55 protein-coding genes (2 of these 55 cut by a window edge) are annotated in these 57,671 nt (G+C 50.7%); 48 read left to right on the forward strand and 7 right to left on the reverse strand.

The annotated features are described in order from the left end of the window. Positions 1-729, reverse strand: the 5' portion of a protein-coding gene (locus DWZ56_RS11375; RefSeq protein WP_118556762.1) for an ATP-binding protein. The gene continues 492 nt to the left of window position 1, outside the view; the window shows 729 of its 1,221 coding nt (coding positions 1-729); the start codon lies at positions 727-729; the stop codon falls past the left edge of the window. A 263-nt stretch (positions 730-992) separates the two neighbouring features. Between DWZ56_RS11375 and DWZ56_RS11380 the strand changes: the two genes are divergently transcribed. The 3 genes from DWZ56_RS11380 to DWZ56_RS11390 all read left to right on the forward strand — a co-directional run bounded on the left by DWZ56_RS11380 (position 993) and on the right by DWZ56_RS11390 (position 3,624). Next, positions 993-1,847, forward strand: a complete 855-nt coding sequence (locus tag DWZ56_RS11380) for a YitT family protein (RefSeq protein WP_118556894.1) — start codon at positions 993-995, stop codon at positions 1,845-1,847. Positions 1,848-1,914: 67 nt separating this feature from the next. Next, entirely contained in the window at positions 1,915-3,072 is a 1,158-nt protein-coding gene (gene hemW, locus DWZ56_RS11385) for a radical SAM family heme chaperone HemW (RefSeq protein ID WP_118556763.1), read from the forward strand. 21 nt (positions 3,073-3,093) lie between these two features. Continuing rightward, on the forward strand, positions 3,094-3,624 hold the full coding sequence (locus DWZ56_RS11390; protein ID WP_118556764.1) for a GNAT family N-acetyltransferase: 531 nt from the start codon (positions 3,094-3,096) through the stop codon (positions 3,622-3,624). A gap of 111 nt (positions 3,625-3,735) precedes the next feature. Here DWZ56_RS11390 and DWZ56_RS11395 read toward each other — a convergent pair whose 3' ends face one another. Further along, the gene (locus DWZ56_RS11395; protein WP_199679585.1) at positions 3,736-4,002 is read right to left on the reverse strand and encodes a hypothetical protein; all 267 of its coding nucleotides are present in this window, start codon (positions 4,000-4,002) and stop codon (positions 3,736-3,738) included. A gap of 122 nt (positions 4,003-4,124) precedes the next feature. Next, on the reverse strand, positions 4,125-4,763 hold the full coding sequence (locus DWZ56_RS11400) for a phosphoribosyltransferase (RefSeq protein WP_118556765.1): 639 nt from the start codon (positions 4,761-4,763) through the stop codon (positions 4,125-4,127). A 495-nt stretch (positions 4,764-5,258) separates the two neighbouring features. Between DWZ56_RS11400 and prmA the strand changes: the two genes are divergently transcribed. From prmA to thiI, 4 genes are all read left to right on the forward strand, one after another. Next, positions 5,259-6,215 carry a 50S ribosomal protein L11 methyltransferase gene (gene prmA, locus DWZ56_RS11405; protein ID WP_118556766.1) on the forward strand — a complete coding sequence of 319 codons (957 nt, stop codon included), beginning with the start codon at positions 5,259-5,261 and terminating at the stop codon, positions 6,213-6,215. A gap of 30 nt (positions 6,216-6,245) precedes the next feature. Next, a complete protein-coding gene (locus DWZ56_RS11410) occupies positions 6,246-7,007 on the forward strand; it encodes a 16S rRNA (uracil(1498)-N(3))-methyltransferase (protein ID WP_118556767.1) in 762 nt (253 codons plus the stop codon). A gap of 72 nt (positions 7,008-7,079) precedes the next feature. Beyond that, entirely contained in the window at positions 7,080-8,234 is a 1,155-nt protein-coding gene (locus DWZ56_RS11415) for a cysteine desulfurase family protein (RefSeq protein WP_118556768.1), read from the forward strand. Positions 8,235-8,260: 26 nt separating this feature from the next. Beyond that, complete coding sequence (gene thiI, locus DWZ56_RS11420; protein WP_118556769.1) at positions 8,261-9,439, forward strand: tRNA uracil 4-sulfurtransferase ThiI; 1,179 nt, start codon at positions 8,261-8,263, stop codon at positions 9,437-9,439. A gap of 234 nt (positions 9,440-9,673) precedes the next feature. On the opposite strand, the gene DWZ56_RS11430 is transcribed toward thiI, so the two are convergent. After that, positions 9,674-9,904: an HPr family phosphocarrier protein gene (locus DWZ56_RS11430; RefSeq protein WP_118556771.1), complete on the reverse strand. Its 231-nt coding sequence runs from the start codon at positions 9,902-9,904 to the stop codon at positions 9,674-9,676. A 198-nt stretch (positions 9,905-10,102) separates the two neighbouring features. Between DWZ56_RS11430 and mtaB the strand changes: the two genes are divergently transcribed. The 11 genes from mtaB to DWZ56_RS11485 all read left to right on the forward strand — a co-directional run bounded on the left by mtaB (position 10,103) and on the right by DWZ56_RS11485 (position 19,033). Continuing rightward, positions 10,103-11,419 carry a tRNA (N(6)-L-threonylcarbamoyladenosine(37)-C(2))-methylthiotransferase MtaB gene (gene mtaB / locus DWZ56_RS11435; RefSeq protein WP_118556772.1) on the forward strand — a complete coding sequence of 439 codons (1,317 nt, stop codon included), beginning with the start codon at positions 10,103-10,105 and terminating at the stop codon, positions 11,417-11,419. Between the two features lie 160 nt (positions 11,420-11,579). Continuing rightward, on the forward strand, positions 11,580-11,855 hold the full coding sequence (locus DWZ56_RS11440; protein WP_118556773.1) for an IreB family regulatory phosphoprotein: 276 nt from the start codon (positions 11,580-11,582) through the stop codon (positions 11,853-11,855). After that, the gene (gene ruvX, locus DWZ56_RS11445; protein WP_118556895.1) at positions 11,855-12,286 is read left to right on the forward strand and encodes a Holliday junction resolvase RuvX; all 432 of its coding nucleotides are present in this window, start codon (positions 11,855-11,857) and stop codon (positions 12,284-12,286) included. The genes DWZ56_RS11440 and ruvX overlap by 1 nt, the downstream gene beginning before the upstream one ends. Before the next feature lie 50 nt (positions 12,287-12,336). After that, complete coding sequence (locus DWZ56_RS11450) at positions 12,337-12,600, forward strand: DUF1292 domain-containing protein (RefSeq protein ID WP_118556774.1); 264 nt, start codon at positions 12,337-12,339, stop codon at positions 12,598-12,600. Between the two features lie 14 nt (positions 12,601-12,614). Further along, entirely contained in the window at positions 12,615-13,064 is a 450-nt protein-coding gene (locus DWZ56_RS11455; RefSeq protein ID WP_118556775.1) for a Fur family transcriptional regulator, read from the forward strand. A 93-nt stretch (positions 13,065-13,157) separates the two neighbouring features. Then, positions 13,158-14,816, forward strand: a complete 1,659-nt coding sequence (locus DWZ56_RS11460) for a ribonuclease J (protein WP_118556776.1) — start codon at positions 13,158-13,160, stop codon at positions 14,814-14,816. Position 14,817: 1 nt separating this feature from the next. Further along, entirely contained in the window at positions 14,818-15,291 is a 474-nt protein-coding gene (locus DWZ56_RS11465; RefSeq protein ID WP_158584548.1) for an endolytic transglycosylase MltG, read from the forward strand. Beyond that, entirely contained in the window at positions 15,288-16,007 is a 720-nt protein-coding gene (locus tag DWZ56_RS11470; RefSeq protein ID WP_118556777.1) for an O-methyltransferase, read from the forward strand. The genes DWZ56_RS11465 and DWZ56_RS11470 overlap by 4 nt, the downstream gene beginning before the upstream one ends. Then, the gene (locus DWZ56_RS11475) at positions 16,004-17,242 is read left to right on the forward strand and encodes a peptidase U32 family protein (protein ID WP_118556778.1); all 1,239 of its coding nucleotides are present in this window, start codon (positions 16,004-16,006) and stop codon (positions 17,240-17,242) included. The genes DWZ56_RS11470 and DWZ56_RS11475 overlap by 4 nt, the downstream gene beginning before the upstream one ends. Before the next feature lie 223 nt (positions 17,243-17,465). After that, on the forward strand, positions 17,466-18,407 hold the full coding sequence (locus DWZ56_RS11480; protein WP_118556779.1) for a hypothetical protein: 942 nt from the start codon (positions 17,466-17,468) through the stop codon (positions 18,405-18,407). Positions 18,408-18,445: 38 nt separating this feature from the next. Further along, positions 18,446-19,033, forward strand: coding sequence for a DUF4352 domain-containing protein (locus DWZ56_RS11485; protein ID WP_158584549.1), 588 nt, complete (start codon positions 18,446-18,448; stop codon positions 19,031-19,033). 75 nt (positions 19,034-19,108) lie between these two features. Here DWZ56_RS11485 and DWZ56_RS11490 read toward each other — a convergent pair whose 3' ends face one another. Beyond that, the gene (locus DWZ56_RS11490; protein ID WP_118556781.1) at positions 19,109-19,954 is read right to left on the reverse strand and encodes a helix-turn-helix domain-containing protein; all 846 of its coding nucleotides are present in this window, start codon (positions 19,952-19,954) and stop codon (positions 19,109-19,111) included. A gap of 226 nt (positions 19,955-20,180) precedes the next feature. On the opposite strand from DWZ56_RS11490, the gene DWZ56_RS11495 reads away from it, so the two are divergent. The 7 genes from DWZ56_RS11495 (at position 20,181) to DWZ56_RS11525 (ending at position 31,179) form a co-directional block, all read left to right on the forward strand. Further along, positions 20,181-23,210, forward strand: a complete 3,030-nt coding sequence (locus tag DWZ56_RS11495; RefSeq protein WP_118556782.1) for a glycoside hydrolase family 2 TIM barrel-domain containing protein — start codon at positions 20,181-20,183, stop codon at positions 23,208-23,210. Between the two features lie 259 nt (positions 23,211-23,469). Continuing rightward, on the forward strand, positions 23,470-24,252 hold the full coding sequence (locus DWZ56_RS11500; protein WP_158584550.1) for a YdcF family protein: 783 nt from the start codon (positions 23,470-23,472) through the stop codon (positions 24,250-24,252). 28 nt (positions 24,253-24,280) lie between these two features. Further along, complete coding sequence (locus DWZ56_RS11505) at positions 24,281-27,211, forward strand: insulinase family protein (protein ID WP_118556784.1); 2,931 nt, start codon at positions 24,281-24,283, stop codon at positions 27,209-27,211. A 178-nt stretch (positions 27,212-27,389) separates the two neighbouring features. Beyond that, complete coding sequence (gene era, locus DWZ56_RS11510; RefSeq protein ID WP_118556785.1) at positions 27,390-28,295, forward strand: GTPase Era; 906 nt, start codon at positions 27,390-27,392, stop codon at positions 28,293-28,295. Positions 28,296-28,300: 5 nt separating this feature from the next. Then, the gene (gene recO / locus DWZ56_RS11515; protein WP_118556786.1) at positions 28,301-28,948 is read left to right on the forward strand and encodes a DNA repair protein RecO; all 648 of its coding nucleotides are present in this window, start codon (positions 28,301-28,303) and stop codon (positions 28,946-28,948) included. Positions 28,949-29,097: 149 nt separating this feature from the next. Continuing rightward, positions 29,098-29,727 carry a hypothetical protein gene (locus DWZ56_RS11520; RefSeq protein ID WP_118556787.1) on the forward strand — a complete coding sequence of 210 codons (630 nt, stop codon included), beginning with the start codon at positions 29,098-29,100 and terminating at the stop codon, positions 29,725-29,727. Between the two features lie 57 nt (positions 29,728-29,784). Then, positions 29,785-31,179, forward strand: coding sequence for a glycine--tRNA ligase (locus tag DWZ56_RS11525; protein ID WP_118556788.1), 1,395 nt, complete (start codon positions 29,785-29,787; stop codon positions 31,177-31,179). Positions 31,180-31,306: 127 nt separating this feature from the next. On the opposite strand, the gene DWZ56_RS11530 is transcribed toward DWZ56_RS11525, so the two are convergent. After that, positions 31,307-32,029 (reverse strand): Rpn family recombination-promoting nuclease/putative transposase, encoded by a 723-nt coding sequence (locus tag DWZ56_RS11530; protein ID WP_243095206.1) that lies wholly within the window; start codon positions 32,027-32,029, stop codon positions 31,307-31,309. A gap of 22 nt (positions 32,030-32,051) precedes the next feature. Beyond that, the gene (locus DWZ56_RS23150) at positions 32,052-32,255 is read right to left on the reverse strand and encodes a hypothetical protein (protein WP_243095208.1); all 204 of its coding nucleotides are present in this window, start codon (positions 32,253-32,255) and stop codon (positions 32,052-32,054) included. Positions 32,256-32,652: 397 nt separating this feature from the next. Between DWZ56_RS23150 and DWZ56_RS11535 the strand changes: the two genes are divergently transcribed. The 23 genes from DWZ56_RS11535 to spoIIIAC all read left to right on the forward strand — a co-directional run. After that, positions 32,653-33,078 carry a DUF3502 domain-containing protein gene (locus DWZ56_RS11535; protein ID WP_158584551.1) on the forward strand — a complete coding sequence of 142 codons (426 nt, stop codon included), beginning with the start codon at positions 32,653-32,655 and terminating at the stop codon, positions 33,076-33,078. 61 nt (positions 33,079-33,139) lie between these two features. Further along, entirely contained in the window at positions 33,140-34,060 is a 921-nt protein-coding gene (locus tag DWZ56_RS11540; RefSeq protein WP_118556790.1) for an ABC transporter permease, read from the forward strand. Positions 34,061-34,076: 16 nt separating this feature from the next. After that, on the forward strand, positions 34,077-34,517 hold the full coding sequence (locus DWZ56_RS22920; protein ID WP_199679586.1) for a carbohydrate ABC transporter permease: 441 nt from the start codon (positions 34,077-34,079) through the stop codon (positions 34,515-34,517). Continuing rightward, complete coding sequence (locus tag DWZ56_RS22925) at positions 34,501-34,779, forward strand: hypothetical protein (protein WP_199679587.1); 279 nt, start codon at positions 34,501-34,503, stop codon at positions 34,777-34,779. Before DWZ56_RS22920 ends, DWZ56_RS22925 begins: the two co-directional genes overlap by 17 nt. Before the next feature lie 226 nt (positions 34,780-35,005). Beyond that, positions 35,006-35,608, forward strand: coding sequence for an alpha/beta hydrolase (locus DWZ56_RS11550; RefSeq protein ID WP_118556791.1), 603 nt, complete (start codon positions 35,006-35,008; stop codon positions 35,606-35,608). 27 nt (positions 35,609-35,635) lie between these two features. Further along, positions 35,636-36,466 (forward strand): Nif3-like dinuclear metal center hexameric protein, encoded by an 831-nt coding sequence (locus DWZ56_RS11555; protein WP_118556792.1) that lies wholly within the window; start codon positions 35,636-35,638, stop codon positions 36,464-36,466. 112 nt (positions 36,467-36,578) lie between these two features. Further along, positions 36,579-38,228: a sensor histidine kinase gene (locus tag DWZ56_RS11560; protein ID WP_118556793.1), complete on the forward strand. Its 1,650-nt coding sequence runs from the start codon at positions 36,579-36,581 to the stop codon at positions 38,226-38,228. A gap of 3 nt (positions 38,229-38,231) precedes the next feature. Further along, positions 38,232-39,863 carry a response regulator gene (locus DWZ56_RS11565; protein WP_118556794.1) on the forward strand — a complete coding sequence of 544 codons (1,632 nt, stop codon included), beginning with the start codon at positions 38,232-38,234 and terminating at the stop codon, positions 39,861-39,863. A 23-nt stretch (positions 39,864-39,886) separates the two neighbouring features. After that, positions 39,887-40,534, forward strand: a complete 648-nt coding sequence (locus tag DWZ56_RS11570) for a YesL family protein (RefSeq protein ID WP_118556795.1) — start codon at positions 39,887-39,889, stop codon at positions 40,532-40,534. 161 nt (positions 40,535-40,695) lie between these two features. Further along, positions 40,696-42,261: an ABC transporter substrate-binding protein gene (locus DWZ56_RS11575; RefSeq protein ID WP_118556796.1), complete on the forward strand. Its 1,566-nt coding sequence runs from the start codon at positions 40,696-40,698 to the stop codon at positions 42,259-42,261. Continuing rightward, positions 42,252-43,199, forward strand: a complete 948-nt coding sequence (locus tag DWZ56_RS11580; RefSeq protein ID WP_243095212.1) for an ABC transporter permease — start codon at positions 42,252-42,254, stop codon at positions 43,197-43,199. Before DWZ56_RS11575 ends, DWZ56_RS11580 begins: the two co-directional genes overlap by 10 nt. A gap of 12 nt (positions 43,200-43,211) precedes the next feature. Further along, on the forward strand, positions 43,212-44,111 hold the full coding sequence (locus DWZ56_RS11585; RefSeq protein ID WP_118556797.1) for a carbohydrate ABC transporter permease: 900 nt from the start codon (positions 43,212-43,214) through the stop codon (positions 44,109-44,111). A 76-nt stretch (positions 44,112-44,187) separates the two neighbouring features. Then, on the forward strand, positions 44,188-45,747 hold the full coding sequence (locus tag DWZ56_RS11590) for a carboxylesterase/lipase family protein (protein ID WP_118556798.1): 1,560 nt from the start codon (positions 44,188-44,190) through the stop codon (positions 45,745-45,747). Positions 45,748-45,804: 57 nt separating this feature from the next. Next, on the forward strand, positions 45,805-47,334 hold the full coding sequence (locus tag DWZ56_RS11595; RefSeq protein ID WP_118556799.1) for a serine hydrolase domain-containing protein: 1,530 nt from the start codon (positions 45,805-45,807) through the stop codon (positions 47,332-47,334). Next, the gene (locus DWZ56_RS11600) at positions 47,310-48,512 is read left to right on the forward strand and encodes a prolyl oligopeptidase family serine peptidase (RefSeq protein ID WP_118556800.1); all 1,203 of its coding nucleotides are present in this window, start codon (positions 47,310-47,312) and stop codon (positions 48,510-48,512) included. The genes DWZ56_RS11595 and DWZ56_RS11600 overlap by 25 nt, the downstream gene beginning before the upstream one ends. Positions 48,513-48,556: 44 nt before the next feature. Beyond that, a complete protein-coding gene (locus DWZ56_RS11605) occupies positions 48,557-49,498 on the forward strand; it encodes an adenylylsulfate kinase (RefSeq protein ID WP_199679588.1) in 942 nt (313 codons plus the stop codon). A gap of 4 nt (positions 49,499-49,502) precedes the next feature. Then, a complete protein-coding gene (locus DWZ56_RS11610; protein WP_243095214.1) occupies positions 49,503-51,209 on the forward strand; it encodes a glycosidase in 1,707 nt (568 codons plus the stop codon). A gap of 42 nt (positions 51,210-51,251) precedes the next feature. Continuing rightward, positions 51,252-52,637 carry an MATE family efflux transporter gene (locus DWZ56_RS11615; protein ID WP_243095216.1) on the forward strand — a complete coding sequence of 462 codons (1,386 nt, stop codon included), beginning with the start codon at positions 51,252-51,254 and terminating at the stop codon, positions 52,635-52,637. Between the two features lie 60 nt (positions 52,638-52,697). Continuing rightward, positions 52,698-53,495, forward strand: coding sequence for an alpha/beta hydrolase (locus DWZ56_RS11620; protein WP_118556801.1), 798 nt, complete (start codon positions 52,698-52,700; stop codon positions 53,493-53,495). Between the two features lie 4 nt (positions 53,496-53,499). Beyond that, positions 53,500-55,680: a GDSL-type esterase/lipase family protein gene (locus DWZ56_RS11625; protein WP_158584552.1), complete on the forward strand. Its 2,181-nt coding sequence runs from the start codon at positions 53,500-53,502 to the stop codon at positions 55,678-55,680. A 303-nt stretch (positions 55,681-55,983) separates the two neighbouring features. After that, positions 55,984-56,919 carry a stage III sporulation protein AA gene (gene spoIIIAA / locus DWZ56_RS11635; RefSeq protein WP_118556804.1) on the forward strand — a complete coding sequence of 312 codons (936 nt, stop codon included), beginning with the start codon at positions 55,984-55,986 and terminating at the stop codon, positions 56,917-56,919. After that, complete coding sequence (locus tag DWZ56_RS11640; RefSeq protein ID WP_158584553.1) at positions 56,909-57,430, forward strand: stage III sporulation protein AB; 522 nt, start codon at positions 56,909-56,911, stop codon at positions 57,428-57,430. The genes spoIIIAA and DWZ56_RS11640 overlap by 11 nt, the downstream gene beginning before the upstream one ends. A 70-nt stretch (positions 57,431-57,500) precedes the next feature. Then, positions 57,501-57,671 carry the 5' portion of a stage III sporulation protein AC gene (gene spoIIIAC, locus DWZ56_RS11645; protein ID WP_118556806.1) on the forward strand. It continues 24 nt past the right edge of the window, so only the first 171 of its 195 coding nucleotides appear in the window; its start codon is at positions 57,501-57,503; its stop codon lies beyond the right edge, outside the window.

The raw sequence follows: 57,671 nt of genomic DNA on the forward strand, positions 1-57,671 counted from the left end.
TGAAACCATTGTATTGGCGATCGCAGTGGGGGTAGTCCGGTTGCCAATATTGTGCATGAGGTATTTAGCTACTGCCTCCAGCATATTAACGTCCGCTATGTTCAGACGTCTGACGATATCATTGAGCAATATCGTATGATAAATACCCTCCATATACTCTTTAGCCTCTGATGCGCCATATCGGTATTTGAGCACATATGGGAACGAACCTGTATCGATATACAGCGTGAATTTATCCGTGAGTGCCATTGCTTTCCGGTTATCATCCAGTCCCTCGCAGAATTCACTGAAAGACAGAGGCATCATGGACAGTTCGGCATACCGCCCGGTGAGCAATGTGGCGAGTTCACCCGACATAAAACAGGCATTGGATCCGGTAATATAAACGTCGCAGTTCTCACGCAGAAACAGGCTGTCCACCGCTTTTTGGTATGATTCGACATGCTGGATCTCATCCAGAAAAATATAGTTCATCCGATCAGGACAAAGCCGTTCCTTGACATATCGGTATAAAGAACGGTAATCCGTCAGCTCTTCAAATTCAAGATCCTCAAAATTGATGGATATTATCTGTTCCGGCCGGATGCCGTGTTCAAGCAGGTAATCGCGGTAGATGTCAAAAAGTGTAGATTTACCGCAACGGCGTACACCGGTGACAACCTTGATGATCTGTTTGTCCTTTTGCCTGATGAGCCAGTCTAAATAATCCGGTCTTTTCAGTCTTTTCACTGTTTCACCTCCGTTATAAACAGTATACTCTGTTTATAAAAAAGTATCAATAAAAACGGAATTAATTCCGTTTTTATATAAGAATACATTTAAAATGAAGTCTGTTCCAATAATATACCGGGATTGCTTCCTTTACTAGACAGGTGTTATATGTTAAGATGAGAGAGGTCAAAATGGGTGACCGAATATCATACATTCAAACAGTCAGACTAATATGTTGTGAGCAGGAGGACGATGGGGTGAAACAGAAGCAGACAGGCAGTATGGGAAACAAATGGCTGGAACTGATCAGGGAGTATGGGGTTTTGACGTTCAGCACGGCTCTGGTAGTGATCGGCGTTTACTTTTTTAAATTCCCGAACAATTTTTCTTTTGGCGGAGTAACCGGTTATGCGGTGGTGCTGGGGAAAGTTATGCCATTTACGCCCAGCGATATTACCTTTGTATTCAATATAGCCCTCCTGGTGGTGGGCTTCCTTTTCCTGGGGCGTTCCTTCGGTATTAAAACCGTATATGTCAGCATCCTTATGTCGGTAGGCCTTGCGGTGCTTGAAAAGGTTTGCCCGTTAAACGCTCCTCTGACAGATGAGCCGCTTCTGGAGCTTTTGTTCGCGATTTTCCTGCCGGGACTCGGCTCTGCGATTCTGTTCAATGTGGGCGCTTCCAGCGGGGGCACGGACATCATCGCGATGATACTGAAAAAATACACGGCGGCGGACATCGGCACCAGTCTGTTTCTGGTGGATCTGCTTGTGGTGATCGCTTCCTTTTTCCTGTTTGATATACGCACCGGCCTGTTCTCGTTTTGCGGGCTGATGGCTAAATCCCTGGTGATCGATTCTGTAATTGAGAGCATCAATCTGTGTAAATATTTTAATGTGGTATGCGATGAGCCGGAACCGATCTGTGATTACATTATCAATGAGCTGCACCGCAGTGCCACGATCTGCCGCGCGGAAGGCGCATTTACCAAAGAGGACAAGGCGGTGATCATGACCGTTATGAGCCGCACCCAGGCGGTGCTGCTGCGCAATTATATCAAGAAAGTGGAACCGTCAGCGTTTATGCTGATATCCAATACCAGTGAGATCATAGGAAAAGGGTTCCATAGCGTATAGACAGAGGGGTGCGTAGAAGGCGCGCGGGCCGTCAGCCTGCGGCCGATGCACGGAAAGGCGGCATACAGTGAATTCGATCTATATCCATATTCCTTTTTGTGTCAGAAAATGTGCATACTGTGATTTCCTTTCCGGACCGGCATCCAAAGAGCGGCAGGAGATGTATTACAGGGCCCTTAGCAGGGAGATTGCAGCCTGCGCGCCGCTTGGGGAACTAAAAGGCCCGGTGAACACGCTGTTTATCGGCGGCGGAACGCCTTCTCTATGGGACGGAGACAGGATAAACGGCCTGATGGAGAACATCCGGAAATACTACTGTTTTTCCGAAGACGCAGAGATTACAATTGAGGCAAATCCGGGAACGCTGGATGCTGACAGACTTAAGGCATACCGCCGCGCCGGCATAAACCGGATCAGCATCGGTTTACAGTCAGCGGATGACAGGGACCTTAAGACGCTGGGCAGGATACACACCTTTGAAGAATTTCTGGAGAATTATGCCGCTGCCAGAGAAGCGGGTTTTTCCAATATCAACGTGGACCTGATGTCCTCTCTGCCCGGACAGACTGCGGCAGGCTGGAAACGGGTCCTCACATCGGTGCTGAAACTGGCGCCGGAGCATATCTCGGCATACAGCCTGATCATTGAAGAGGGGACAGAATTTTATGACAGATACCGGGACGGAGACGGACTGCCCGATGAGGAGGAAGAGCGGGAGATCTACCACATGACTAAGCACATATTGGAGCAGCATGGTTATCACAGGTATGAAATCTCCAATTACTGCCTGAAAGGGTATGCCTGCCGGCACAATCTGGGCTATTGGCAGGGCTCGCAGTATCTGGGATTTGGGCTGGGAGCCTCATCCTGCGTCGGCCGCCCGGGAGGAAGACGCAGGAGATTCTCTAACATAAGCGACATGGAAACCTATGTGGGCGCATCCGGATCTCCGTTCGCCCTGCGCCGGGACAACCGGATCCTGCCGCTGACAGAACAGATGGAGGAGTTTATGTTTCTGGGACTTCGCTGTGTGGACGGGATCAGTAAGAGTGAGTTTAAAGAGCAGTTTATGCGCAGCTATGACGGGATATACGGAAAAGTCACCGAATCCCTGCTGTCACAGGGACTGCTGCAGGATACAGGGGAGCGGGTGTTTCTAACGGAGTTCGGTCTGGATGTGAGCAACCGGGTGATGGCTGAGTTTCTGATTGATGAAGAGCACTAGCGTCCCTAGACGGAGGATAATATGTTATTAAGATTCAAAAATTTAGTAATTAGAAATGCAACTGTTGACGATGCCGAACAATTAGCCACATGGTGGAATGATGGCACTATTATGGCTCATGCAGGATTTCCAAATGGAACTGGTCAAAAAACGAGAGACATTGCCGACAGCCTTGAAAATGACAGGGATGATATCCGCAGGCGCTTAATTATTGAGGTTTCCCAAATTCCTGTAGGCGAAATGAATTATTGTGACAAGGGCGAGGGCACCGCTGAAATAGGCATAAAGATTTGCGATTTTTCACTACACGATAGGGGACTGGGAAAAATATTGCTTAGCATGCTTATATCATCATTATTTAACGATATGGGATATAAGAAAATCATTCTTAACACAAATATGAACAATAAAAGAGCACAGCATGTTTATGAAGAACTTGGTTTTAGGAAATTAAGCATTCGAGAAAACTCGTGGAAAAATCAGCTTGGAGAATTGCAATCATCTATTGACTATGAAATGTATCCGGATGATTTCATAGACTACGCAAAATGAGCATATGCTATGTGGAAAGCAGCAGGGCCAACTGCCCTTGCTTATGTGGGAATCAAGCGGTCGAAAGCAAAGAGTGCTTTCGACCGCTTTCCATGATGAGAATAAAAATCATTAAAGTTTTCTTGCCTTAAAGCAAACCGATATCGGAATCATTTTTGCTTTCTTGGTTTTGTCGCTGTTATCGTTAACAGACTCCATCGTTTGTTTATCATTTTGTTCAATCATTTCTTCTACAACAAATCCGGCTTTTGCCAATGCGTTAATATAAGTGGATATCTTCCGATTACATAAAATTATCTTGCTTCCGTCCACAGGCATTGTAAAGTAGGATTCATCAAAATAGCTTTTATTGAAAATCAACTGGTCGTTTTCAATCACATCTTGACGCTGACTACACGACCAGGCTACACAGTAGTTTAACGTATGATGCCAACTGAATATAAATATTCCGTCTTTTTTTAAGTAGGAGGCAGGACCTTAATTTAAAATTGCGGTAAACATCAGAGTTTAGAATAGCCATAGCTGTTGACAATAGCGTCGAGTTTCATATTCGCCTTGCAGAGCGGGCAGTTCTGGGGATCGTGGGCCTGGTAGTCAGGCAGATCACCCTTATCGAACAGAGCGTTAATCTTATAGCCGTCCACTTCCGGCACATAGCTGAAGATAGCGGCAACGCCCGCCACATTACCGCCGTAATAGTTCACACATTCGATGCAGCGGCGTATCGTTTTACCGGTAGTAGCAGAAGCCAGCAGGATGAGCACATGTTTGCCGTTGATAGAGATCTGCGTATTATCGCGGAAAATCATCTGGCGGTTAAAATCGATTTCAGGAGAGACCACATACAGGCTGTTATGGGAATTAATAGACATAATGCCGTTATGGGAGAGTTCCTCCGCCAGATAAGCGCCAATCATCTCGCAGCCATCCATACAGACGATCGTATCGATCATAGTGCTTGTGCTATAATATTTCGCCATCGCCCGCGCGGTCTCCATCGCCTCACTCTGTCTTATTTTAAGGGTAGTGATATCGATATAGCAGTTAATATGGGAATGAGTAGTGGCGAAATGGCCAGGTATAAGCTTAAGCGCGATCCTCCCGGATTTATCCCGGATTTTAAATTGTCTTCTTTCCATATGCAGACCCCCTTCAAATAATTTAAATCAACCCATCAGATACAAATCCCGTTACAGAAAATGCTGACTGAATAGTTCGGGTTGTACCACCCATTATAACATAAAATGGAAGCCCCCGCCAGCAAATTGTGAAAAATATCAACACAAAATTCCCAATCTGTCAGATCCCCTCCAAAGAAATTTACCGCACAATCTTGCAGGATCAGAGGGGGTGGGGTATAATGTCCACGAAGGCAATGAGCAGTGCGGAAATGTGAAAATTCAGAGGGTCCGTTGTGCTTGCACAAAAGGCCCTCTGAACTTTCACATTTCCATAGGGCGAAGCCCGTGAGCGAGATGGAGCGCAGCGGAATCTCGCTGCACTGCGGACCCGATGACTCAATCTCCCCCCATCGGAGATCTCGCTCCGCGAGATCCAGTCGAGACTCTCCCCCCACCTGCGATCTCGCCCCCGCGAGATCCAGTCGTCAACATAGAAAGGTACGGTACCAACCCATGAAATGGAGCAAATACACAATTGACACCACCACAGCCGCCGTCGACTTCATCAGCAGCGCCCTGTCCGACCTCGGCATAGAAGGCATAGAAATTGAGGACAACGTCCCCCTCACAGAATCCGAAACGAAAGGCATGTTCATCGACATCCTCCCCGAGCTCCCGCCCGACGAAGGCCGGGCCAAAGTGAGTTTCTATCTGGAACCCGACCAATCAACAGAAGCCCTCCTCCGCCAGGTAGAAGAAGAGCTCGACTCGCTGCACGCATATGTGGACCTCGGCCCTGCCACCATCACCGCATCCGAGACCGAAGACAAAGACTGGATCAACAACTGGAAAGAATTCTTCAAGCCCTTCACAGTGGATGATATCCTGATCAAGCCCACCTGGGAAGCGATCCCTGCGGACTGTGAAGACAAGCTGCTGATAGAGATAGACCCCGGTACAGCCTTTGGCACAGGGACCCATGAGACCACCCAGCTCTGCATCCGCCAGTTGCGAAAATATTTAAAGCCCGGCGATTCCGTACTGGATGTAGGCACCGGCAGCGGCATCCTGGGCATTACGGCCCTGAAACTGAAAGCCGGCTATGCTTTCGGCACCGATCTGGATGAATACGCCGTAAAAGCCGCGCAGGAAAACGCCCAAGTAAACGGGATTCCTGCATCGTCCTTCCCAATCGTCACAGGCAACATCATCGACGATCCTGCGATCCAGGAGCAGGCTGGATACGAACGCTACGATATCGCTGTAGCCAACATCCTGGCCCCCGTCATCATCCTTCTGCAGGCGGAGATCGTAAGGCACCTAAAGCCCGGCGGCCTGTTCATCACATCCGGCATCATCAACACCAAAGAAGCCGATGTCAAAGCGGCCTTTAAAGCCAACCCCGATTTTGAACTGCTCGAGACCACCTATCAGGGCGAATGGGTCTCCATTACCGCCAGAAAAAAATAGCATAACAGACAAATTCCTTTAGGAGAAGCCATGCACCGTTTTTTCATAACTCCTGACCAGCTGGAAGGCTCCCGCATCCGCATCACAGGAGAAGATGTAAACCATATCAAAAACGTGCTTCGGATGAAGCCCGGCGAAGAAATCCGCATCAGTGACGGCACCGGCTGGGATTATTTTTGCCGCATAGAGTCCATAGAGACCGAACAGGTAACAGCAGAGATTGTGCGGGAAGAACAGAACACCACCGAACTCCCCTCCCGGATCGTCCTGTTTCAGGGGCTTCCAAAGGGCGATAAGATGGAATGGATCATCCAGAAGGCCGTGGAGCTGGGTGTGGGCGAGATCGTCCCGGTGTCCTGCCGGCGCTGCGTAGTGAAGCTGGACCCTAAAAAAGAAGAGAGCAAGCTGCGCAGATGGAATACCATTTCCGAAAGCGCAGCCAAGCAGTCCAAACGCCTGATCGTCCCCAGGGTCATGCCTGTCATGACTTTAAAGGAAGCGATTGCGTACGGCGGTTCTTTGGACATCCGCCTGATCCCCTATGAGAATGAAAACGGCATGCAAAACAGCGGCCGGCTGATCAAAGACTGCGTTCCAGGCAAAAGCATAGGAATCCTCATCGGCCCTGAAGGCGGCTTTGACGAATCAGAAGTCGAATACGCCCGCGCCTGCGGCTGGAACCCGATTTCTCTCGGAGACCGTATCCTGCGCACGGAGACCGCCGGTATGATGCTGCTATCCGTTCTGATGTTTCGGCTGGAGACATTTGAAACGGATAACACAGGGCGATAAATACACACCAGCGCTTTCCCTGTCTCATATGATAAATAAAAAGCATATAAGAAATGAGGATATAGAATAATAATGGAAGCATATTTAGACAACTCGGCCACCACCCGTGTGTTTGACTGCGTCAGAGATGTAATGGTACAGACAATGTGCGGCGATTATGGAAATCCTTCCTCTCTTCATAGAAAAGGCGTTGACGCCGAAACTTATGTAAAGGAGAGCAGGGCAGCCATTGCGGCAAGCCTGCGGGTAAATGAAAAGGAGATTTACTTTACCTCCGGCGGAACAGAATCCAACAACCTGGCTATCATAGGATGTGCGATGGCTAACCGCAGGGCAGGGAATCATATTATTACCACCATGATCGAGCATGCGTCCGTTATCAACACGATGAAATATCTGGAAGAAAACGGATTTGAAATAACGTATCTGCCCGTTGACCGCTTCGGCATGGTGCGTGTGGAAGATGTGGCAGCTGCGATCAGAAGGGAAACCATTTTAGTATCCATCATGTATGTAAATAATGAAATGGGTGCCGTACAGCCGGTGGAAGCCATAGGCCTGACGATTAAAAAAATCAAACCCAGCGTAATCTTCCATGTGGATGCCATACAGGCATTCGGCAAGTTTAGAATCCGCCCCCGCCGTCAGGGCATCGATCTGTTAAGCGTCAGCGGCCATAAGATACACGGGCCGAAAGGCGTGGGATTCCTCTATGTGAGGGACCGCGTAAAGATCCGTCCGATCATCTTTGGAGGCGAGCAGCAGATGGGACTGCGTTCCGGCACGGAAAATGTCCCAGGCATTGCAGGACTGGGCGCTGCGGTAACGGAAATCTACCGTGACCATGAAGCACGTATGGAATATCTCTATCAACTGAAGGAACGCTTTATAAACGGAATTCTTAGGATGGAGGGAACCGCGGTAAACGGCCCTGAACCCAGACAGGGGGCGCCCCATATTATCAGCGTCAGTTTTGAAGGCGTTCGCAGCGAGGTGCTGCTTCACGCATTGGAGGACCGAGGCGTGTATGTATCCGCCGGTTCCGCCTGCGCCTCCAACCATCCGATGATCAGCCCTACGCTCAAAGCGATCGGAGTGAGGCGGGATCTGCTGGAATCCACCTTGAGGTTCAGCATGAGTATCTTTACAACCGTTGAAGAAATTGATTATACACTGCAGGTGTTAAACGAACTGCTCCCAATGCTTCGCAGATACCGCAGAGGCTGACGGTCAGCCGTAAATAAGGAGAAAACATGACATTCCATTCATTTTTGATAAAATACGCCGAGATCGGCATTAAAGGAAAAAACAGATATTTATTTGAGGATGCCCTGATCAGACAGATCCGCAGGGCCTTAAAGCCGCTGGAAGGGGAGTTTAAGGTACTGAAAGAAGACGGCAGAATCTATGTGAACGCCGAAAATTATGACTATGAGGAAACCGTGGAAGCGCTCCGGAGAGTGTTTGGCATCGCCGCCATCTGCCCCATGCTCCAGGTGGTGGACGAGGGTTTTGAAGCTTTGTGTGAGACTGTGATCTCTTATATGGATGAGATGTATGAGGATAAGAAGATTACATTCAAGGTACAGGCCAGAAGAGCCAGAAAAAATTACCCCCTGGATTCCAATCAGATCAACATGGACATGGGAGAGGCCATATTAAACGCATTTCCGGAGATCCGGGTGGACGTGCACCATCCGGATGTGCTTCTCCAGATAGAGGTGCGCCAGAAGATCAACATCTATTCCCTGGCTATACCCGGCCCCGGTGGCATGCCTGTGGGAACGAACGGCAAAGCCACGCTGCTGCTCTCCGGAGGCATCGACAGCCCGGTGGCCGGTTATATGATCGCCAAGAGAGGCGTGGTGATCGATGCGGTCTATTTTCATGCGCCGCCCTATACCAGTGAGCGCGCGAAACAGAAGGTGGTGGACTTAGCCAGAAAGGTCTCCCGGTATTCCGGACCGGTCAGCCTGTCCGTGGTGAATTTCACCGACATCCAGCTTGCGATCTATGACAAATGCCCCCATGAAGAGCTGACGATCATCATGAGGCGGTATATGATGCGCATAGCGGAGCGGTTGGCCGATACAAACGGGAGCCTCGGTCTGATCACGGGAGAGAGCATCGGTCAGGTGGCGTCCCAGACAATGAAAAGCCTGGCGGCCACCAACGAGGTCTGTACGATGCCCGTTTACCGTCCGCTGATCGGTTTTGACAAGCAGGAGATTGTGGAGATCGCTAAGAAAATCGACACATTTGATATCTCCATTCAGCCATTTGAGGATTGCTGCACCATTTTTGTGGCCAAGCATCCGGTAACAAAGCCAAATATCAATATCATTAAGCGTTCGGAGACGAATCTGGAAGGAATCATTGAGCCATTGGTCGAGACAGCATTAAATACGGTGGAGACCATCTGGATAGATTAAAAAGAATCCTGAAACGAAAAAGAATCCCGCTCGCGGGATTCTCCGCCTGCGGCGGATCGCTTCAGCGACATCATTCCATTCCGCCGCAGTGCGTTCCTGCCCGGAGGGCTTTTTATTACATTGGAGAGTTCGGAGAACTTTCCTATGTAAAAAAAGGGACATATGAAATATGTCCCTCTCTCCTCTTTATCAGAACGCACCCTTCGGCGCGTTTTGCCGGCTGTCAGGCACGGCTTAGATGAGATAAGGTGCCAGAACAGCTAAGATTTCGTCCAGGTTATCGGTTGCATGGATGTTTAAATCAATCGGCTTGGATAAGTCCAGACTGAAGATGCCCATAATGGATTTTGCATCAATCACATATCTGCCGGATACCAGATCGAAATCGCAATCAAATTTTGTAAGATCATTAACGAATGATTTTACCTTGTCGATAGAATTTAATGAGATCTGTACTGTTTTCATTGGAATAACCTCCTTAATTTGCGTATAATATAGTTTTCTACTGCCTACGTTAATACTACATAGAGGGGGGTGAAAAGTCAATAGACATATTTCCTAAAAAAGTAATCGCTATTTTGCAATCACCTGCAAATCGGCTGTGAAAGAAGCTCGGAGTGTTTCGGACAAAGAAAATTTTGAACAAAAACGGAGTAAAATAACATGAAGAAAGCAGCATTACATAATTTGGGATGCAAAGTCAACGCCTATGAACTGGAGGCCATGCAGCAGCAGCTGGAGGCGGGGGGATATGAAATTGTTCCCTTTGAAGATAGGGCTGACGTTTATATAATCAATACCTGTACCGTAACCAATATCGCGGACCGCAAGTCCAGGCAGATGCTGCACCGCGCAAGAAAGTGCAACCCTGACGCGGTGGTGGTGGCGGCAGGCTGCTATGTGCAGGCGGCCGAAGAAGACCTTAAGAAAGACAAAACGGTGGATATCGTGATCGGCAACAACCAGAAGGGCAAACTGCTGGAACTTTTGGACGAATATATGGATGGAAAGGGCGGCGGCGAAGCCGTGCTGGATATAGGCCATGCCAGCAGCTATGAGAGTATGCGGATTACCCGCACATCGGAACATACCCGCGCCTTCATCAAGATCCAGGACGGCTGCAATCAGTTTTGCAGCTACTGCATCATCCCCTATGCCAGAGGGCGCATCCGCAGCAGGGAGGCGGAGGACGTGCTGGAGGAGGTGGCCGGCCTGGCAGCCGGAGGCTTAAAAGAGGCGGTGCTGACCGGCATACATTTAAGCTCCTACGGCGCGGACCGTCAGGAGGAAAACGGTCTTTTGGAATTGGTGATGCGCCTTCAGGAGGTGGAAGGAATCGAGAGGATCCGTCTGGGCTCCCTCGAACCTCGGATCATTACCGAAGAATTTGTCCGCAGCCTTTCCGGGCTGTCCAAATTCTGCCCCCACTTTCATCTGTCCCTGCAGAGCGGCTGCAATGAAACTCTTAAAAGAATGAATAGACATTACACCACCGGTGAATACTATGAAAAATGCTGCCTGATCCGGGAGTCTTTTGATCATCCCGCCATCACGACAGATGTGATCGCCGGTTTTCCGGGAGAAACAGAAGAAGAATTTGAAGAAACGCTGGCTTTTGTGAAAAAGGTGCAGTTTTACGAAATGCATGTATTCAAATATTCCAGAAGAAAAGGCACTCTTGCGGCAAAGATGGAAGAGCAGGTGCCGGAGCAGAAGAAGCAGGAGCGAAGCCGCAGGCTGATAGATCTGGCCCATGATATGTCCCAGGATTTCCGGAGGTATTATATCGGCAGGGAGACGCAGGTGCTGCTGGAAGAGCCGGTGACGGCAGCAGGAGAGCGCTTCCTGGCCGGATATAACAAAGAATATGTGCGCTGTGCGTTTCGTGCCGGCACGGAAAATACCCTGATCTCCGGCACCCCGGCCGCACTCACAGAGGATGGCCTGCTGCTGTGTGAAAACGCTGCTGCGTGCAGCTGAAAAACTGTATTAGATAAAACACTTGCTCAATTGGTGGATCTATATTACAATAAAGGATAACGGTTACAGTTGTCGGACAGTATGGAAATAAAATGCGCACCGAGTATGCGCGCAGGTGACCGGCCGGACGGCCGGTCACAGGAAGTAAGGAAGTGAGACTATGGGGAGCATTCACAACACACAGTATTTTAAAACACAGCAGGATACCCAACTGGAGGTGAAGGATGTGCTGGAGCGCGTTTACTGCGCATTGACGGAGAAGGGATACAATCCGATTAATCAGATCGTGGGTTACATCATGTCGGGGGATCCCACCTATATCACCAGCCATAACAACGCCAGAAGCCTGATCATGAAAGTCGAACGGGATGAGATTATCGAAGAACTGATGAGCAATTATATTCAGACCAAGCTGAAGGATTCGGACCGCAGATGATCCGCATTATGGGACTTGACTTCGGATCAAAGACGGTTGGGGTAGCTGTCAGCGATCCGCTGGGTATTACGGCTCAGGGAGTGGAGACGATTACACGTCCGCAGGAGAACAAGCTTCGGCGGACACTGGCCCGTATCGAAGAGCTGGTTAAGGAGTACGGGGTGGAGGAAATTGTGCTCGGCTATCCCAAGAACATGAACAACACGCTGGGAGAGCGGGCATTAAAATCAGAGGAATTTAAAAAGCAGCTGGAAGCGCGCACAAATCTGCCGGTGGTGCTGTGGGATGAGAGGCTTACCACAGTAGCGGCGCAGCGCGCGCTCATGGAGGGCGGCGTGCGCAGGGAAAACCGTAAGGATACGGTGGATATGCTGGCCGCTGTCCTGATCCTGCAGGGATATCTGGACTGCCGTAGCTATAAGAAACTGTAAGCCGTGTGACCGTTGGCCACAGACTGCCGTGTGCAGAAAAGAGGAAGTAAGTGGAAGAAGAAAAGATCATATTAGAAGACGAGAACGGCGAAACGCTGGAACTCTTTGTGCTGGAAGGAACCAGGATCAGCGGCACCGATTATATCCTGGCTGCCGATGCCCCCGAGGGAGACGGGGAATGTTATATATTGAAGGATATCTCTGCGCCGGAAGATGCCGACGCCGTGTACTGCATGGTGGAGGATGAGACGGAGCTCATGACTCTGATGGGGATCTTCGGTGAACTGTTGGAGGACGTGGATATTGAGCTGTAGCATCGAGGACAATTATGAATGAAAGCTATTTTAAGGATCTCCTAAAGAAAAACGGTCTGAAGGTGACCAGCCAGCGGCTGATCGTGCTGGAAGCGGTAGCCTCCTGTCCGGGCAAACATCTGTCTGCGGAAGAGATCTATGACCTTGTGCATGAAAGCTATCCTGAGGTAGGGCTGGCAACGGTATACCGCACTCTTCAGGTTTTATTAGAGTTACATATGATTGATAAGGTGAATTTTGATGACGGCGTGGTGCGCTATGAGATGTGTGAGCAGTCGGAGACGGCCAGACACCGCCATCATCATTTGATATGCAAAAAATGCGGCAAAGTATATGCATTTGAGGATGATCTGCTGGACAACCTGGAGCGTACGATCCTTTTAACTACGGGATTTGAGGTGGTAGATCATGAAGTAAAGCTGTACGGTTACTGCAGGGACTGCATAGAAAAGGAACAGATGTAAATTACATAGACAGCAGGACCGTATCATGGGCGCAGGTGCCGCGGGACGGACTACGGAATGGCTGTCGGCAAATTATAAATGGAGGTAAATTGATTGAAAACAGAAAAATCGAAATTGAAAATCATTCCCTTAGGCGGATTGGAGCAGATCGGAATGAACATTACTGCCTTTGAGTATGAAGACAGTATTATTGTTGTGGACTGCGGTTTAAGCTTTCCCAGCGACGACATGCTGGGCATTGACCTGGTGATCCCGGATGTGACCTATTTGAAGGATAATATCGACAAGGTGAAAGGTTTCGTGATTACCCACGGGCATGAGGACCATATCGGCGCGCTGCCGTATGTGCTGCGCGACGTGAATGCGCCCATCTACGGCACCAAGCTGACTCTGGGCATCATCGAAGGAAAGCTGCAGGAGCACAACCTGAAGCGCGTGAAAAAGAAAGTCGTAAAGTACGGCCAGTCCATCAATCTGGGATGCTTCCGCATCGAGTTTATCCGCACCAATCACAGCATTGTGGATGCGGCGGCGCTGGCAATTTTCACACCGGTGGGAATTGTGGTTCACACCGGCGACTTTAAGATTGATTATACGCCGGTATTCGGTGATCCCGTGGATCTGCAGCGCTTTGCGGAACTCGGGAAAAAAGGCGTGCTGGCGCTGATGTGCGACAGCACCAATGCGATCCGGGAAGGCTTTACCATGTCCGAAAAGACAGTGGGCAAGACCTTTGATACGCTCTTCGGAGAATACCAGAATCACCGCATCATCGTTGCTACATTCGCATCCAATGTGGACCGCGTGCAGCAGGCCATCAATTCCGCCTATAAATACGGCAGAAAAGTGGTGGTGGAAGGCCGCAGTATGGTGAACATTATCGGCACGGCCAGCGAGCTTGGCTATATCAAGATCCCGGAGGGCACGCTGATCGATATCGAACAGCTGAAGAATTATCCGGATGAAAAGACTGTGCTGATCACCACGGGCAGCCAGGGAGAATCCATGGCAGCTTTATCCAGGATGGCGGCGGGTGTTCACCGCAAGGTGACGATAAAGCCGGGTGACGCGATCATATTGAGTTCCACCCCGATCCCGGGCAACGAAAAAGCGGTTTCCAAGGTCATAAATGAGCTCTCCATGAAGGGAGCGAAGGTAATCTATCAGGATACCCATGTCTCAGGACACGCCTGCAAGGAGGAGATCAAGCTGATCTATTCTCTGGTGCGCCCGAAATATGCGATACCTGTGCATGGCGAATACCGCCATCTGCAGTCACAGGCGGAGCTGGTCAATTCGCTGGGCATACCCAAAGACCATATATTCATGCTCTCTTCAGGCGATGTGCTGTCGCTGGATGCGGATAACGCCAAGGTGGACGGGCACGTGCCGGTGGGTTCCATATTGGTGGACGGCCTGGGAGTCGGCGATGTGGGCAACATCGTGCTGCGGGACCGCCAAAACCTGTCGCAGAACGGTATCATAGTGGTTGTCATGACGCTGGAGCGGGGCAGCAATCAGCTGCTTGCGGGGCCGGATATCGTATCTCGTGGGTTTGTATATGTGAGAGAATCGGAGGATCTGATGGATGAGGCTAGAGAGGTAGTGCTTGATGCGGTATCCTCCTGCCTGAAGAAGAAGGTCACGGACTGGGGCAAGCTTAAGAATGTGATCCGTGACAGTCTAAGCGATTATCTCTGGAAGAAGATGAAGAGAAATCCGATGATTTTACCGATAATTATGGAGATCTGATATGGCTGGACATAGGAAAGAAAGAACTTCAAGACAGGAACGTAGAAAAGTGAATAAGATGGTGACAGCGGTGATCGGTGTTTCCATCCGTATCATCGTGATCACACTGCTTGTGATGCTTTTTTATACTGGGATTACGAAGGGCTTTTCTTTCGGATATGATATCTTTGCCGGGACGGCGGTCGGAAAGGCCCCCGGCAGGGATATCACAATTGTGGTGAAAGAGGGGGAATCCCCGGCCACAGTCGGGAAGCGGCTGGAGGCAGCCGGGCTGATCGCGGACAGCAGCATATTTTTAGTGCAGCAGATATTCTACGATTATAAGATCTATCCAGGTGAATATACCCTGAACACGTCGATGACTTCTAAGGAAATGCTGATAAAGATGAATGTAAAGCCGGAGACGGAGAAAGCATCTGAAGAGGAGGCTTCTCCGTCACAGGAAGAAGAAACATCGGGAGAAACATCAGAATGATGGCAGATGAGAGAACAGCCGCCTACATCCGTTCCCTGGAGCAGGAAAAGGATCCGTTTCTTAGGGAGCTGGAAAAAGAGGCGAAGAGAGATCTGGTCCCTATTATCAGAAAAGAAACCGCCAGCCTGCTGCGCACGCTGGTGGCGCTTAAAAGACCGGAAAATATATTGGAAGTCGGAACGGCCATCGGATATTCCGCGCTCCTTATGAGCGGGGCAATGCCCGATGGCTGTACCATTACAACCATTGAAAAATATGAAAAGAGAATTCCGATGGCCCTGAATAATTTTCGAAAGGCGGGCATGGAGAACCGGATCCGCCTTCTTGAGGGGGATGCGTCGGATATTTTAAAAACCCTTAAGGGACCTTACGATTTTATATTCATGGATGCGGCCAAAGGGCAGTACATTCATTTCCTGGAGGATGTCTTAAGACTTATGCCGAATGGCGGCGTGCTGGTTTCGGATAATGTGCTGCAGGATGGGGACGTCATTGAATCGCGGTATGCCGTGACCCGCAGGGACCGAACGATCCACAGCCGCATGCGGGAGTATCTGTATACGCTCAAGCACACAGAGGGGCTGGAAACTTCGGTGATTCCGATCGGGGACGGCGTAACGGTCAGCGTGAAGCTAAAGGACCTACCAGGGGGGGCTGATGCCGGGGCAGGAAGAGCAGAGCCTCGGGTAAAAATGCAGGAAAGGGATAAGACATGAGGAAACCGGAATTGCTGGTGCCTGCCAGCAGCCTTGAAGTATTAAAAACAGCTGTGAGATACGGGGCCGATGCGGTATACATCGGCGGCGAAGCGTTCGGTCTGCGCGCCAAGGCGAAAAATTTTTCCTTGCAGGATATGCAGGAGGGAATCCGCTATGCGCATGAAAGGAATGTCAGAGTATATGTCACGGCCAATATACTGGCGCACAATTATGATCTTGACGGGGTGAGGGAATATTTCAGGGAGCTTCGGGAGATCGCGCCGGATGCGCTGATCATTTCCGATCCGGGAGTATATGAAATCGCACGCAGTGAAGTGCCGGAAATAGAGCGCCATATCAGCACCCAGGCCAATAACACCAATTATGGGACGTACCTGTTCTGGTACGGCCAGGGCGCAAAGCGGGTGGTATCCGCTCGGGAGCTGTCTCTAAGGGAGATCCGGGAGATCCGGAAACATATACCGGAGGATATGGAGATAGAGACCTTTGTCCATGGCGCGATGTGCATCTCCTATTCCGGTAGATGCCTGCTTAGCAACTATTTCACAGGAAGGGATGCCAATCACGGCGCGTGTACCCATCCGTGCCGCTGGAAATATGCGCTGATGGAGGAGAGCCGGCCGGGTGAGTATCTCCCTGTTATTGAAAATGACAGAGGGACCTTTATCTTTAACTCCAAGGATCTGTGCATGATCGGACATATTCCGGATCTGGTGGAAAGCGGGATCGACAGCTTCAAGATTGAGGGGCGCATGAAAACGGCGCTGTATGTGGCAGCTGTGGCCAGAACTTACCGGCGAGCAATCGATGATTATCTGGAAGATCCAAAGCTGTATGAAGATAATCTGCCCTGGTACCGCCAGGAGATCGTAAAATGCACCACCAGAGAATTTACCACCGGATTTTTTTACGGAAAACCCGAGGCGGATGCGCAGATTTACGGCGAAAGCACGTATCATCAGGAAGCGGTATATCTGGGCATTGCCGGCAGCCTGTATGGGGAGGGCTTTTTCGGACTGGAGCAGAAAAATAAGTTCACGGTGGGAGAAGAAATTGAAATAATGAAGCCGGACGGCAGAAATGAAGCCGCGACCGTGGTTCGGATACAAGATGAGGACGGGAATCCCCAGGACAGCGCTCCCCATGCCAGGCAGCTGCTGCGGGTAATGCTTTCAAAGATGCCGGAAACCGGTGATATCCTGCGCAGAGTGCCTAGTGTACTGCACAGCTGACAGTGAGTATAGCACTCGATGTACTGGCAGTATTGGTCGAGAGTTATGAAAAGAATCTTAACATTTGATAAAAAATATACAAATACAATATAGACAATCAAAAGAAAGATGATATAATACTTTATGTATTGTCGAAAACAGAAAGATGTGCGCATGTACCCGGCAAATCAGCAGGGGTGCGGTGTGTGACACCCAAAAGGAGCGCATGGAAGCGAGGTAGAGTATGACAGCGGATGAATTTCAAAGTTATGCCATACAGAAGGGATACCGGGTTCAGGGAACCACGGCTTTTGGCATTTACAACAATTATCCTTTCACCATGAGATTCCGCAAGGGAAACAGAAGTGTGGTTGTGGTGCAGTTTGTAACAGGCGATAAGATTTCTAACTCCGTGTTCAAGAACATAAAGCGTCAGATACCAAAGAAAGAAGGGGCGCTTCTAAGAACGCCCAACCGAAACGATTCGGTACAGCTGCAGTGCAGCGGGAAAGATGACATTCTGTTTCAGAACCTGGAGGAATCCATGTCGGCGGTCACCATGGGCTTAGCATCCGAGATGCTAAGGGAGAGCCAGGTATGCCCGATCTGCGGACATGACGGCTGTGATGCCTACGGCTATGCCAAAGGGGCCTATACATCGGTACATAGAAGCTGTATAGAAAATCAGAGCAGCCAGGTTCTTGCCGCAGCTAATAAAAATCTGGAAGGCGGAAGTTACGCCGCAGGTCTGATCGGAGCATTGCTGGGCGCGCTCGTCGGAGCGATTCCAAGCTTTTTATCCATCATGTTTGCAAACCTGATCTCGGCCTGGCTTTGCTGTCTGATACCGCTTGGCAGCTATTTCGGATATAAGCTTTTAAAGGGAAAACTGACCAATGTGGCCATAATATTTGTCATACTGGCCTCACTGCTTCAGGTATTTATCCTTGAACAGTCTATCTGGTATGCGACGATTGTGAAGGAACTGGGACTGTGGCCCAGCGTATTCGATTCCGTGGCCTATTATTTTGAGCTGTATACAGTGGGGGATATGGTGGCGGAAATGGGACAGATCCTGTTATTTATCGCCCTGGGTATTTTTATTACATTCGGGCAGATCAGCAGAACCGCCCATGCACAGGTGACTGAAGCCTTAAGCACGATGGACACTGTAATTGACAAATAAAGTAGCAGCTAATAGTTAGCAGATAAGGAGAAATGAAGATGAAAAAGATTGGAATACTGGCACTGGTTTTTGTTTTGGCAGCAGCTTTGACAGGCTGTGATCCGATTCCCGGATTCAGCAAGGATAAGGATACGGACAACACGGGCGGCGGATCCGCCATCAGCGCGCTCTATGGAGAGACCTTGAGCGAAGACGACGACCGTATCGTCGGCGGTTACGCGGACGGAAGAATCGGCGATACAATGCAGACCGTATGGTTTTCCTTCAAAGTAAACAGTGCGGAAAAGGTAGACGAATACAATGGCTACACTGCGGCGGACGGCAATATGCTGCTGAAAGCTAACATTACCATCAAAAACACCTACGGTATGGAACTGCCGATGTTCAGCGATGATTTCCAGCTGCAGTGGGGCGAAGGCGATCAAGATTTCGGCTATGCCATGGAAGCGACCACCGATGAAGAGCTGGAGGGCGAATTCACGCTGAAAAAAGGCGAGAGCGTAACCGGCGATCTGGTGTATGAGCTGCCTGCGGAGAACAGCGGAGAATACAGCATCAGCTATCTTGAGATCTATGATGACAACGTAGAAGGCAATGTCTTCTTCGTATATTTTGAACTGGATTAATAAGACATATAAAAAGGGGGGCATGTCCCCCCTTTTTATATGTCTCCGGCTTCATTGATTAGCGAAGATTTTTCCTTATTTATTTTGTTTTCGGTAAACTGCCGGGGAAACGCCCAGATGGATTTTAAAAAGCCTGCTGAAGTAGAGCGGATTTTCGTAACCGCACAGCCGGGATACCTCCGCTACATTATAGTCGGTTCCCTCCAGCAGTTCCCGGGCCTTCATCAGCCGTATATGAATCAGGTACTGCTGGGGCGACATGCCGGTCTGTTCCCGAAAGCTTCTGATAAACCACGAAAGGCTCATATTGTACCGGCCTGCATAGGACTTTACCGGTATATTTTCCTGAAAATGTGTGTGCATATATTCCATCACGTCTTCCATGCGCTGATTATGGCTGCGGCCGCTTTGGTGCTGTTCGGCAATGCTGCGGGCAATCAGCATAAGCAGTTCTTCCCCCATTCGGTTGGCCAGATCCAGATAGAACTTGCGTTTTAACTGCAGCTCACGGATGATTTTCTGCAGCAGGACTTCGTATTCGTTGGAGACGGTTACCGGAAAGACCGGATCAGCGGATGGGGTATAAAACGATACTATGGACGGCATTTTCCCGCCGGAAAAATGCATCCAGTAGACCTCGGTCAGATCCCCGGGGCGGTAGTGGTAGACCTGGCTGCTGCAGGGCGGATAGATCACAATATGGCCCGCGCCTACGAGCCGGTCTCGGCCGTTTACCTGAAAAACCCCCTGGCCGGAGAGCACATACAGGACCTGCCAGTCCCTGCGCCCCTCCGGCCGGCGGGTATGCAGATGTTCATTTTTGGAAAGCTTATAGTAACCGCAGCTGTGGACACAGAAACGCTCGTCTCCTTCATAACTGTCGTTGTCTAAATCATTGAGATAACCGGAAAAACTGATCAATGTTAGAGCCCCCCTGACTTATATATGATTGTTGGTGACAGTATAAATAAGGAAGCACACTGAGGTGTGCGTAGGTCATCAACCTTCGGTTGGTGACAGTATATCACAGGGGAAAATCTATCACAATCATTTTGTGCATATTTTAGCATAAGTTGTACATGGAAAACCGGCCGTTTTCTTCTTATAATGGTTCATAAGCATTATTAACGGTGAAAGGAATAAAACCATGAATCTGAAAAACTATTATGAATCAACCGATACGCTGCATGTGGGCACGCAAAAAACGCGTTCCTACTACGTGCCGTGCGCCTGCATGGAAGAGGCTGTTCAGGAGGACCGGGCCGCCAGCTCCCATCTGCAGCAGCTAAACGGGGACTGGAATTTTGTGTATTATCCCAATATGCATGACCTGCCGGACGATCTGGCGGCGGATTCCCATTTCTTTGACGGCGCGGATACGATTCCGGTGCCGTCGGTGTGGCAGAATCACGGCTATGACCGGCACCAGTACACCAATGTGCGGTATCCGTTTCCCTGTGATCCGCCATATGTGCCCTGGGAGAACCCGTGCGGCGTCTATGGAAGGGAATTTACAGTGGATTCCCTGGAAGGCCGCAGCGTTTATCTTAATTTCGAAGGTGTGGATTCCTGCTTTTATGTTTGGATTAACGGCCAGGAGGCGGGTTACAGCCAGGTATCCCATTCCACCAGTGAGTTTGATATCACGCCGCTCCTTAAGGAGGGGACCAACTGCATCACGGTGCTCGTGCTGAAATGGTGTGACGGCAGTTATCTGGAGGATCAGGACAAATTCCGCATGTCCGGAATCTTCCGGGATGTGTATCTGCTGATCCGGCCGAAGGCCCATGTGCGGGATTATTTTGTACATACCGATCTCTCCGATGATTTCACGTCCTGTAAAGTGAGAACGGATTTTGAAATGGAGGGGGAGCCGGAGGTTGTGCTTAGGCTGTCCGCTCCGGACGGGACCCTGATCGGCGAGACAAAGGTGCAAAACAATAGCGCAGAATTTGTTGTAGAGCGGCCGGCGCTTTGGAATGCGGAGAGACCTGCGCTTTATGAAATGGTGATCGAGTGCGCGGGCGAAGTGATCCGGCAGATGGTTGGCATTCGCAGAATAGAGGTAAAGGACGGCATTGTGCTGTTAAACGGCAGTCCGGTCCGTTTCCGCGGCGTGAACCGTCATGACAGCGACCCTGTGACAGGCTATACCATTTCTGTAGAGCAGGCGGTACGGGATCTGCGGGTGATGAAGGAACACAATGTGAATGCGATCCGCACCAGCCATTATCCCAACGCGCCCTGGTTTGTACAGCTTTGCGACAGATATGGCTTCTATGTGATCGGCGAGAGCGACGTGGAAATCCATGGCGTCAACGCCATATTTAACAGGAATGTGGATCCGGAGGACCGTTACGGCGCGCTGGCCATGGATCCCCGCTTCAGCGAGGCCATACTGGACCGTGTAGAGAGAAATGTGCTGCGGGATAAGAACAGCGCCAGCGTTGTGATCTGGTCTCTGGGCAATGAATCAGGCTATGGGGAGAACTTTGAGAGGGCCGGCCGCTTCGTAAAAGAATACGATCCGTCCCGTCTGACCCACTACGAGGGAGCATACCATCTGCCGCCCAGCAGAGAAAACGACACCTCCATGCTGGATCTCTACAGCCGCATGTATGCCAGGATTCATGATATTGAAGAATATTATGCGGAAGAAGGCGCGGTTAAAAAGCCCTTCATCCAGTGCGAATATATCCATGCCATGGGCAACGGTCCGGGGGATGCGGAGGATTACGAGCAGGTATTTGAGAAATATCCCGGCGTCTGCGGCGGTTTTGTGTGGGAATTCTGCGATCATGCGGTAGATATGGGAAAAACGGAGGACGGCAGGAGAAAATATTTCTATGGCGGGGATTTCGGAGAATTTCCCCACGACGGAAACTTCTGCATGGACGGTCTGGTGTATCCGGACAGAAGGCCCCATACCGGTTTTCAGGAATATAAAAATGTGATCCGCCCGATCCGCGCGGCTCTTAAGGAAATTCAGGACGGCGGCAGATGTGTCAGCCTGATTCTTAAAAACAGGACGGATTATACGGATCTGAAAGACCTGGCCGTGATACGCTGGGAAGTGAGCTGCGGCAAGGAGACTGTGTGCTTTGGCACTCTGCCGCAGATGGAGGCCGCTCCCAGACAGAGCGTGGAGGCAGTGCTGAAACTGCCCGAACTGCCGGATAAAAAGACGGTCCTCACGCTTATCTATATCCAAAAGGAGGACGGTGCTCTGACAGGCGCCGGCCATGTGCTGGGCCATGACCAGATCGTGCTGAAAGAGGGAAAGGTTTGTGACTCTCCTGCTGCGGCAGAGAGCGGCAGCCCTGTTAGGATCCGTGAGGACGGACAGCGGATCACGCTGGAGAACGATAAATTCTGCTATGTATTCCATAAGGGCAGGGGAGTATTTGAAAGCCTGACCTATAAAAACCGGAGGCTTTTGGACCGGCCGATGGAATACAATATCTGGAGGGCTCCGACCGACAATGACAGGAATGTCCGCCATGAATGGGAAGCGGCAGGCTATGACCGGGCTATGACAAAGGTATATGAGTCCGGCGCCGGAATGCAGGGAGAAGATGCTGTGATCACCTGCCGCCTGGCACTGCTGCCGGTCTATCTGGAGCGCATCCTGGATATGGATGCGGTCTATACCGTGAGCGCCGACGGAAAGATATCGTTTGAGCTGGCCTGCAGAAAGAATATGAATATGCCCTTCCTGCCAAGGTTCGGCCTGCGTCTGTTTTTGCCTGGGGAGATGAATGCGGCGGAATATTTCGGCTACGGTCCGCAGGAAAGCTATATGGATAAACATCACGGCGCGCTGCTTGGCAACTACTGCGTGACGGCGGCAGCAAACCATGAGGATTATATCAAACCGCAGGAGAACGGCAGCCACTACGGCTGCGACTATGTGACCGTATCTTCTGAAAGCGGTGTGGGCCTTATGATCTGCACAGAGAAGCCCTTTAGTTTCAGCATTTCCGAATATACACAGGAAGAGCTGGCAGCCAAAGCCCATAATTTTGAGCTGGAGAAATGCCAAAGCACTGTGCTCTGTGCGGATTATTTCCAGAGCGGCGTGGGCTCCAACAGCTGCGGCCCCAGACTTGCGGAACAGTATCAGATGAATGAGGAAGAATTTAAATATGCGGGAACGCTGACACCGTTTATGCGGTAAGCGCTTCCGGGGATAGAATTATATAAGCCGCGCTGGCGTTTCATGTGACGCCAGCGCGGCTTGTCCGTTGCGGCTGGCTTGCATGACCGAAACTTGTACTTGTTATATGCGGGAAGTTTACGGCAGCTGTAAAGCAGATGTAACGGTACTGGATTACACAGGAATGGAAATTAACAAGTTACAAATTGTACAATCTGTGCTAGAATAGATACGATGTCGTAAATTACCATATAAATGTAAATTAACAGGAGGAATGCATATGGACCTGCTGATCGTTTTGTGCGCTGTGGCCTGCATTCTTTATTTCGCGGGCATTTTCGTCTATGCAGGCCCCGGCTCTACTTTCGCCTGGTTCTGGCTGTTTGTGGGCCTTTTGCTGCTCGCCTGGTTTTTATACCGGCGCGGTGTGAAACATAAGATCATCCATTTTCTGTTCCCGCTATGGATCAAAGTGAGCATACTCACCACGCTGATACTGGGAGCTGCGGTATTTGTGCTGGCTGAGATTTTAATCTGCAGCAGCATGCTTAGCCGGCCGTCTCCTGGACTGGACTATATCGTGGTCCTGGGAGCGCAGGTGAAAGGAGAGCAGGTGAGCAATTCCCTGAAGAAACGCCTGGATACCGCATTGGAATACCTGCTTGAGAATGAAGAAACCGTTGCGGTGGTTTCCGGCGGGCAGGGGCCGGGGGAGGATATCACCGAAGCGGAGGCGATGCGGCGTTATCTGATGGAACACGGCATAGAAAAGACGCGCATCATCAAAGAAGCATTTTCCACAAACACACAGGAGAATTTAAATTTCAGCAAAGCATATATCCTTTTGAACTGGAGCGGCAAGGCAGAGGAAGAAGGCGTGATGCCTAAGGTAGGCATTGTCACCAACAATTTTCATGTCTATAGGGCTGTGGCCGTAGCCGAAAAACTGAATTTTGACAATGTGGAAGGCATTCCCGCGCCTTCGGATAATTTTTTGCTGGCAAATCAGATGGTAAGAGAATTTTTTGCACTGGTAAAAGAGAAAATAGTGGGAAACATATAAATAATCGAAATCATGGAGGAATTGTCAAATGACATATTCAATACCGGAAAGCTATGAACTGGTAAAGCAGGAAACGTTAAAGGAACTGAATTCGGAGGCCTATATCTTAAGGCATAAAAAGAGCGGAGCAAGGCTTTTTCTGCTCTCCAACGATGATGAAAACAAGGTGTTCACGATCGGATTCCGCACGCCGCCCGAAGACAGCACCGGGCTGCCTCATATTCTGGAGCACTGCGTGCTCTGCGGGTCGGATAAATATCCGGTGAAGGATCCGTTTGTGGAACTGGTGAAGGGAAGCCTCAACACCTTTTTAAATGCCATGACCTATCCGGATAAAACGGTCTATCCGGTGGCCAGCTGTAACGACAAGGATTTTCAGAACCTGATGGATGTTTATCTGGACGCGGTTTTTCATCCCAACATCTATCAGAACAAAATGATTTTCCAGCAGGAGGGCTGGCACTACGAGCTGGAGTCCGAGGATGCGCCGCTTAAGATCAACGGCGTCGTATATAATGAGATGAAGGGCGCTTTTTCCTCACCGGAGAGCGTGCTGGAGCGTTTTACGGACAGACTTCTGTTCCCCGATACCCCCTACTGCTTTGAATCGGGCGGAGATCCGGACGATATTCCCAATCTGACCTATGAACAGTTCCTTGCGTTTCACAGCAGGTATTATCACCCTTCCAACAGCTATATTTATCTGTATGGCAACATGGATATGGAGGAGAAGCTGCGCTATCTGGACGAATGCTGCTTAAGCCATTACGACAGCATCGAGGTCGATTCCGCCATCGCTATGCAGAAACCCTTTGACCGTATGGCGGAGGCTGTGATTTCCTATCCGATCACGGATGAGGAACCGGAGGAAAACGCTACCTACCTGTCTCTTAATATGGTGACCGGCACCGATCTGGACCGCACGCTTTATATCGCGTTTCAGATACTGGAGTATGCGCTTTTGGGGGCGCCGGGAGCGCCGTTAAAGCAGGCGGTGCTGGACGCCGGCATCGGTAAGGATGTTTACGGCGGATATGAAAACGGCATGCTGCAGCCCTATTTTAATATAACGGCCAAGAATACGGAGGCTTCCCGCAAGGAAGAGTTTGTAACCGTTGTGGATCAGACTCTGCGCAGGCTGGCAAAGGAAGGCTTAAACCGTAAATCGCTGCTTGCCGGCATCAATTATTTTGAATTTAAGTACAGGGAGGCGGATTTTGGCAGCTATCCCAAGGGGCTGATGTACGGCCTGCAGTGTTTTGACAGCTGGCTGTATGACGAAACCGACCCTATGATGCACCTGAAATACGAGGATACCTTTGCTATGCTGAAAGAAAAGGCGGATCAGGGGTACTTCGAAGAGCTGATCCGGCAATATCTGCTGGATAATCCTCACAGCGCTCTGATCGCTGCCGTGCCGGAGAAAGGCCTGCAGGCGAAGAAGGATGCGGCGTTATCCGAACAGCTGGCCGATTATAAGGCGGGCCTTTCGCCGGAAACCATAAAACAGCTGGTGAAGGAGACCAAAGCGCTGAAAGAGTATCAGGAGATCCCCTCGCCGCAGTCCGACCTGGAAAAGATCCCGATGCTGAAAAGGGAGGATATCCGCAGGGAAGCGGAGCCGCTTTACAATGATGAGCGGGAAATCGGCGGCCTGAAGGTGCTGCATCACAATATGTTTACATCCGGCATCGGCTATCTGCGCCTGATTTTTGATACGAAGAATCTGGACGAAGAGGATCTTTTGTATCTGGGACTGCTTAAGAGTGTGCTGGGATATGTGAATACGGAGAATTATACCTATCAGGATCTGTTTGACGAGATCAATATCCATACCGGCGGCATTGTGACAGGTGTCTCCGTGTATGCGGACAGCAAGGATCCGGACGCATTTACGGGCACGTTTGAAGTGCATGCCAAGGCTTTGTATGATAAAATCGGTTTTGCGCTGCAGATGGTGAGGGAGATTCTCTGCTCATCCAGACTGGATGACGAAAAGAGGCTGTATGAGATCATTGCGCAGATGAAGTCACGTTCACAGGTCCGTTTAAACCAGGCCAGCCATTCCGCGGCGGTGCTGCGCGCCACGGCCTACGATTCACCGTCCGCGTATTTCAGCGACCTGACAGGGGGGATCGCCCTCTATCAGTTCATCGAGGAGCTGGAAAGCCATTTTGATGAGCGTAAGGAGGAGATGGTGCGCTCGATGCAGGATGTGATCAGCCGCCTGTTCACACCGGATAATCTGATGGTGAGCTACACGGCCGATGACGACGGCTACCGCAGCCTCATCGAACCGTTAAGAGAGTTTAAGAAGAGCCTTTGCGGATGCCTGGAAGAAAAGGATACAAGCCAGGAGATCCCTTATCATCTCTGCCGCAGAAATGAGGGCTTTAAAACATCCTCCCAGGTGCAGTATGTGGCGCGCACAGGCAATTTCGTGCGGGCCGGATATTCCTACACCGGCGCGCTGAAGATTCTCAAGGTGATTCTTAACTATGACTATCTCTGGATTAATCTTAGGGTAAAGGGCGGCGCATACGGATGCATGAGCGGATTTTCCAGAAACGGGGAGAGCTATTTTGTATCCTACCGCGATCCGAATCTGGCGGAAACCGACCGTGTCTATGAAGGCATTCCCGAATACCTGCGCGGATTTACGGTGGAAGAGCGCGATATGACCAAGTATATCATCGGTACGGTCAGCGATATGGACATACCGAAAAATCCGGCGGCGAAGGGAGCCAGATCCCTCGCGGCCTATATGACAAATGTAAGCTATGAGATGCTGCAGAGAGAGCGCGACCAGGTGCTTGGCGCCGGTCAGGAGGACATCCGGGCGCTGGCCGGCCTGACCGCGGCGGTGCTGGATGACGGAAATCTCTGTGTGATCGGCAATGACAGCAAGATAGAGGAAAGCCGTGAACTGTTTACGGAAGTGAAGAATCTGTTCCGCTAGAGCGCTTTGGGCAGGGCTGCTTGGCTGAATTTAATCCGGTCAGCATGATGAATTGATATATGCTCCGGATTATTCGGTGGAGAACCAAGGGATTACACTTTCGTGGAATTCAAAATAAGCACAACAACAGGCTTGCGGCAGCTTAACCGTAATGGGGCTGCCGCAGAACGGAGTACGAATGAACAAGGAATTTAAATCGGGGTTTGCCACGCTGATCGGCAGGCCCAATGTCGGAAAATCCACACTGATGAACCATCTGATCGGGCAGAAAATCGCGATCACCAGCAATAAGCCTCAAACCACGAGAAACCGTATACAGACGATGTATACGGATGAGGACTGTCAAATCATTTTTGTGGATACGCCCGGCATTCATAAAGCAAAAAATAAGCTGGGTACCTATATGGTGGATGTGGCGGAGCACACGATGGGGGAAGTGGATGTGATCCTGTGGCTGGTGGAGCCCACCACCTTTATCGGGGCTGGAGAGCGCCATATCCTTCAGCAGCTGAAACAGGTGAAGACGCCGGTGATTCTGATCATCAACAAGATCGATACGGTAAAGAAGGAAGAGGTGCTCAAATTCATCGATGTGTACCGCCGGGAATACGATTTTGCGGAGATCATCCCCGTATCCGCTTTAAAGGAAATGAACCTGGACTCGGTGATTTCATCCGTGAAGAAATACCTGCCTTACGGGCCCATGTACTATGATGAGGACACGGTGACGGACCAGCCCATGCGCCAGATCGTGGCGGAGCTGATTCGGGAAAAGGCGCTGCGGCTGCTCTCCGATGAGATCCCTCACGGCATCGCGGTCACTGTGGAGAAGATGTCGGAGAGACAGGACGGCCTGTTTGACATCGAGGCCACCATTGTCTGCGAGCGGGATTCTCATAAGGGGATCATCATCGGCAAGGGAGGCGCTATGCTGAAAAAGATCGGCAGCAGCGCCCGCACAGAAATTGAAAATATGATGGAAGCCAGGGTGAACCTCCAGCTGTGGGTAAAGGTGCGCAAGGAATGGCGGGACAGCGATTTGTACCTGAAGAACTACGGCTACCATCCCAATGATAACAGGTGATCTGATTGAGTGATTTCATCACATTGCAGGGAATGGTGCTCTCCACCATGCCCATCGGAGATTTTGACAAACGGCTGGTGATGCTGACAAGAGAGCGGGGCAAGATTACCGCCTTCGCCAGAGGCGCCCGCAAACAGAACAGCCCGCTTCTTGCCGGCTGCAATCCCTTTGTATTCGGGGAAGTGAGCCTGTTTGAAGGCAGATCCTCCTATACCCTCCGCTCCATTGAGATCACCAAATATTTCGAGGAGCTGGGACAGGATCTGGAGCTGATGTGTTATGCGTCCTATTTTGCGGAATATACGGATTATTACACCAGGGAGAACATAGACGGCACGCTGATGCTCAAACTGATGTATCAGACACTGCGTGCGCTGCTTAATAAGAGCATCCCCAATCCGCTGGTACGCCTGATTTTTGAGATGAAGGCGATGGTGATTAACGGCGAATACAGCGACAGGCTGCCCTGCGCGGTGTGCGGTGATACGAAATACACGCTGGAGTATATCATCACTTCACCGGTGGAAAAGCTTTATACCTTTGTGGTCTCAGACCAGGTACAGAAGGAGCTGCGTGAATGTGTGCAGGCATTTCAGAATATGTACATAGACCGCCGCTTCAAATCTCTGGAAGTTCTGGATACCATATTGTAACAATTTGCAACACTTTTGTTATTGAAATTATGACAGAAAGCGTATACAATAGGGAGTGATCCTGTATTGCAACCTGCTCGTGTGTTCGCAGTGACTGCGGCAGCGGACGGCAAGCGGTGCGGGCACGATATGCAGAAGAGAGGTATACTATGAAAAAATCAGGCTTATTGATATCCCTGTTGCTCATCGCAGTTCTGTTGGCAAGCTGCAGTAAAAAAGAAAAATTTGAACCGACCAAGACCAGCGTATATGTAAAGCAGGACGGTACCGTTGTGGAAGCTTTGTTTGATACACTGGAAGGGGAAAATGAGGACGCGGCTTCCTTAAAGAGTTTTGTGGAGCAGAGCGTGATCCAGTATAATTCCGAGCGGGCAGGCGTTTCTTCCGCTTATAAGGGTACCGATGAGGAGACTGTTTATCCGGTCAATATCCAGAAGCTGGAGATCAAAGGCGGCAATGTGACTCTGTTTTTGGAGTATCAGAGCGGGACGGATTACGATTCCTTTAATTTAAACCGCGGCCTGGTGTCCGATCTATCCCTACAGTCGGTGATTGACGCCACAATTCCGGATAATATGGTGAGTGTGAAGGACGGAGTTCCGGCAGATGCCAACACCATCCGTAAGAATAAAAAATATTATGCGCTGACCTTATACGGCGAAGCCAATATACAGGTTGAGGGAAAGGTGCTGTACGCCTCCTCCAATGTGAAGGTGCTTTCAAACAGCCAGGTATCCATCAGTGCCGCTGATGAACCTGCCTGTATTGTATTTGAATAAAAGCGGCGAGGGGACGGCAGAGGTCCCGGATCAGAATGAAAAAGTGAGGTTGTATTCATGGAAAAGACGATGGACAAAATTGTAGCGCTGGCCAAATCAAGAGGATTTGTATATCCCGGTTCCGAGATTTACGGCGGCCTGGCAAACACCTGGGATTACGGCAATCTGGGTGTGGAGCTGAAGAATAATGTGAAAAAGGCGTGGTGGCAGAAATTCGTTCAGGAATCCCCTTACAATGTGGGTGTGGACTGCGCAATTCTGATGAATTCCCAGACATGGGTGGCTTCCGGCCATCTGGGCGGTTTCTCAGACCCCCTGATGGACTGCAAGAGCTGCAAGGAGAGATTCCGCGCGGACAAACTGATCGAGGACTTCTGTGAAGAAAACGGCATCGCTCTGGAGGGCTCCGTAGACGGCTGGTCCCAGGAGCAGATGATGGATTTCATCAAAGAGCATAATGTGCCCTGTCCTACCTGCGGCAAGCATGATTTCACCGACATCCGCCAGTTCAACCTGATGTTCAAGACGTTTCAGGGTGTGACCGAGGATGCGAAAAATACTGTATATTTAAGGCCTGAGACAGCACAGGGCATTTTCGTGAATTTCAAAAATGTACAGAGAACCTCCCGCAAGAAGATTCCCTTCGGCATCGGCCAGATCGGAAAATCCTTCCGCAACGAGATCACACCGGGCAACTTCACCTTCCGTACCAGAGAGTTTGAGCAGATGGAGCTGGAATTTTTCTGCGAGCCCGGCACCGATCTGGAGTGGTTCTCTTACTGGAAATCCTTCTGCATCAACTGGCTTAAGGCTCTCGGCATGAAGGAAGAGGAGATGCGCGCCCGCGATCATTCCGCTGAGGAGCTCTGCTTCTATTCCAAGGCTACCACGGATATCGAATTCCTGTTCCCCTTTGGCTGGGGTGAGCTGTGGGGCGTGGCGGACAGAACCGATTATGACCTGACCCAGCATCAGAATACCTCCGGTGAGGATATGAGCTATTTTGACGATGAGAAGAAGGAGCGGTATATTCCTTATGTCATCGAGCCTTCTCTGGGCGCTGACCGCGTGACGCTGGCCTTCTTGTGCAGCGCTTACGACGAGGAGGAGTTAGAGGGCGGCGATATGAGAACCGTGCTTCATTTCCATCCCGCCCTTGCGCCGGTAAAGGTAGGCGTGCTGCCGCTGTCTAAGAAGCTCAATGACGGCGCGTGGAAGGTATATGAGGAGCTTTGCAAATACTATAACTGTGAATTTGACGACAGAGGCAATATCGGCAAGCGCTACCGCAGACAGGACGAGATCGGAACACCGTTCTGTGTGACCTTTGATTTTGATTCCGAAACCGATCACGCGGTAACGGTACGTGACCGCGATACGATGGAACAGGTGAGGGTGCCGATTGCGGAGCTGAAAGCGTATTTTGAAGATAAGTTCCGGTTTGAATTTTAATAAATTATATATTGATTGATTTAAGGGTCTGGCAATGCTGCCAGACCCTTTTAAATGGATGTATTACAAAAAACATTTAACAGTTCCGGAGAAAGCCATGCAGTCTCCCCTTTTTACTTAAGAGCCTTCATATATCCTCCTCTGTTTTTATGCCATACTCCTGATATAAACAATTTCGGAATGCCTCGTCGCCGGTTGCACGGAGAAGGTCGTCTGTACGTGAGTCTTGCAGCAGACGTGAAGTTAATTGGACGAAATAATCTTCGCCCTCCTTCCGGCCCGATTTTCTTCCAAGTTCTGTATAGTATTCTCTGATAGTAGCTTCATCCGATTCTCGCATTTCACGGCATAGGTATTCATAACGCAGGCCTTTGTCACGGTTTATTTCCTCAAGTTCATCAACTGCCGCCTCCATGTACTCATTTGTTTTTGCCATATTGGTTAATACCTCCCAATCTTTCGCTGATATCAACTTTGCCCATCGGTATATGTCAGTTTGCTTTTCTTCTTCCGATGCTTTTTCCAACTGGTTTAAGTATAACATGCGAAGCCCCAGTTTGTCACTATATACCTTCCCGCTATCCTTCATCAGCCGTACCTTTTCGTAGAAACAATCTGCCTGTTTAAGCTGGAATCCCAGTATGCTGATGTGGATGCACTCTCTCAATAAACAGTATGTATTTCCTTTCCTGAAATTATCTGCGAACATCTTGCATAAATAGAAAAGCGAGCGTTCCTCCCAGTACGGATAGGGCAAAAGCTGCATTTCTAGATTGATTTTTCTCTGATAATTCATATGCACTCTTATATCCAGAATACCCTCCCGGTCCTCCGGGTAATCGCCGTGCAAAAAGGTGTCAGGAAATTCCAGATCAACAAAGGGCGCTTAAGAGGCCTGTCAACGCTTTCTTGTTGTGGAACGCCTTTTTAAAGGCGAAATCATTGGTCAGGCAGATGTTAAGGGCAGTGTCGCTATTCGCCAGTTCCCGGATCAGCTGTTCTTTTTCTTTGGTGAGAAATTCAGTACGTCCGCTTGTAACAGATGTTTGGGGTGTCTTTTGTTCGTTTTGTTTCATACTGCATACTCCTCCTATAATAGGTATTTTAGGGTGCAAAAAGCAGGGAACACTGAAAGAGCAGAGATGGCTTCCGGTTATTTTGCATAAAAAGTGGAAATCTGGCGGCTGAACTGCCGCGGGGATCAGGAGAATACTCCTGAAAAAAAGAATGAATAGAATTACTGTGTGCTTATCACTTTATCATAATCTTTAAAAATAATCAATCCCTGTTTGCAATTCGAGTCGAAAACTGCATCTGCAGTATACTTTATAACGGTTCACGGCTGCCGCTATGCGCGGGACGTTTATGACAGCCGTGAACAGACAGTAACCGCAAACCGTGACATTTTGCGGGGATAACCGGATAAATTCTAAACTATAGATTGCTTTTTTGAAAGACCGGCACTTCCACCCATTGTATACTGTAAATGTATATAATGAATCGGACAGAAAGGAAGAGGGTTACTATGAGCAATTGGGAATCACGCCGGATACTTCGACCTATTATGCGTATTATACCTGCGGAATCCTTGGCAGCTGCCTGATTCAGGACGTGTGGGACAAAGCGGTGTCCGAGGAGGAGAAGATGTTTCCGAAGCAGCAGAATGACAGCGCCAAGCTTTCTCCTGCTTTTGGATTTACGCTCAATACCGACAATGTTAAGACAGAAGTGACAGCCATAACCAATGTGGAAAATCAGTTTAAATATGGCCTGATCTACGGTGAGCTGGATCCCGAGGTATATATTCCGCAGTTTATAGAGGCGTTGGAGGGAGCGGGCATCAATCACGTAATTGCAGAAGCGCAGACACAGCTGGATGCATGGGCTGCCGCGAAGTGATAACAGGAAATATCAGGAGGGCCCGAAGACATTCTTCGGGCCCCTCCCACAGGAGAAGAATATGACGAAGATTTCAGTAAGGAAAAGGAGGAGCAGGCGAGTCAACTACATACCGCTGTATCTGATGATGCTGCCGGGCATCCTGTATCTGCTCATTAACAATTATCTGCCGATGTTCGGAATTGTTATCGCGTTTAAAAACTTCAGTTATAAGAAGGGGATCTGGGGGAGCGACTGGTGCGGACTGAAGAATTTTGAGTTTCTGTTCAGAACCAAAGACGCCTTTATCATGATACGCAATACCCTTCTGTACAATCTGCTGTTTATTCTGCTTGGCCTGGTAATCGCTCTCTGCATTGCGATTATGATGACCGAGATCGGCAGATGGAAGATTGCTAAGGTAATCCAGCCCATCATTTGCTTTCCCAATATGATATCTATTATAATCGTATCCTATCTGGTGTATGCCTTTCTGGGAAGCAACGGCTTTATCAATCATACAGTTCTTAACGGAAATGGCATCGGATGGTATAGCGAGGCGAAATACTGGCCATTTATTCTGCCGATTGTATACTTCTGGAAGAGCGCGGGTTACAGCTCGATCATCTATATCGCCAGCATGTCGGGGATTGATCCTACGCTGTATGAAGCGGCGAAGCTGGACGGCGCTACTAAGATGCAGCAGATATTTAAGATCACTCTGCCCATCATCCGCCCTATGATCATGTTGATGCTGCTACTGAACGTGGGCAGGATTTTCAGCTCGGATTTCGGACTGTTCCTGCAGGTCCCGATGAATTCCGGTATGCTTTATAATACCACTCAGACGATTGATACCTATGTCTACCGGGCGCTGATGGAATTAAACGACATCGGAATGTCGTCAGCGGCCAGCGTCTTCCAGTCCATCGTTGGCTTTGTCCTCGTGATTGCATCCAACCTGTTTGTGCGGAGGATGGATCCGGAGAGCGCATTATTCTAAAGGAGGATATTTCAATATGAAGAAATGGAATTCAGAGATCCGTTTTCGCACAGTCTGTCTGATCGTGATGCTGCTGTTTGCGGCATTCTGCATCGCTCCTTTCATACTGATGATCAGCGCTTCTGTCACAGAGGAAAATGTCCTGATCCGGGAAGGATATCAGTTCTGGCCTTCCAGGGTCAGTCTGGCGGCTTATGAATTTCTGTGGGCTAAGAGAGAGACCATCGGAAGGGCCTATGCGGTATCTATCGGAATCACCGCTGCAGGAACAGTTGTTAATGTTATGATGACGTCATTGTTTGCGTACCCGTTGTCCAGAAAGGATTTTAAGCACCGCAATTTTTTTGCCTTTTTCATTTTTTTCACCATGCTGTTTTCCGGCGGTATGACGTCCGCCTATATCATCTGGACCAATATATACCACCGCGCTGTTTGCGGGAATGGCTTATTGGAATGACTGGACAAACGGTCTCTATTACATCTCCGATACGAAGCTGTATAGCCTGAACGTATATCTGAATAAGCTGATGAACAACATCTCCTTCCTGAAAAGTTCCAGTAGCCTGACGGAAGGGGCCAACCTGACCAATCTGGATCTGCCCAGCGTCGGAGCACGTATGGCCATCGCCTGCATCGCGGTGCTGCCGGTGGTGATCGTCTTCCCCTTCATACAGGCACAGATGATTAAGGGAGTTGTGATCGGCGGGGTAAAGGGGTAAAAGCAGGGCGCAGCAATGGTAACGGTGAAGATACATAATTGAATTTTGTTTGTTCTTTTTTAGAAGTATTGGGAAATATTCTATGTTAAAATGCGCTGTAAGGTAATGAGCAGTGTGCATAGCGGGAAAGAGACAGATACGGTGCGGTGGCTGCGCATTAACCGGTCTGTCTCTTTCCTGTTATGCAGGAATGAGGAAACAGTGACTTTAAAATGACGGAGGGTGTATTCTATGTATTCTCGCTTACCGTCTGCTGCCCTATACCAGGATGGATGCGATCGCGGATATGCAGCGCGCAATACGGTTGCTTAGAAGCAGGAGGAAGGAGTGGGCATTGGGAGACAAGCTCTGTGTGATGGGATTTTCAGCGGGAGGAATGCTGTCCGCAAACTGTGCTACTCATGCGGATGAAGGCAGGCCGGAGAGCCAGGATGAAATCGAGCGGTTCGCCAGCCGCGTTGACGCCGCTGTGATCGGATACGGCGCGATGTCTGTAGTCTCCTTTGCTAAACCGTTTGGAATGCCTGTCAGCGATCCGCTGATGGGAGAGAATCGCAGAGAACGCTATTATCTGGCGCCGGAAAAACATGTTACCTGCGATACGCCGCCCATGTTTTTGTGGCAGACCTTAAGCGATGACGGCAGGCACAGCATGTGCCTCGCAAAGGCGCTGCAGGATGCGGAAGTTCCTTATGAACTGCATATATTCCAGCCCGGTTTGCATGGGCTGGCCATGGCTGACGGTAGGAACGATCTGGGGATGGATCTTCCCCATGTGGCGCATTGGGGAGAACTGTGTGCCGAGTGGCTGTGTGATCTCGGCTTTTAATTAGAAAAGAACGAAAGGAAGAGAGAGATGACAGTACAGAATATTATTGACGGGATAATTGATAAGACGGGGATGTGTCCCTTGCCTATGGAACGCACCTGTGACCGGCTGATGACCGGGGAAGCGGACATGGAAGTGAAAAAGATTGTGACCACTTTTATGGCTACGGTGGATGTAATACGTGAAGCCATCAGACTGGGTGCTAATTTCATCATCACCCATGAACCTACCTGGTTTACCGGAATGGATCAAACGGACTGGCTGGAGGGAGATCCGGTCTATCAGGAAAAAAGAAAGCTTTTAGAGGAAAACCGCATTGCGGTCTGGAGATTTCATGATCATATGCATATGGGGGCGGAGGACGGGATCTACCGGGGGCTTGAAAAAGAATTTGGCTGGGCGGCATACCGGATGCCGGACGTTGAGGGAAGCACAATGAACCGCTTCGGAGCCTGCTACGAGATTCCGGAAACGACACTCAAAGGCATGGGCATGTTTTTTCGCAGCAGACTGGGCATGGAGACTGTGCAGATTGTGGGAGATCCCGAAATGCCGGTGAAGCGGGTCAGTGTGCTGGTTGGCGGCGGCAGCCTTGGGCTCGGCTTGGAACAACGGCCGATGATACAGATGAGAGAGCGGGACATCGATGTAGTGATCTGCGGTGATATCACGGAATGGACGCTCAGCGCATATGTGCGTGACGCGTCGGCCCTGGGTCTGCAAAAGGGAATGCTGGTTTTGGGACATGAAAGAAGTGAGGAATGGGGTATGAAGTATCTGGGAGAATGGATGGAATCCATAACGGGTGAACTTGAAGTGGTATTTGTAGATGCGGGAGAGCCATTTAACTATATCTGATCCTGTCACCAGCCGCAGGCTGATGATCTGCGCACACTTTAAGTGTGCTTCCATCTGTTTTGATTCCTGTATGCAGTTACCTGTGCTACAATAACTGCAGGGGGGAGAGCCTATGAAGAAACGTATTTCATTGCTAAAAATGACCGCGCTGGTCCAGATGATTTTGCTGGCCGCAGTGGTAGGAATTATTTTCCTGGTGGGTATCTACTTTCAGCGCAGGATGCTGAAGGAAGAGAAAGAGGTCAGGCAGGCTGAACTGGCTGCGCAGATACGGGAACTGGACAGCCGTCTTGGTTCGGCTGCACTGCAGGTCAAGGAGATACTGCGCAGCGTGGTGGACAGCAACGGCCTGTGGTCAGAGGACAGCGGAAGCAAATATTTTGATAAAATCGCAACACGGGATCTGCTGTTGGATAAGGCGCTTGTCTATGCTGATCTGAAAAGAGTGTTTGTCTGCCGTAAGGATGATTTCTATATCGGAACCCAGTCGCAGCAGGGCGGCGGTGAAAAGTTAAACTACCAGGATTATGTGGCCGGTAATCTTAAGGATCTGACATCCGACGGAAATAAGGGTTTTTGGAAGATACGCAGTGTAGACGGTATCGGCTACTGTTTTCTGACCTATCACTATGCAGATGCCGGGATTTATGTGGGGGTGGGACTGCGCTGTGATGAGCTCTTTGCCGGGGTGAATGCTTTTTTTGAAAATGCAGAGGGAATGGTCATCGTAACTGATCGGGACGGCATAAGTTACACGGAATATGAGGAAGAGCCCTCAGGTACAATCACGGTCCAGCAGTCATCCGAGCAGTCAGGCCTTTCGTATGACGGCTATATTACGGTAAGCGCGTTGGAATTTATGCAGAAAAGCACCTTTATCAGCATGGCACTGCTCTGTGTGGGCAGTATGTTAGTCCAGTATTTAATCCTTAGAGGAGCGGTGGTGAAACCTGTTTCCAGGCTTTCCGATGCGGTTAAGAATATGGCAGAAGAGAGTGCGGATATCGGACAGATGAAAATCGAAGAGGATGCATCCGCTGAAGAAATCTATACCCTGCAGTTTACATTGAACTATCTGCTGCGGGAAGTGATTTCAGCCAGGCTGCAGCTGTATGAGAAGAAAATGCAGGAACAGGATATGGAGCTTCGGCAGCTTAGGGCCCAACTTAGGCCGCATTTTTACCTTAACGCGATTATGACAGTGAGCAGCATGACGTATCAGGACCGGGACGGGGATATACGGGAATATCTGGCACGGCTTTCCGATCATATGAGATATATGATGCGTATCAGGAGCAGCATGGTATCTTTAAAGGAAGAACTGGCGCACATCGAAAATTATGTGGACATGCAGACAATTAAATTTCCGTCTTCTGTACTGCTGATGACCGAGTGTCCGGCCGAACTGGAAAAGATCCGTGTTCCTCATCTGATACTGTATACGATTGTGGAGAATGCATTCAAGTATGCGATGAATCTGAAGGATACTCTGGTGTTTTGCATCTCCTGCGGGATCTGGGAGACAGCGGATTTTACCGGACTGCGCGTGATACTGGAAGATAACGGTCCCGGATTTCATGAGGAGATTCTCAAGCTGTATAACGGAGAAGGAATCCTCGAGGATAATGAGGGAAGACACATCGGACTTAGCAATGTGAAAAGGAGTCTGTATCTGCAGTATGGCCGTAAGGATTTGCTGCGGCTTTCCAACGCGGTGCCTCAAGGGGCCAGAGTAGAAATCCATATACCGAAGGAGGGTTAGCGGATGGGACTGACTGTGTTGGTGGTAGATGACGATCCGAATACTGTGCGTCTGATCGAAGATTCCATACCCTGGAGTGAGTACGGGATCGATCAGGTATACAGCGCTTATCAGGGTGCTCAGGCACTGGAGCTTGTGGCAGAGCATGAGCCGGATATAGTAATCAGCGATATTGAGATGCCGCAGATGGATGGCATCCGGATGCTGGAACGGCTGGCGGAGAGAATCAGACGGCCACAGGTGATATTCCTGACCTGTCATGATAATTTCTCTTTTGCCCAGAAGGCGCTGCGCTATGATGTCAGCGCTTATCTGCTCAAGCCCTTCCGGCTGGATGAGCTTTCCGGCGCGCTGCTGGGCGCCGTGCTGAAATGCCGGCAGAAACAGGAGGACGCACAGATCCGAAAGGAGCTGGCAGATAAACAGAGGCTGTCAGAGACAAATCAGGACTATCTTGTACAAAATTTCATACTCCAGCTGCTCAATAAGACATTAAAGGGCAGTCCTGAAACTCTGGCTGCAGCAGCTGAGAGACGGAAGATTCCATTTGATGTATCGGTGCGCTATTATCTTCTTTATGTAGGCGTAAACATGAACAATACCGAGATGAAAAAAATCTCGGAGCATGAATTTTATTTTATTTTCCGAAACCTGTCCACCGAAACCGTGTACGGTGACGTGAGCATGTCCGGTGTGGTGGAAAATACGGTGTATCCTTACTATATCCTGATCATGCCTCTGCAGGAAAATATGGGGGATCTGAAATCTGTACAGGAGCGCTGCAGCCGTCTCATAGAGGTGGCAGAACAGTATCTGGGAATCAGCATCTCCTGTGCAATTTCACCGCCAGTGATGCCGGCGGACTTCGGAGATATGAAAAAGCGTATGGATGAGCTGTTTATGCGGGAGAGAACAAGCCGTTCCAAAGTTATGATGTTGGAGAAATCGTGCAAAACCGAAACAGTGGAGGGCGTATTTTCCCAGGAGGACGCACTTTTGTATCTGCGGGAGAGGAATAAGACGCGGCTTTTGGAGATGGCCAAGCAGCAGCTGCTGCGCCTGGATATAGAGAATCGGCTGGATGTTATTCATATGCAGGCGCTCCATCATGATTTTATGCAGCTGTTTTATGGCTTCCTGTTTGAAAACCATATACAGGCTTATCAGCTGTTCCAAAATGAGACCTTCCGGGAGTTGAACGCGAATGCTGAGTATTCCACGGTAAGTATGATTAAATACATCAGTTATATGTTTGACAGCACCTTTGCTCAGATCGATGCAATGAAGAAGTCGGATTCGGTCATTGCCCGAGTTAAGAAATACATCCGGGAGCATTTCCGGGAGAATATCAGCCGGGACGATATTGCCGCAAGCATTTACATGACGCCTAACTATTTAAGCAAGGTGTTTCACGAAGAGACCGGCATGGCCCTATGGGAGTATATCAATATCTGCCGGGTCGAGGAAGCAAAACGGCTGATGAGAACTACCGGCTGCAGCATGACGGAGATTGCTTTGATGGTCGGTTTTGAAAATATACCTTATTTCTCGACGGTGTTTAAGAAATACTGCAATATGACACCGACCGCGTGGAAGAGCGGCATGGCAAAAACGGAAAAAGGGAAAGAACCGTAAAAGGAAGTGAGGAGGAGAATAAGATGTCATTTGTAAATAACGGTTTTATGTCTGCGCTGGGTAAGCTTGCCGATATGTTTATCTTAAGCGTGCTGTGGCTTCTGTGCTGCCTGCCTGTGGTAACGGCTGTACCGGCCACAATCGCGCTGTATTACGGTTCCGTAAAGGTGGTGAGAAGAGGTGCCGGATATGCTTTCCGGGATTTTATGAAGGGATTTGCACAGAACTGGAAACAGGGACTGGCGCTGGAGCTGTGTTACGGGGGGATCGCTGTGCTGCTTAGTATGGCGCGCGGCTATGCGGAGTTTGCCGGGCTTACCAGTCCGGACGGGAAGGTATATTATCTCTTCTTTTTGATCATGGTGTTTGTGATTGCCTGTGTGACGGCCTATCTGCTGCCAGTGGTTTCCCGGTTTCATTTGACCCTTCTGTGCGCGCTTCGTCTGGCGGTGTCCTTTTCTTTCAGTAATCTGCTCACGCTGATCCCATTGCTGATAACGCTGGCAGGGGCTGCGGCTGTCTCCTATCTCTTTCCGCCGGCCCTGCTGGTACTGCCTTCAGCATACTGCTTCCTTTTATCTTTTTCAGTGGAAAAAGTGCTGATCCGGTATATCAGGAACAATCTGGAGCGCCCGGAAGAACATGACGGCATGTGGTATATGATGGAATAATGGTGCCTGTACAAAAATGAAAAGGATTCATATTATTTTATAGGATTTCAGAGCCTGAAATTTTTATAATGAGAGCATCAGAAGAAAGAAGAAAGCGCATTGAACATGTGCGCAGGTCGTCAGCCAGTGGCTGATGACACGAAAAAAAGGAGGACTTTAGTATGAAATTGAAACGGTTACTGGCATGGGTGCTCGGTACATTGATGGCTCTGTCACTGGCAGGATGCAGCGGCGGGAAAGATACGGCCGGCACCACAGGAGGCGGAACAGCTGCTGTGGATACAACTGCAGGAGGAAACGAAGCAGGCGATGAGATCAGCACCATCAAGATTTCCTATCCCTGCCTGGTGGTTACGCCCACAGAGGAAGGCACAGCGGAAGCGGAGAACGCCATCAATAAGTACCTGGAAGAGATCGGTGAGAAAGTGAGAATCGATCTGGATCCCATCGACGGCAATAATTATTCCACACAGGTGGATATGCAGATTATCGGCGGGGAGAACATAGATATTTACTGTCCCCTGACCGGAATGGACGCTGCTGTACAGACCAATAAGCTGCTTGCATTAGACGATTATCTGAATGACGAGCTGGCAGGCGCTATAGAAGTGATGGGTGAAGATTTCAAAAAGAACTGCGAGTTTAACGGCAAGACCTATGCCCTTCCCTGCTATAAGGGCAGCGTTCTGGTTTACTATTGGGTATGCCCCAAGGAGATCTTCGACACGCTGGGGATTGACAGAGCGAGTATCAAAAACGTGAGAGATTTGGATCCCGTGCTGGCCAAAATCAAAGAACTGTATCCGGACATGGCGGCGATCGCGCCGAGCATCGGGGCAAACGGCGCCGGAAATAATTTTGAGCTGGCCCGGGTGCTGGCTGGTGTGGGGGATTATGAGGTCACGAACCTAAACAACGGCATCTGCGTGGTGGGGGATGACCGTACCGTGCGCAATATGTATGAGACGGATTATTTTCGGGAGATCTGCGATATCGCGTACGGATGGAATCAGGCGGGATATGTGGTGAAGGACGCCTCTGTTGTAACGGATGCTAATTTTACATTGGTGGAGGCAGGCAGAGCGGCCAGCTATATAATCGGGTATGCTTACAGCGCGGAAAGTGTGGAGGCTATGTCTCTGACCAAGGCCGATCCCTATGAGACGGTCGCAATCCCTCTTTCCAAGGATATGATGAGCCCTATCACGCTGACATGGGGCATTGCGTATACCTGCAAGGATCCGGCAGCGGCGGCCAGAGTGCTGAATATGCTCTATACGGATGAGTTTGTGCTGAACACCCTGATCTTTGGCGTGGAAGGCAGCGACTGGGTGGATGCGGGAACCGGGGACGGCTCCATCTTATGGCCGGAAGGAAAGGACATGAATTCGGTTCCTTATACCGCGGCGCTGACCTGCGGCATTATCGGCAACCAGTTTAAGATGTATTCTATGGAAGGCGTTACGCTGGCGTCCGACATCCCCTTCATGGCGGATAATATGAAAAATACCAAGAAGAGCCCTGTGTTCGGATTCGCGGTGGATATTGAGAAGATCAAGACTCAGACCGCGGCGGTAAGCAATGTGATCGCGCAATACGAGGGCGGCCTGTATACCGGAGAGCTGGATCCTGATGTGTATATACCGAAGCTGCTGGACGAATTGGAGAGCGCGGGCATGAGTGACATCGTAGCGGAGGCGCAGCGCCAGCTGGATGCATGGAAATAAAGAGAGGGCAGAAGCTTATGGCAGGCGCTGTTAAAAAAAAGAAAAAAACAAAGAGAGTCAGTTATGTTCCGCTGATTCTGATGATGCTGCCGGGACTTGTCTATCTGGCAGTGAACAATTACCTCCCGATGTTCGGCATCACCATTGCCTTTAAAAACCTGGATTTTCAGAAGGGGATCCTGGCCAGCGAATGGTGCGGCCTGCAGAATTTTGAGTATCTTTTTAAGACTAAGGACGCATTTATCATGATCCGCAACACGCTGTGTTACAATCTGGTATTCATCTTCGGCGGCCTCGTGGCTTCGCTGGCCATTGCGGTCATGATGACGGAGATCAGCAAAATGAAGATCGCCAGATTTATCCAGCCTGCCATCTGCTTTCCCAATATGGTGTCCATCATCATCGTGGCCTATCTGGTGTATGCGTTTTTGGGATCGGACGGATTTGTGAACAATACGATTCTTGGGGGAGAGGGAATCAGCTGGTACAGAGAGTCCAAATACTGGCCGTTTATACTGACCATCGTGCATTTCTGGAAAGGCGCGGGATACGGGGCGATCATTTATATCGCCTCCATATCCGGCATAGACAAGGGGCTGTATGAGGCGGCCAAACTGGACGGAGCATCCAAGATGCAGCAGGTATTTAAAATCACGCTGCCCATCATCAAACCCATGATCATACTGATGCTTCTGATGTCCATCGGCAGGATTTTCAACTCGGATTTCGGCCTGTTCCTGCAGGTGCCTATGAATTCCGGCGTGCTGTATGAAACGACACAGACCATTGATACCTATGTGTACCGGGCATTGATGGAGAGAAACGACGTGAGCATGTCTTCCGCGGCCAGCGTATTCCAGGCAGTTCTTGGATTTATGCTGGTGATGGCCTCCAATCTGGTGGTGCGGAAAGTGGATGCGGACAGCGCGCTGTTCTAGGAAGGAGGACATATGAATAAAAAATTCAATTCCGAGACACGGTTCCGCTGCATCTGCCTCGCCATCCTGCTTTTGTTTACCGCAATCTGTATCGCCCCTTTTCTGCTGATGTTCTCTGCGTCTGTGACAGAGGAACAGGCGCTGATCCGGGACGGTTATAAGTTCTGGCCGGAAACGTTGAGCTTCGACACCTACAGGTACCTGTGGGCAAAGCGGGAAACTATTTTTCGGGCATATATGATCTCTGTGTTCGTCACTCTGGTGGGAACCGTGACAAATGTGATCATCACCTCTCTGTTCGGCTACCCGCTCTCCAGAAAGGATTTTAAGTACCGGAATGTGTTTGCCTTTCTCATATTCTTCACCATGCTCTTTAATGGCGGTATGACGGCATCCTACATCATCTGGACCAGAACCTTTCATATTAAAAATACTATATGGGCGCTGCTGCTGCCCAATTATCTGATGGGCGGAATGAATGTACTCATGGTAAGAAATTATTATACCGCCAGCATTCCGGATTCCATACTGGAAGCGGCACGGGTGGACGGTGCATCGGAAATGACAATTTATACGAAAATTCTGGTGCCGCTGTCCAAGCCTGTTATGATTACGATAGCGCTGTTTGCAGGAATCGCCTATTGGAACGACTGGACCAACGGCCTGTATTACATCAGCGACTCAAAGCTCTACAGCATCAATGTATATCTGAATAATCTGATGAATAACATCCAGCTTTTGACCCAGCAGTCAACGCTGACCGAAGGCGCTAATCTGGCGGGCATGGACCTGCCCAGCGTCGGGGTGCGCATGGCCATCGCCATGATTGCCGTGCTGCCGGTGATGATCATCTTTCCGTTTATTCAGGGCCAGCTGGTCAAGGGCGTTGTTATAGGCGGTGTCAAAGGATAGCAAAATCTTTAAGGGAGTCCGGTCAAGACCTTTGTCGAGACGGGCTCCCTGTTTCATGAAAGGAGTAATACGTATTATGGAAAAAAGATTTATGAGCGATGAGCGCACACAGGTGATGACGGCTGCGGGGATTGTGCGCGGCTATCTGTATGACGGCATTTATGTATTTAAGGGCATGCCATATGCCCGTGCACAGCGATTCCAAAAACCGGAGGATACGCCCCCCTGGGAGGGCGTAAGAGACTGTACCAGCTACGGATATGTGAGCCCGCTGCTGAATCAGGAGCGTCCCGTCGGAGAATTGCTGGTTCCTCACCGGTACTGGCTGATGGATGAACACTGCCAGAATCTGAATGTGTGGACGCCCGGAACGGACGGCGCCAAAAGACCGGTTCTGGTATGGCTGCACGGAGGCGGCTACTCTGCAGGCTCCGCCATCGAGCAGGCGGCCTATGAAGGGGAGAATATGAGCCGGTTGGGCGATGTGGTGGTGGTATCCGTCAATCACCGGCTCAATATACTGGGCTATCTGGATCTGTCTCCCTATGGGGAGCGCTACGAGGATTCCGGCAACGCAGGCGGCAATGATATCATTGCCGCGCTGAAATGGGTACGGAAAAATATTGCCGCCTTTGGGGGGGATCCCGGAAATGTTACCGTATTCGGCCAGAGCGGAGGCGGGGGGAAGGTAGTGACGCTGCTGCAGTCTCCGGAAGCGGACGGCCTGTATCACAGAGGCGCAGTGATCAGCGGAGTGCTGCCGGACGGCCTTATGGGCAGTGTGAGCAATGACAGCAGACCTCTGGTGCGGGCGATGCTAGCAGAACTGAATCTTACAAAAGAACAGGTATCCGAGCTTGAGACGCTCCCCTATGAGCTTCTGGCAAAAGCTTATAATCGTGTGGCTCCCAGGCTGAAAGCGGCCGGGGAATATGTGGGCTGCGTGCCCAGGCCGGGAAAATCTTATCTGGGAAATCCCATGAACGTGGATTTCAGGGAGGAGACGGCAGATGTCCCGCTGATGGTTGGAACCGTATACGGTGAATTCGCTTTTGCGCCCCTTATCTATGACAAGAGGAAAATGACCAGGCAGGACGGCGCGGCGCTGATTACCGGGCGCTATGGCCGGGAAGCCGCCGGCCGGCTGCTTCCCTTATATGAAAACGCATATCCGCACAGAAATCCGGCGGATCTTATGGTTTTGGACGGTATGTTCCGCAGATATGCCAGCGAATTTATTGCCAAGCGGGCTGCGCTTGGCAGAGGGGCGGTCTATTCTTATCTGTTTGATGCGGATTTTCCCGTGGAAGGGGGAAAACCTGCATGGCACTGCGCGGATCTGGCGTTCTTTTTCCACAATACGGCGCTTGTTCCCTCCGCCAATATCCCCGGCGTGACGGATCGGCTGGAAGAGTGTATGTTTGGCGCGCTGATTGCTTTTGCAAAGTCCGGAGATCCCAACCATGACGGGCTGCCTGCCTGGCCGCGCTGCGATGCCCGCGAGGAGCGGACCATGCTGTTTAACGGATCTCCCCATGTGCGGGTAAACTTTGATCGGGAACTTCTGGACGCATTTCAGGAGATAGCAAAAAAGGAAGAGGAACGGGCCAGGGCGGAAGCGGACATCCGGCATTGAGGTCTAAGAACAGGCAATTTTGAAAAAAGAAATGAACGGTTGGAAGGAGTATTGCTTATGCTGAAAAGAAAAGAATTTGAACGGGTAACGCCTGAGAGCGTGGGAATCGCCTCGGGAGACATAGAATGGCTGCTTGACCGCCTGGAGAGCGGATTCACCGAGCCTCACGGACTGATGATTATGCGCCATGGAAAGATCTGTGCGGAAGGTTGGTGGAATCCCTATGCGCCGGGCATCCGCCACGGACTGCAGTCCCACTCCAAAACCTACGCGGCAACCGCCGTTGGCATTGCATATACGGAAGGAATTTTGAAACTGGATGAGCGCATCATCGATATCTTTCCGGAGGAAGCGCCGGAGAATCCTTCGGAACATCTGCAGCAGTTGACCGTTCATCATGTGCTCTGTATGGGCTGCGGCATGGATGAGATGCCCGCTCCGTCCCGGGACTGGATCCGGGAGTTTCTGCATACGCCGGTCAGGCATGCGCCCGGAACCACATATATGTACAACAGCGTCGGCTCTTCCCTGCTGGCTGCCATCATCCGGAAAAAAACCGGACTGGGGCTGCATGAATATTTAAGGCCCAGGCTGTATGATAAGATCGGCATCTTTTCAGACAACCACGTTTGGATCTGTATGCCGGACGGCTGTGAGGCGGGAGGCGGCGGGCTCTTTGCCACGACTGAGGATAACCTGCGCCTGATGAAGCTCTATGCGGACGGCGGCATATGGGACGGCGAACGGATTCTGGCTCCCGATTATGTGGAGCGCGCCACAACACTGCAGAACGAATCCGCCACCGAGGAGGTGAATAATCCGCCGGCAAAGGACAATTTTGTGGGATACGGCTATCAGATCTGGATGTGCAGGCCTAAGGGCGTATACCGTGCGGACGGTGCCATGGGTCAGTTTACAATTGTGGCGCCAAAGCAGGATATGCTGATCGCGATTACGGAAAATGCGGCCGGCGCGCATTGGGCGCAGGAGACGCTGGATACTATATGGGAGTTTTTGGACCGCGTCGATTCCAGTCCCGCAGAGGATCCCGGCGAGGATCATGCTGCGGCGAAGCACTTAAAGAAGCGCATGGGCAGGCTGGCCCTTCCAAATCCGGCCTTCGCCCCCTACAGCCCACTGATTGAAAAGATCCAGGGGATAAGCTGGAAGGTGGAGGAGGGCGTCTGGCATCTGGCGGATGTGGGTGTTGGACATATGATGGGCGGCATGGCGCTGCCGCCTGCGGTGGAGAGCTTTTCCTTCCGGTTTGCGCCGGACCGCTGCGAACTCTGCTGGGCGGCCGGAGAGGAAGAAGGGCGGGCTGCCGTTGCCCTGGACGGCGGGAGATGCCAAAATACGCTGAAGGGCGGGGCCGCAATGCAGGCCCTGATGAGCGGCGCCTGGCTTTCTACTCAGAAGTTTGAACTCACTGTACGTTATATTGAGACATGCCGGGAGAGCAAATACGTGTTCATCTTTGACGGTGACAGCGTAAAGATGGAGGAGAGCACGACAATGGCTTTCGGCACGGGCACAGCTGTTAAGGCGAGGAGGCAGGACATATGGACAGATACGAACGCATTATGAGGCGGCAGTTTGTCATGAACGACGCCGGAAGAATTGACAAAGTTGGAGACCTGTATACAACTTATAATCCCATGGTGGATGTGCAGGCATTAATGGATGGGGGATTTCTGGACGCACTGGAGGAAATGATGGAACCCATCCTGGAGAAATTCGATGATTTTTCACCGGAGGTACTGGCCTACTGGGCAAAGCGGGGCATGGTAAAAGAGGCCCATGGCAGGGACGACTGCATGAGCTGGTCCGAGTATGAGAGAAGGACCGGTTACCGCTGGGAGGATCCCCACAGCCCCGATGAAGGCGTGCAGAACCGCTATAAGATGTGGAATTCATTTGTGCCGGTGTCCGCCTTTGATCCCGCGTGTAAAGGCCGCCGGTATCCGGTGGTTGTGGTGCTTCATGGGGGATTTAATCCCATCAGCATCGTGGACGGTTGGGGATTCGTACAGGAGGCGGCTAAGAGGGAGTGGATCGTGATCGCGCCGTCTCTGGAGCTGGATGATATCATTGACGAAATACTGGAAGAAGCGAAACGGCTCTATCCGGTGGACGAGAGCCGGATCTATGCCGCCGGTTTCTCCTATGGCGGATTTATGTCCGGGACCCTGGGCAATCAGAGGCCGGACGTCTACGCGGCGGTAGGACCCTGCGGCGCTCCCATCAGCAATAATTATTGCGAAAGGGAAGTGGGCCCCGAACCGCAGAAACCCTTTGACGGCGCGCCCCGTGCCATCGGCATGGGGGTATATATGCCGGTGTTTACCGCTTCCGGAAATCTGGACGGCGGGCGCTTTCCCGTATATGACGCCAAAAATTACCGCACCGGAGAGCCTTTTGTAAAGGAGTTTGTGGAAGGCATCAACTCCTGGGCCAGGGTGAATCACGCGAAGGAACTGGTGCTGGAGGAAGTGCTTGCAATGAAAGGAGAGGAGGGACTTTCCGAGGCGGAGAAACATCTGGGACTGCCCCTGCCGGCGGACTGCGTAAAGACCGTGGTGGCGGACGGCATCACCAATTATATCGGCGATTTAAAGAGTGAGGACGGCATCGCGCGCATCCGGATTATGTGTGAAATGAATATGCCCCACTGGCCTACGCCGGAGATGATCCGCCAGATGTATGCTTTTTTCGGGCATTTTTCCAGGGACCCAAAGACGAAAGAGAGTATTTACCACAAATAGAGATGCGTTTGGCGAGAAATGTCAGATTCAGGAGGAATGGAAGTATGATTGCGGAGAAACTGAAAGGATATGAGAGCTGGATGGCTCCGGAGGTGCCGGAGAATATCCCCCACGGCGATATGCCCGGGGACAAGGTGCGGATTACAGAGAGCCATATAAAAAAGGCCGGTACGATTTTTCCGGTGCTGTTAAAAAAATTGATCCCGGTAATGGAAATAAATCCCTGGGAGAGGGTGGTGGTGTGCGTATGCGGGGGCTCCGGCGTGGGCAAATCGGAGATCGCTTCCCTGCTGTCCTGGTACTTCTGTTGTTTGGGGATCGGCAGTTACACGCTCTCAGGCGATAATTATCCCCATCGGATTCCAAAATACAATGATGCCGAGCGGCTTAGAATTTTTCGGGAGTCCGCGCTGAAGGGTATGGTGGCTGCCGGAGATTACAGCATGGAGCGTTTGGAACGGATCCGGCAGTGGCAGCGGGCGGACGATGACGCCAATGCAGACCACGCTAAGGAATATCCGTGGTTTACTTCCTATCTGGAGGCAGGCAGAAAAGGGCTTGCGGGCTACCTTGGAACGGACAGGGAACTGGGATTTGAGGATCTGGAAGCGGTTGTTACGGCGTTTAAGTCAGGAGAGGACCGGATCTGGCTGAAGCGGATGGGAAGGGCGGAGGATGAGCTCTGGTATGAACAGGTGGATTTTTCAGGGATCAACATCCTGATCATCGAGTGGACCCACGGAAATAGCGGGCGTTATCGGGGGGTGGACCTTCCGATCCTGCTAAACAGCACGCCGCAGGAGACACTGGCTCACAGAAAGGCACGAAACAGGGACGGCGCCGCGGACAGCCCCTTCACCACGATGGTGCTGGAGATTGAGCAGAAGCTTTTAGAGAGTGAGGCCCATAAGGCGGCCGTCATATTATCCAAGAGCGGGGAGCTGTTAAGCTATGCCGCTTATCAGGAACAGATGAAAGAGGGGTGACAGGATGCGCGCAAATGACAACGGGCCGATGCTGAATGCCTATCCGGACAGCGTAGGCGGTACGCTGAAGGATATGATCACATTTCTGAAGAGGCCGGAATTAAAGGATGTGTTCCAGTCCTTTTATATTCTTCCCAGCATATTTAACACAGATCTGGACAGAGGGTTTTCCGTAATTGATTACGGATTAAATGAGCTTTTTGCAGAGGGCGGAGATCTGGAAGAACTTAAAAGTCTGGGAATCGACCTGAAGCTGGACTTTGTTTTAAACCACGCTTCCGTGCTCTCCCCGCAGTTTCAGGATATTCTGAAAAACGGTGAGAATTCCGTCTATAAGGACTTCTTTATCAACTGGAACAAGTTCTGGGAAAATCATGGGGAGATGACGGAGGAGGGATACATACAGCCGGATCCGGATCTGATTCAACACATGTTTTTCCGCAAGCCGGGCCTGCCGATCCTGATGGTACGGATGCCGGACGGCGGCAGCGTTCCCTATTGGAACACTTTTTACCAGGAAGTGCGCTATCCCCGGCCTGGGGCGCAGGATCTGATGAGTGCGCTGGGGATGCAGTACAAAGCCGCAGAACAGCTGGCCGGGCTGGTAAATGTACAGCTGGATGAAGGAAGGAAGCCTTCGGAGCTTGAACTGGGCAGATATGAAGGCAGAAGAGAGGCGCTGACGGAGTATCTGGAAGCCGGCCGCAGATATCTGGGACAGATGGACCTGAATATCCGGTCGCCGCTTGTGTGGGAGTATTATGACAGGACACTGGAGACGCTGGCCGGATATGGGGCAGGTATTGTGCGGCTTGACGCCTTCGCCTATGCTCCAAAGGAGCCTGGAGAAAAAAATTTCCTCAATGATCCGGGCACATGGGATCTGCTGGAACGGGTGCGCCGGCTGGCGGATCAATACGGTTTGATGCTGTTGCCCGAAATTCACGCGGGCTATGGGGAGAAGATCTATGAGCTGCTGGCGAAAAAGGGTTATATGACTTATGACTTTTTCCTGCCGGGTCTGATCATCGATGCCTTCGAGCGAAAGGACGGCGGCAGGCTGGCGGCCTGGGCCAGGGAACTTACGGACAGCGGGATCCGTGTGGTGAATATGCTGGGCTGTCACGACGGCATTCCACTGCTGGATTTAAAGGGGATGCTGACAGATGAGGAAATATCGAGGCTGATCGATATCGTGGTATCCAGGGGCGGTTATGTGAAGAACCTGCACGGTCAGAAAAACATGTACTACCAGGTAAACGCCACCTACTACAGCGCCCTGGGAGAAGACGATGGGCGGATGGTGCTTGCCAGGGCCCTGCAGCTGTTCATGCCGGGAAAACCCCAGGTATGGTATCTGGACTTGTTTGCCGGCAGCAACGACTATGAGGCCGTTAAGAAAGCCGGGGCAGGCGGACACAAGGAGATCAACCGGACCAATCTGCCGCTAGAGCAGATCGAAGCGCGCATGGCTCTTCCGGTCGTACAGGAGCAGATCCGGCTTCTGCGGTTTCGCAATACGTTTCCTGCCTTCGGATTTAACAGTGAATTTACAGTAAAGCATCAGAACAGCGGAATTTGGATGTGCTGGAGCAGGGAAGGATACAGGGCAGAGCTAACGGCGGATCTGTCGGATGCGGGTTTCACCGTGCAGGGCATTGGGCCTGACGGAAGGGTAAGCTTTGTACAGCAGCAGATATTTGACAGGTAAAAGGATCACTGCGGTTTGCGGTACGGATATTTAAAAACAGAGGTGAGAGACATAAAAATTAAAAACATTTTCAGCAAGCTGTATATAAAAGACCCTGCATTTTACAAAATGGTGGCAGGCATTGCCATCCCCATCGCACTGCAGAGCCTGATCACCACGGGCGTGAATATGATGGATACCGTCATGATCAGCACGCTGGGAGAGACGGAGCTTTCGGCGGTCTCGCTGGCAAATCAGTTTATCATGATCTTTCAGGGATGCTGTATGGGGATCGGCATGGGAGCTTCCGTGCTGGTATCCCGCTATTACGGGATGAAGGAACCCATAGCGATCCGCAAGACCATGGCTATCATGATTCGTCTGTGTACGGGCATTGCCGCTCTGTTTTGTCTGGCAACGCTCCTTATTCCAGGCGCCATTATGCGCATCTACACTCCCGACAGCAAAATCATCGGGCAGGGGGTGATCTATCTGGAATGGTCCGTGATCACCTATTTTCTGTTGGGGCTGTCTCTGACCTGCACAATTGTTTTGAGATCGGCGGGTAAGGTAAAGATACCGCTTTATACCTCGATCGGCGCATTTTTTATCAATGTGACGGCCAATTATATCTTTATCTTCGGAAAGCTTGGCGCGCCCAGGATGGGGGTAGCCGGAGCCGCTGTCGGGACGCTGATCGCCAGAGGCTTCGAGTTTACAGTGATCTGCGGATATCTGTTTTTCCGTGACAAAGTAATCGGCTTTCGGCTGCGGCACATCTTTATGAAAACAGGAGCGCTGTGGCGGGAATATATGCGCATCAGCCTGCCGGTGCTGGTCAGCGATATCATCTTTACGCTGGGAAACAACACGGTGGCCATGGTGATCGGAAGGCTGGGAGAGAACTTTGTTGCGGCCAATGCGGTGACCACCATGACACAGCAGCTAAGCTCCGTGGTCACTCAGGGGATGGCGCAGGCGGCAGCAATTGTGACAGGATACGCCCTGGGGGAGGGCAGCAGGGAGAAAGCACAGAAGCAGGGGTATGCGCTGCTGGGGCTGGGAATCGCGTTCGGCGCCGTGGCGGCTTTCATCATTCTGGTCATCAGCGATCCCATGATCTGCGCGTACCATGTATCGGAGAATACCGCGCAGATTGCGAGACAGCTGATGGCGGCGATCAGCATCATTGTGCTGTTCCAGGCGTCAAACAGCATTATGACCAAAGGCACTTTAAGGGGCGGCGGGGACACCAGGATGCTGATGCTGACAGACAATATCTTCCTCTGGATGCTCTCCATACCGCTGGGGATGACGGCTGGTTTTGTATTGCAGCTGCCGCCGTTTTGGATTTATACTTTTTTAAAGATCGATCAGATCGCCAAGGCTGTCTGGTGTGTGCTGCGGCTAAGAAGCGGCAAGTGGATCAAGAAGATATCGGCGGCATAACAGGACGCGTATGTCCAACACGCCGGAATTATTACAAACAGTTACGCAAGGAGAAGAGATATGGCATTGTTTCAAATCAATTATCATTCCGCCGCATTGGCGAGAAGCGCGGATTTTTACGCATTGATACCCAACGATACGCCTAAGGAATGGGAGAAAGTAAATCCCTGCTACGGCCGTCCGCCCAAGACCCTGATGCTGCTCCACGGCTATTCCGGAAGCGCGGGCGACTGGCTGTATGGGAGCCCCATACAGGAGCTGTCCCTCAAATATAATCTGGCGGTCGTTATGCCGTCCGGGGAAAACGCCTTTTATCTGAATGGCAGAGGGACCGGAAGAGCCTATGAGACCTATGTAGGTGAGGAACTGATCGGTTATGTGCGGGAAACCTTCGATCTGTCCAAGAGAGCGGAGGACACGTATATCGCAGGTCTTTCCATGGGAGGCTACGGCGCGCTTCATACGGCGTTTAAATATCCTCTTACCTATGGAAAGGCCGTGGGGCTGTCATCGGCGCTCATCGTGGAGCAGCTTGGGCATATGACGCCGGAGGATGAGAATCCCATGGCGGATTACGATTACTATACGGAAACTTTTGGCGATCTTAAAAATGCGGAAAAAAGTGATATCAACCCCAAGGTGCTGGTGAGAAAGCTGCAGGAGCAGGGAACGAAGCTTCCGGGGATCTTTATGGCCTGCGGCACGGAGGACTTTCTGATTGAACCCAACCGGAATTTTAGAGATTTCTTAATTGGCCGGGGGATTCCTGTGTGCTATTATGAGAGTGCGGGAGTCCATGATTGGACTTTCTGGCGGGAATATCTGGAGCCGGCCATACAATGGATGCTGGAGGAATAAAGAGATGGAAGAATGGAAATTAGCATGGAGCTATGTGCCCGTCACTTACGGGACTGAGCTGGGCGTATTGGAGAATGTGACGCAGAAATCGGTGATTCGTAATAATCTGGCCGGAGACCGGGTGAAGCTGAAGTTTACAAATGTGGGGAATGAGGAGGCGATGGTCATGGAAGAGGTGACCATTGCAGGGAAAAACCGGCTGACCAATCTAACGGACTGGGAGCAGTGCGTGACTCTGAACGGACAGAAACGGATTTTTTTAAATCCCAATGAGGAATTCTTCAGCGATGAGATAAAAGTCCACGTGCGGGAATTGGAGGATTTTGAAGTCCGGATCTATTTTAAGGAAAAGACATCCGTAAAAACGGTGTGTGTTACCTGGGCGGCCGGGACATGGCAAAGCGGCTTCCTGAAAGGGCATGTGCCAAAAGGTGATGGAGAAAGCTGCGTCAGCGGGGACCTGCTGCCCCTTCTGGCGGGTGATATTCATCAGAACCAGGCGCTGACAGGCTTTTGTGAGGTGGCGGTTTACACCGATGCAGAGGTATGTACAGTCGCTCTGTTTGGCGATTCCATCACGCATATGTCTTATTACAGCGATCCTCTGACGCTGCGGCTCTACCGCAGGCTGCCCGGAAAAATCACGGTGATAAACGGTGGCATCGGCGGCAACCGTCTGGTGAAAAATGCTCCATTTCTTGCGGACATGCCGGGACAGGGCAGGCTCTTTGGCGCGGCGGGCGTAAACCGTATAGAAAAAGATATCTTTGGGGATACCGTGCCGGATCTTGTGTTCTGCATGGAGGGCGTCAATGACTGCACCCACAGTTTTGCGTTTGGCGAAGAGAGTGCACCTGACGGGGAGATGCTGTGGCAGGGCCTTTCCTCCGTCATTGATCTGGCCCATGCAAAGGGCAGTAAAATCTATGTCAGCACCGTAATGCCCTTTGGTCTGGCCGATGCTCCCTGGAGTGAGGCCGCGGAGAAGATCAGGCAGGATTTTAACGAAAGGATCCGCGGCCAGAAGAAAGCCGACCGGCTGATTGATCTGGATGAGGCCATGCGAAAGCCGGAGGATATCCACTCCATGCAGGATGGCATGCATTTCGGGGACGGCGTTCATCCTAACGAGGCCGGCGGCAGAAGAATCGCGGAGATTTTACTGATGGAAATACTGGATGAGAGCATGGATTTTTTAAAGGAAGAGCATCTGGCTGTCCCTCTGTTTGAAAACCCTGTGGATTATCCGCCGGACAGGCTTTCTAAGATGGCACGGCTGGCTTATGCCATCCGGGAGTGCGGGGACAGAGACAGAAGGGAACAGATGCAGAAGCAGTTTGTGGAGATTCGTGAGGAACTAATTCGCAGCTACGAAGTAAAGTCTCCGATTTATCTGTGGCCGGATGGAAAGATACCGACATGCACAAAGTACAGCGATAATTCGGATTACCGCTATATGCACGATCCGGATTTCAGACCATACCTGTTGGAAATGCTTTTGCCGGAGGATGAAACGCCCCGTGGAGCCATTTTGGCCATTGCCGGCGGAGAGCACGGAATGGGGACGCTGAATGAAGGATACCAGGTCATGAGAGAATTTAACGAAAGGGGCTATCAGTGCTTTCTTCTAAACAGCCGCCCCAATCATGGCCCCTGGAGCGGGATAGAATGCGGCGCGGACACCGCGAGAGCGGTCCGTTATGTGCGTGCGCATGCCGACAGATACCGCATCCGTCCCAACCAGATCATACTGGCGGGATTTTCCAATGGCGGCATAGCCATCGAGAAGTGCATAGAATATTTCTCGGGCAGTCAGAAGGTAGAGGACTGGTTTCACGAGTATGAACCGGATGAACTGGATGCCTGGCCCGGAGGTCCCGATCTGCAGCTATGTATATATGGGCCCCGGCATAAGGGTACAAAGTTTGATTACACAAATACGGTGTATCCGCCCACCTTCTTCGCGGTAGGGCGCAGGGATACAGTAGCGATAGAAAACCTGCATGCGGTATATTTTGATTTGGTGCAGAGAGGCATACCGGCGGAGATCCATACCTTCTCAGGACACCCGCACGGCTATGCCGGATGGAAGATCGTGGACGGAATCGGCCATCCCAACTTTGATTTGTGGATACCGCTGGCGGATCATTTCATACAGAATGCGTTTGAACCGGTACAGCCTTAGAATATGAGAATGTAAAAGAGGATGACCTGGCTTAGCTGCCGGCCATCCTTTCTTTTGTAGCAGTTGCGGATAGAAAACTGTGAAGAGTATTCGAGATCAAATTTGATTTTCCTCTGATAATTCAGATGCACTCTTATATCCAGAATGCCCTCCCGGTCCTCCGGATAATCGCCGTACAAAAAGGTGTCGGGAAATTCCAGATCAATAGAGCACGTCCCAATGGTGACTATACTCTGCTCCCTTACAAACCGCAGTTATTTTTTCCCTTCCCCGCGCATATAGTGTTTTAAAGAGGTGGACAAGATGGAACAGATCAGCAATGTGATGAAGATATTTCCCCAAGATATAAGGCGGCTTCTGGAATCCCTTCCCCTGAATGCGGACAAACTGCAGGAAATCCGGCTAAGATGCGGACGGCCGTTGATTCTCGTCTGCCAGAACCGGGAGTATATGGTGGGAGAGGGCGGGCGGACGGTGGACAGGCCGGAGGAGGCATTCACCGTAACAAAGTCCCACTTGAAGGATACGATGGAGTATTTAAGCAGTTATTCCATGTATGCCTTTGAGGATGAGATCCGCCAGGGTTTCCTCACAATCCAGGGCGGACACAGGGTGGGGCTGGCAGGAAAAATAGTGGCGGACGGCATGAATATTCGTACGATGAAAAGCATATCTTTTCTCAATATAAGGTTATCCCACGAAATCAAGGGCTGCGCGGAACCTCTGCTTCCGTATCTCTACGACGGGCAGCAGATGAGGCATACGCTTTTATTTTCTCCTCCCAGAGGCGGCAAGACGACGATCCTGCGGGATCTGATCCGACTGATCTCGGACGGTAACCGTTATGCGCCGGGAAAAAACGTGGGGGTGGTGGATGAACGGTCCGAACTGGGCGCCTGTTATCTGGGCATCCCGCAGAACGATCTGGGCATGCGCACCGATATACTGGACTGCTGTCCGAAGGCGGTGGGTATGATGATGCTGATCCGAAGCATGTCTCCGGAGGTGATCGCGGTGGACGAGATCGGAAGCAGAGAGGATATGGAGGCCATCGAATATGCCATACACTGCGGCTGCCGGATGCTTGCCACGGTCCACGGCAGCACGGTGGAGGAGCTGCGGACAAAGCCGGCGGTGAGGCAGCTTTTGGATTCGGGGTGCTTTGAACGCCTGATTCTGCCGGACCAGGGCAAGGCGCAGATATTTGATGGGAAAGGAAAGAAGATCTATGGGATTTAAACTGTTGGGGGCGGTATTTGTCATCTTTTCCACCGGCTGTATCGGCTTTCAGTGTGCACAGAAGCTTCAGGACCGCGTGAAGGATTTATATATGATCAAAAAGATACTGGCAATGCTGATGGGGGAGATCCAGTATGCCAATTCCACTTTTGAAGAGGCATTTGCATCCATCGCGGCGCGGGTGGAGGAGCCTTGGAAAGGGTTTATGTCCGGCATGTCCGAAAGGCTTGGCGAGCTGTCGGGCCAGCCTTTTGCACAGATCTGGAAAGAGCAGGTAGACAAGCAGTTAAAGCGGACTGCCCTGGCGTCCACGGACCGGCAGGAACTGTGCGCTCTGGGTGAGCATCTGGGATATCTGGATGCGGCCATGCAGCTGGGAACAATCAAACTGTATCTGGAACAGCTGGAGATCAAACTGGCGCAGCTGAATGAAGAGAACGGCAAAAAGAAAAAGCTGTACCAGTATCTGGGTGTGATGGGCGGCATATTAATTACAATCGTAATGCTGTAGACGAAAGCGCGCCAAAAGCGTGCGAAGCGCATCGACCTCACGGTTGATAACAGTAGTGGGAGGAACACAGATGAGTGTAAATTTAATATTCAAGATAGCTGCCGTCGGCATCCTGGTATCGGTGCTGTGCCAGGTACTGAAACACAGCGGAAGAGAAGAGCATGCATTTCTGACCAGCCTTGCGGGTCTTCTGCTGGTGCTGTATTGGCTGGTGCCCTACATATATGAGCTGTTTCAGACG

The organism is Lachnotalea sp. AF33-28, assembly GCF_003477885.1.
Classification (GTDB): Bacteria; Bacillota; Clostridia; order Lachnospirales; family Lachnospiraceae; genus AF33-28.

What these genes read in the sequence shown, in the direction of transcription:
- DWZ56_RS11380 (WP_118556894.1), top strand. Translation starts at nt 993, where the DNA reads ATGGGAAACAAATGGCTGGAACTGATCAGGGAGTATGGGGTTTTGACG.
- DWZ56_RS11390 (WP_118556764.1), top strand. Translation starts at nt 3,094, where the DNA reads ATGTTATTAAGATTCAAAAATTTAGTAATTAGAAATGCAACTGTTGAC.
- DWZ56_RS11400 (WP_118556765.1), bottom strand. Translation starts at nt 4,763, where the DNA reads ATGGAAAGAAGACAATTTAAAATCCGGGATAAATCCGGGAGGATCGCG.
- prmA (WP_118556766.1), top strand. Translation starts at nt 5,259, where the DNA reads ATGAAATGGAGCAAATACACAATTGACACCACCACAGCCGCCGTCGAC.
- DWZ56_RS11410 (WP_118556767.1), top strand. Translation starts at nt 6,246, where the DNA reads ATGCACCGTTTTTTCATAACTCCTGACCAGCTGGAAGGCTCCCGCATC.
- DWZ56_RS11415 (WP_118556768.1), top strand. Translation starts at nt 7,080, where the DNA reads ATGGAAGCATATTTAGACAACTCGGCCACCACCCGTGTGTTTGACTGC.
- thiI (WP_118556769.1), top strand. Translation starts at nt 8,261, where the DNA reads ATGACATTCCATTCATTTTTGATAAAATACGCCGAGATCGGCATTAAA.
- DWZ56_RS11430 (WP_118556771.1), bottom strand. Translation starts at nt 9,904, where the DNA reads ATGAAAACAGTACAGATCTCATTAAATTCTATCGACAAGGTAAAATCA.
- mtaB (WP_118556772.1), top strand. Translation starts at nt 10,103, where the DNA reads ATGAAGAAAGCAGCATTACATAATTTGGGATGCAAAGTCAACGCCTAT.
- DWZ56_RS11440 (WP_118556773.1), top strand. Translation starts at nt 11,580, where the DNA reads ATGGGGAGCATTCACAACACACAGTATTTTAAAACACAGCAGGATACC.
- DWZ56_RS11455 (WP_118556775.1), top strand. Translation starts at nt 12,615, where the DNA reads ATGAATGAAAGCTATTTTAAGGATCTCCTAAAGAAAAACGGTCTGAAG.
- DWZ56_RS11465 (WP_158584548.1), top strand. Translation starts at nt 14,818, where the DNA reads ATGGCTGGACATAGGAAAGAAAGAACTTCAAGACAGGAACGTAGAAAA.
- DWZ56_RS11470 (WP_118556777.1), top strand. Translation starts at nt 15,288, where the DNA reads ATGATGGCAGATGAGAGAACAGCCGCCTACATCCGTTCCCTGGAGCAG.
- DWZ56_RS11475 (WP_118556778.1), top strand. Translation starts at nt 16,004, where the DNA reads ATGAGGAAACCGGAATTGCTGGTGCCTGCCAGCAGCCTTGAAGTATTA.
- DWZ56_RS11480 (WP_118556779.1), top strand. Translation starts at nt 17,466, where the DNA reads ATGACAGCGGATGAATTTCAAAGTTATGCCATACAGAAGGGATACCGG.
- DWZ56_RS11485 (WP_158584549.1), top strand. Translation starts at nt 18,446, where the DNA reads ATGAAAAAGATTGGAATACTGGCACTGGTTTTTGTTTTGGCAGCAGCT.
- DWZ56_RS11495 (WP_118556782.1), top strand. Translation starts at nt 20,181, where the DNA reads ATGAATCTGAAAAACTATTATGAATCAACCGATACGCTGCATGTGGGC.
- DWZ56_RS11500 (WP_158584550.1), top strand. Translation starts at nt 23,470, where the DNA reads ATGGACCTGCTGATCGTTTTGTGCGCTGTGGCCTGCATTCTTTATTTC.
- DWZ56_RS11505 (WP_118556784.1), top strand. Translation starts at nt 24,281, where the DNA reads ATGACATATTCAATACCGGAAAGCTATGAACTGGTAAAGCAGGAAACG.
- era (WP_118556785.1), top strand. Translation starts at nt 27,390, where the DNA reads ATGAACAAGGAATTTAAATCGGGGTTTGCCACGCTGATCGGCAGGCCC.
- DWZ56_RS11520 (WP_118556787.1), top strand. Translation starts at nt 29,098, where the DNA reads ATGAAAAAATCAGGCTTATTGATATCCCTGTTGCTCATCGCAGTTCTG.
- DWZ56_RS11525 (WP_118556788.1), top strand. Translation starts at nt 29,785, where the DNA reads ATGGAAAAGACGATGGACAAAATTGTAGCGCTGGCCAAATCAAGAGGA.
- DWZ56_RS23150 (WP_243095208.1), bottom strand. Translation starts at nt 32,255, where the DNA reads ATGAAACAAAACGAACAAAAGACACCCCAAACATCTGTTACAAGCGGA.
- DWZ56_RS11540 (WP_118556790.1), top strand. Translation starts at nt 33,140, where the DNA reads ATGACGAAGATTTCAGTAAGGAAAAGGAGGAGCAGGCGAGTCAACTAC.
- DWZ56_RS22920 (WP_199679586.1), top strand. Translation starts at nt 34,077, where the DNA reads ATGAAGAAATGGAATTCAGAGATCCGTTTTCGCACAGTCTGTCTGATC.
- DWZ56_RS22925 (WP_199679587.1), top strand. Translation starts at nt 34,501, where the DNA reads ATGGCTTATTGGAATGACTGGACAAACGGTCTCTATTACATCTCCGAT.
- DWZ56_RS11555 (WP_118556792.1), top strand. Translation starts at nt 35,636, where the DNA reads ATGACAGTACAGAATATTATTGACGGGATAATTGATAAGACGGGGATG.
- DWZ56_RS11560 (WP_118556793.1), top strand. Translation starts at nt 36,579, where the DNA reads ATGAAGAAACGTATTTCATTGCTAAAAATGACCGCGCTGGTCCAGATG.
- DWZ56_RS11565 (WP_118556794.1), top strand. Translation starts at nt 38,232, where the DNA reads ATGGGACTGACTGTGTTGGTGGTAGATGACGATCCGAATACTGTGCGT.
- DWZ56_RS11570 (WP_118556795.1), top strand. Translation starts at nt 39,887, where the DNA reads ATGTCATTTGTAAATAACGGTTTTATGTCTGCGCTGGGTAAGCTTGCC.
- DWZ56_RS11575 (WP_118556796.1), top strand. Translation starts at nt 40,696, where the DNA reads ATGAAATTGAAACGGTTACTGGCATGGGTGCTCGGTACATTGATGGCT.
- DWZ56_RS11580 (WP_243095212.1), top strand. Translation starts at nt 42,252, where the DNA reads ATGGAAATAAAGAGAGGGCAGAAGCTTATGGCAGGCGCTGTTAAAAAA.
- DWZ56_RS11585 (WP_118556797.1), top strand. Translation starts at nt 43,212, where the DNA reads ATGAATAAAAAATTCAATTCCGAGACACGGTTCCGCTGCATCTGCCTC.
- DWZ56_RS11590 (WP_118556798.1), top strand. Translation starts at nt 44,188, where the DNA reads ATGGAAAAAAGATTTATGAGCGATGAGCGCACACAGGTGATGACGGCT.
- DWZ56_RS11595 (WP_118556799.1), top strand. Translation starts at nt 45,805, where the DNA reads ATGCTGAAAAGAAAAGAATTTGAACGGGTAACGCCTGAGAGCGTGGGA.
- DWZ56_RS11600 (WP_118556800.1), top strand. Translation starts at nt 47,310, where the DNA reads ATGGACAGATACGAACGCATTATGAGGCGGCAGTTTGTCATGAACGAC.
- DWZ56_RS11605 (WP_199679588.1), top strand. Translation starts at nt 48,557, where the DNA reads ATGATTGCGGAGAAACTGAAAGGATATGAGAGCTGGATGGCTCCGGAG.
- DWZ56_RS11610 (WP_243095214.1), top strand. Translation starts at nt 49,503, where the DNA reads ATGCGCGCAAATGACAACGGGCCGATGCTGAATGCCTATCCGGACAGC.
- DWZ56_RS11620 (WP_118556801.1), top strand. Translation starts at nt 52,698, where the DNA reads ATGGCATTGTTTCAAATCAATTATCATTCCGCCGCATTGGCGAGAAGC.
- DWZ56_RS11625 (WP_158584552.1), top strand. Translation starts at nt 53,500, where the DNA reads ATGGAAGAATGGAAATTAGCATGGAGCTATGTGCCCGTCACTTACGGG.
- spoIIIAA (WP_118556804.1), top strand. Translation starts at nt 55,984, where the DNA reads ATGGAACAGATCAGCAATGTGATGAAGATATTTCCCCAAGATATAAGG.
- DWZ56_RS11640 (WP_158584553.1), top strand. Translation starts at nt 56,909, where the DNA reads ATGGGATTTAAACTGTTGGGGGCGGTATTTGTCATCTTTTCCACCGGC.